This is a genomic window from Streptomyces sp. AC558_RSS880 (assembly GCF_019049255.1).
In the GTDB taxonomy this organism is placed as follows: domain Bacteria; phylum Actinomycetota; class Actinomycetes; order Streptomycetales; family Streptomycetaceae; genus Streptomyces.
Genome location: NZ_JAGMUJ010000023.1, coordinates 1 through 57,671, shown reverse-complemented (window position 1 = coordinate 57,671; position 57,671 = coordinate 1). Strand labels below are relative to the sequence as shown.

Annotated in this window: 45 protein-coding genes, 1 tRNA gene and 2 pseudogenes (1 of these 48 running past the window's edge); 30 read left to right on the top strand and 18 right to left on the bottom strand. The window is 71.8% G+C overall.

Annotated features, from left to right (window positions below; genetic code table 11):
• On the top strand, positions 1 to 2,303 hold the final stretch of the coding sequence (locus tag KUM38_RS09130) for a PAS domain-containing protein (protein ID WP_217128795.1). Its footprint begins 2,392 nt before the window's first position; only the last 2,303 of its 4,695 coding nucleotides appear in the window; its start codon lies off the left edge, out of view; its stop codon occupies positions 2,301 to 2,303.
• A 12-nt stretch (positions 2,304 to 2,315) separates the two neighbouring features.
• Here KUM38_RS09130 and KUM38_RS09125 read toward each other — a convergent pair whose 3' ends face one another.
• Positions 2,316 to 2,894 (bottom strand): TetR family transcriptional regulator, encoded by a 579-nt coding sequence (locus tag KUM38_RS09125; RefSeq protein ID WP_217128794.1) that lies wholly within the window; start codon positions 2,892 to 2,894, stop codon positions 2,316 to 2,318.
• Between the two features lie 130 nt (positions 2,895 to 3,024).
• Here KUM38_RS09125 and KUM38_RS09120 point away from each other — a divergent pair, with 130 nt between their 5' ends.
• Positions 3,025 to 4,254: an MFS transporter gene (locus KUM38_RS09120; protein ID WP_217128793.1), complete on the top strand. Its 1,230-nt coding sequence runs from the start codon at positions 3,025 to 3,027 to the stop codon at positions 4,252 to 4,254.
• Positions 4,255 to 4,369: 115 nt separating this feature from the next.
• Here the strand turns inward: KUM38_RS09120 and KUM38_RS09115 are convergent, their stop codons facing one another.
• The 3 genes from KUM38_RS09115 to KUM38_RS09105 form a co-directional block, all read right to left on the bottom strand.
• A complete protein-coding gene (locus KUM38_RS09115) occupies positions 4,370 to 6,013 on the bottom strand; it encodes a long-chain fatty acid--CoA ligase (RefSeq protein WP_217128827.1) in 1,644 nt (547 codons plus the stop codon).
• 137 nt (positions 6,014 to 6,150) lie between these two features.
• A complete protein-coding gene (locus KUM38_RS09110) occupies positions 6,151 to 6,717 on the bottom strand; it encodes a SigE family RNA polymerase sigma factor (RefSeq protein ID WP_217128792.1) in 567 nt (188 codons plus the stop codon).
• 269 nt (positions 6,718 to 6,986) lie between these two features.
• Positions 6,987 to 7,310 carry a hypothetical protein gene (locus tag KUM38_RS09105; protein ID WP_217128791.1) on the bottom strand — a complete coding sequence of 108 codons (324 nt, stop codon included), beginning with the start codon at positions 7,308 to 7,310 and terminating at the stop codon, positions 6,987 to 6,989.
• 356 nt (positions 7,311 to 7,666) lie between these two features.
• On the opposite strand from KUM38_RS09105, the gene KUM38_RS09100 reads away from it, so the two are divergent.
• The 5 genes and pseudogenes from KUM38_RS09100 to KUM38_RS09080 all read left to right on the top strand — a co-directional run bounded on the left by KUM38_RS09100 (position 7,667) and on the right by KUM38_RS09080 (position 11,728).
• Entirely contained in the window at positions 7,667 to 8,539 is an 873-nt protein-coding gene (locus tag KUM38_RS09100; protein WP_217128790.1) for a bifunctional DNA primase/polymerase, read from the top strand.
• A 79-nt stretch (positions 8,540 to 8,618) separates the two neighbouring features.
• Positions 8,619 to 9,050 (top strand): hypothetical protein, encoded by a 432-nt coding sequence (locus KUM38_RS09095; RefSeq protein WP_217128789.1) that lies wholly within the window; start codon positions 8,619 to 8,621, stop codon positions 9,048 to 9,050.
• A 359-nt stretch (positions 9,051 to 9,409) separates the two neighbouring features.
• A complete protein-coding gene (locus tag KUM38_RS09090) occupies positions 9,410 to 10,675 on the top strand; it encodes a hypothetical protein (protein ID WP_217128788.1) in 1,266 nt (421 codons plus the stop codon).
• 15 nt (positions 10,676 to 10,690) lie between these two features.
• A pseudogene (locus tag KUM38_RS43540) lies at positions 10,691 to 11,065 on the top strand (UTRA domain-containing protein); the annotation flags it as partial.
• Positions 11,062 to 11,728: pseudogene (locus KUM38_RS09080) on the top strand (YdcF family protein). The pseudogenes KUM38_RS43540 and KUM38_RS09080, both read left to right, overlap by 4 nt.
• 708 nt (positions 11,729 to 12,436) lie before the next feature.
• On the opposite strand, the gene KUM38_RS09075 reads toward KUM38_RS09080, so the two are convergent.
• Together KUM38_RS09075 and KUM38_RS09070 are read right to left on the bottom strand one after the other, a co-directional pair.
• Positions 12,437 to 12,523 (bottom strand) — tRNA-Ser (locus KUM38_RS09075).
• 64 nt (positions 12,524 to 12,587) lie between these two features.
• Positions 12,588 to 14,087 (bottom strand): S1C family serine protease, encoded by a 1,500-nt coding sequence (locus tag KUM38_RS09070; protein WP_217128787.1) that lies wholly within the window; start codon positions 14,085 to 14,087, stop codon positions 12,588 to 12,590.
• 288 nt (positions 14,088 to 14,375) lie between these two features.
• On the opposite strand from KUM38_RS09070, the gene KUM38_RS09065 reads away from it, so the two are divergent.
• From KUM38_RS09065 to KUM38_RS09055, 3 genes are all read left to right on the top strand, one after another.
• Entirely contained in the window at positions 14,376 to 15,206 is an 831-nt protein-coding gene (locus KUM38_RS09065; protein WP_217128786.1) for a glycerophosphodiester phosphodiesterase, read from the top strand.
• Between the two features lie 175 nt (positions 15,207 to 15,381).
• Positions 15,382 to 16,026 (top strand): ATP-binding protein, encoded by a 645-nt coding sequence (locus tag KUM38_RS09060; protein WP_217128785.1) that lies wholly within the window; start codon positions 15,382 to 15,384, stop codon positions 16,024 to 16,026.
• 214 nt (positions 16,027 to 16,240) lie between these two features.
• A complete protein-coding gene (locus KUM38_RS09055; RefSeq protein WP_217128784.1) occupies positions 16,241 to 17,206 on the top strand; it encodes a DUF5926 family protein in 966 nt (321 codons plus the stop codon).
• A 507-nt stretch (positions 17,207 to 17,713) separates the two neighbouring features.
• Here KUM38_RS09055 and KUM38_RS09050 read toward each other — a convergent pair.
• On the bottom strand, positions 17,714 to 18,382 hold the full coding sequence (locus KUM38_RS09050) for a bifunctional DNA primase/polymerase (protein WP_217128783.1): 669 nt from the start codon (positions 18,380 to 18,382) through the stop codon (positions 17,714 to 17,716).
• A 504-nt stretch (positions 18,383 to 18,886) separates the two neighbouring features.
• On the opposite strand from KUM38_RS09050, the gene KUM38_RS09045 reads away from it, so the two are divergent.
• Together KUM38_RS09045 and KUM38_RS09040 are read left to right on the top strand one after the other, a co-directional pair.
• Positions 18,887 to 20,401 (top strand): PP2C family protein-serine/threonine phosphatase, encoded by a 1,515-nt coding sequence (locus KUM38_RS09045; RefSeq protein ID WP_217128782.1) that lies wholly within the window; start codon positions 18,887 to 18,889, stop codon positions 20,399 to 20,401.
• Between the two features lie 103 nt (positions 20,402 to 20,504).
• Complete coding sequence (locus tag KUM38_RS09040) at positions 20,505 to 21,962, top strand: aminopeptidase P family protein (RefSeq protein WP_217128781.1); 1,458 nt, start codon at positions 20,505 to 20,507, stop codon at positions 21,960 to 21,962.
• A gap of 153 nt (positions 21,963 to 22,115) precedes the next feature.
• Here KUM38_RS09040 and KUM38_RS09035 read toward each other — a convergent pair whose 3' ends face one another.
• Complete coding sequence (locus tag KUM38_RS09035; RefSeq protein WP_308408931.1) at positions 22,116 to 22,658, bottom strand: hypothetical protein; 543 nt, start codon at positions 22,656 to 22,658, stop codon at positions 22,116 to 22,118.
• 253 nt (positions 22,659 to 22,911) lie between these two features.
• Between KUM38_RS09035 and KUM38_RS42845 the strand changes: the two genes are divergently transcribed.
• A complete protein-coding gene (locus KUM38_RS42845) occupies positions 22,912 to 25,185 on the top strand; it encodes an LPXTG cell wall anchor domain-containing protein (protein WP_217128779.1) in 2,274 nt (757 codons plus the stop codon).
• Between the two features lie 70 nt (positions 25,186 to 25,255).
• Here the strand turns inward: KUM38_RS42845 and KUM38_RS09025 are convergent, their stop codons facing one another.
• Complete coding sequence (locus tag KUM38_RS09025; RefSeq protein ID WP_217128778.1) at positions 25,256 to 25,720, bottom strand: ATP-binding protein; 465 nt, start codon at positions 25,718 to 25,720, stop codon at positions 25,256 to 25,258.
• 220 nt (positions 25,721 to 25,940) lie between these two features.
• On the opposite strand from KUM38_RS09025, the gene KUM38_RS09020 reads away from it, so the two are divergent.
• The 9 genes from KUM38_RS09020 to KUM38_RS08980 all read left to right on the top strand — a co-directional run bounded on the left by KUM38_RS09020 (position 25,941) and on the right by KUM38_RS08980 (position 35,701).
• Positions 25,941 to 26,738: a hypothetical protein gene (locus KUM38_RS09020; protein ID WP_217128777.1), complete on the top strand. Its 798-nt coding sequence runs from the start codon at positions 25,941 to 25,943 to the stop codon at positions 26,736 to 26,738.
• Between the two features lie 178 nt (positions 26,739 to 26,916).
• Positions 26,917 to 27,672 carry a YcnI family protein gene (locus KUM38_RS09015; RefSeq protein ID WP_217128776.1) on the top strand — a complete coding sequence of 252 codons (756 nt, stop codon included), beginning with the start codon at positions 26,917 to 26,919 and terminating at the stop codon, positions 27,670 to 27,672.
• A gap of 91 nt (positions 27,673 to 27,763) precedes the next feature.
• Positions 27,764 to 28,420: an SCO family protein gene (locus tag KUM38_RS09010; RefSeq protein ID WP_217128775.1), complete on the top strand. Its 657-nt coding sequence runs from the start codon at positions 27,764 to 27,766 to the stop codon at positions 28,418 to 28,420.
• The gene (locus KUM38_RS09005; protein WP_217128774.1) at positions 28,417 to 28,866 is read left to right on the top strand and encodes a copper chaperone PCu(A)C; all 450 of its coding nucleotides are present in this window, start codon (positions 28,417 to 28,419) and stop codon (positions 28,864 to 28,866) included. Before KUM38_RS09010 ends, KUM38_RS09005 begins: the two co-directional genes overlap by 4 nt.
• Positions 28,867 to 28,879: 13 nt before the next feature.
• The gene (locus KUM38_RS09000) at positions 28,880 to 30,772 is read left to right on the top strand and encodes a copper resistance protein CopC (RefSeq protein ID WP_217128773.1); all 1,893 of its coding nucleotides are present in this window, start codon (positions 28,880 to 28,882) and stop codon (positions 30,770 to 30,772) included.
• Positions 30,773 to 30,778: 6 nt separating this feature from the next.
• Complete coding sequence (gene efeB / locus KUM38_RS08995) at positions 30,779 to 32,065, top strand: iron uptake transporter deferrochelatase/peroxidase subunit (protein WP_217128772.1); 1,287 nt, start codon at positions 30,779 to 30,781, stop codon at positions 32,063 to 32,065.
• A gap of 69 nt (positions 32,066 to 32,134) precedes the next feature.
• Positions 32,135 to 33,067: a prephenate dehydratase gene (pheA, locus tag KUM38_RS08990; protein ID WP_217128771.1), complete on the top strand. Its 933-nt coding sequence runs from the start codon at positions 32,135 to 32,137 to the stop codon at positions 33,065 to 33,067.
• A gap of 547 nt (positions 33,068 to 33,614) precedes the next feature.
• Complete coding sequence (gene serS / locus KUM38_RS08985) at positions 33,615 to 34,892, top strand: serine--tRNA ligase (RefSeq protein WP_217128770.1); 1,278 nt, start codon at positions 33,615 to 33,617, stop codon at positions 34,890 to 34,892.
• Positions 34,889 to 35,701 carry an HAD family hydrolase gene (locus KUM38_RS08980; RefSeq protein WP_217128769.1) on the top strand — a complete coding sequence of 271 codons (813 nt, stop codon included), beginning with the start codon at positions 34,889 to 34,891 and terminating at the stop codon, positions 35,699 to 35,701. The genes serS and KUM38_RS08980 overlap by 4 nt, the downstream gene beginning before the upstream one ends.
• 424 nt (positions 35,702 to 36,125) lie before the next feature.
• Here the strand turns inward: KUM38_RS08980 and KUM38_RS08975 are convergent, their stop codons facing one another.
• From KUM38_RS08975 to KUM38_RS08960, 4 genes are read right to left on the bottom strand one after another with little or no spacing between them, the layout of a single operon-like run.
• The gene (locus KUM38_RS08975) at positions 36,126 to 36,845 is read right to left on the bottom strand and encodes an ABC transporter permease subunit (protein WP_217128768.1); all 720 of its coding nucleotides are present in this window, start codon (positions 36,843 to 36,845) and stop codon (positions 36,126 to 36,128) included.
• 10 nt (positions 36,846 to 36,855) lie between these two features.
• Entirely contained in the window at positions 36,856 to 37,767 is a 912-nt protein-coding gene (locus KUM38_RS08970; protein WP_217128767.1) for an ABC transporter ATP-binding protein, read from the bottom strand.
• Positions 37,764 to 38,678, bottom strand: coding sequence for an ABC transporter permease (locus KUM38_RS08965; protein ID WP_217128766.1), 915 nt, complete (start codon positions 38,676 to 38,678; stop codon positions 37,764 to 37,766). Before KUM38_RS08965 ends, KUM38_RS08970 begins: the two co-directional genes overlap by 4 nt.
• Entirely contained in the window at positions 38,668 to 39,654 is a 987-nt protein-coding gene (locus tag KUM38_RS08960) for an ABC transporter ATP-binding protein (protein ID WP_308408934.1), read from the bottom strand. Before KUM38_RS08960 ends, KUM38_RS08965 begins: the two co-directional genes overlap by 11 nt.
• Before the next feature lie 221 nt (positions 39,655 to 39,875).
• On the opposite strand from KUM38_RS08960, the gene KUM38_RS08955 reads away from it, so the two are divergent.
• The 5 genes from KUM38_RS08955 (at position 39,876) to KUM38_RS08935 (ending at position 44,732) form a co-directional block, all read left to right on the top strand.
• Complete coding sequence (locus tag KUM38_RS08955) at positions 39,876 to 41,636, top strand: SDR family oxidoreductase (RefSeq protein ID WP_254396904.1); 1,761 nt, start codon at positions 39,876 to 39,878, stop codon at positions 41,634 to 41,636.
• A gap of 147 nt (positions 41,637 to 41,783) precedes the next feature.
• Positions 41,784 to 42,332, top strand: coding sequence for an RNA 2'-phosphotransferase (locus KUM38_RS08950; RefSeq protein WP_217128765.1), 549 nt, complete (start codon positions 41,784 to 41,786; stop codon positions 42,330 to 42,332).
• 16 nt (positions 42,333 to 42,348) lie between these two features.
• The gene (locus KUM38_RS08945) at positions 42,349 to 42,795 is read left to right on the top strand and encodes a hypothetical protein (RefSeq protein ID WP_254396903.1); all 447 of its coding nucleotides are present in this window, start codon (positions 42,349 to 42,351) and stop codon (positions 42,793 to 42,795) included.
• 58 nt (positions 42,796 to 42,853) lie between these two features.
• Positions 42,854 to 43,756: an LLM class flavin-dependent oxidoreductase gene (locus KUM38_RS08940; protein ID WP_217128763.1), complete on the top strand. Its 903-nt coding sequence runs from the start codon at positions 42,854 to 42,856 to the stop codon at positions 43,754 to 43,756.
• An 88-nt stretch (positions 43,757 to 43,844) separates the two neighbouring features.
• The gene (locus KUM38_RS08935; RefSeq protein ID WP_217128762.1) at positions 43,845 to 44,732 is read left to right on the top strand and encodes an HAD hydrolase family protein; all 888 of its coding nucleotides are present in this window, start codon (positions 43,845 to 43,847) and stop codon (positions 44,730 to 44,732) included.
• A 4-nt stretch (positions 44,733 to 44,736) separates the two neighbouring features.
• Here the strand turns inward: KUM38_RS08935 and KUM38_RS08930 are convergent, their stop codons facing one another.
• The 5 genes from KUM38_RS08930 to hisC all read right to left on the bottom strand — a co-directional run bounded on the left by KUM38_RS08930 (position 44,737) and on the right by hisC (position 53,304).
• Entirely contained in the window at positions 44,737 to 45,795 is a 1,059-nt protein-coding gene (locus KUM38_RS08930; RefSeq protein ID WP_217128761.1) for a M23 family metallopeptidase, read from the bottom strand.
• A 152-nt stretch (positions 45,796 to 45,947) separates the two neighbouring features.
• Positions 45,948 to 49,439 (bottom strand): thiol reductant ABC exporter subunit CydD, encoded by a 3,492-nt coding sequence (gene cydD, locus KUM38_RS08925; RefSeq protein WP_217128760.1) that lies wholly within the window; start codon positions 49,437 to 49,439, stop codon positions 45,948 to 45,950.
• Positions 49,440 to 49,451: 12 nt separating this feature from the next.
• Complete coding sequence (gene cydB, locus KUM38_RS08920; protein WP_217128759.1) at positions 49,452 to 50,456, bottom strand: cytochrome d ubiquinol oxidase subunit II; 1,005 nt, start codon at positions 50,454 to 50,456, stop codon at positions 49,452 to 49,454.
• Positions 50,457 to 50,476: 20 nt separating this feature from the next.
• Positions 50,477 to 51,982, bottom strand: coding sequence for a cytochrome ubiquinol oxidase subunit I (locus tag KUM38_RS08915; RefSeq protein ID WP_217128758.1), 1,506 nt, complete (start codon positions 51,980 to 51,982; stop codon positions 50,477 to 50,479).
• Positions 51,983 to 52,221: 239 nt separating this feature from the next.
• Positions 52,222 to 53,304, bottom strand: coding sequence for a histidinol-phosphate transaminase (hisC, locus tag KUM38_RS08910; protein WP_217128757.1), 1,083 nt, complete (start codon positions 53,302 to 53,304; stop codon positions 52,222 to 52,224).
• Between the two features lie 439 nt (positions 53,305 to 53,743).
• Here hisC and KUM38_RS08905 point away from each other — a divergent pair, with 439 nt between their 5' ends.
• The 3 genes from KUM38_RS08905 (at position 53,744) to KUM38_RS08895 (ending at position 57,580) form a co-directional block, all read left to right on the top strand.
• Complete coding sequence (locus KUM38_RS08905; RefSeq protein WP_217128756.1) at positions 53,744 to 54,856, top strand: LacI family DNA-binding transcriptional regulator; 1,113 nt, start codon at positions 53,744 to 53,746, stop codon at positions 54,854 to 54,856.
• Positions 54,857 to 55,444: 588 nt separating this feature from the next.
• On the top strand, positions 55,445 to 56,536 hold the full coding sequence (locus KUM38_RS08900) for a metallophosphoesterase (RefSeq protein WP_254396902.1): 1,092 nt from the start codon (positions 55,445 to 55,447) through the stop codon (positions 56,534 to 56,536).
• Positions 56,537 to 56,719: 183 nt separating this feature from the next.
• On the top strand, positions 56,720 to 57,580 hold the full coding sequence (locus KUM38_RS08895) for a hypothetical protein (RefSeq protein ID WP_217128754.1): 861 nt from the start codon (positions 56,720 to 56,722) through the stop codon (positions 57,578 to 57,580).
• Positions 57,581 to 57,671 lie beyond the last annotated feature (91 nt).

Below are 57,671 nucleotides of genomic sequence, written 5' to 3'. Positions count from 1 at the left end.
CGACCGGGCAGACAGCGGCGATCGGGCAGACCGGGAGGGCCGGGCAGGCCGGGGTCGACAACGGCCGCCATGACGCCGTTCCGCACGACCAGGCCGACGACCACACTCCACCGCAGCCCCATCCCACCAGCGCCCCGACGGGCCGCCGGCGGCGGGCCGTCGCCCAGCCGGTGGAGCCCGACGGCACCCCCGCCGAGGCTCCCGCTCCGACCGCGCCACCCACGCCGTCGGCGCCGACGGCGACCGCCCAGGCTCCGGTGGCCCTGGGGGCCTCGGCGCAATGGGGGGCGGCGCCTGCGCAGGGGGCGCCTGTCGCACCGCAGGGCGCTGCGGTTCCACCGCAGGGGGCTCCCGTACCCGCTCAGGGCGCGGCTGTTCCGGTCCAGGGCGCCGCGGTCCCGCCCCAGGGGACTTCCGCTGCGCCACAGGGCGCTCCCGTACCCGCACAGGGTGTGGCCGTTCCCCCGCAAGGCGCTCCCGTACCCGCACACGGCGCCGCGGTACCGGGCGCTCCCGTACCGCCGCAGGGCGCCACGGTCCCGCCACACGGGGCCCCCGTACCCGCACAGGGCGCCGCCGTCTCGCCTCAAGGTGCTCCCGTCGCACCCCAGGCTGCTCCGGTCCCGCCGCAGGGCGCCACGCCCCCGGCACCCGGGGCTCCGGTATCCGCACAGGGCGCGACCGTTCCCCCGCAAGGGGCTCCGGTCCCGGCACACGGGGTTCCCGTACCCGCGCAGGGCGCGGCCGTTCCCCCGCAAGGGGCTCCGGTCCCGGCACACGGGGTTCCCGTACCCGCGCAGGGCGCGGCCGTTCCCCCGCAGGGCGCTCCCGTACCGGCACACGGTGCCGCGGTGCCGCCGCAAGGCGTCACGCCCTCGGCACCCGGCGTTCCCGCACCCGCGCAGGGACAGGCGCGGGCAGAGGCGGCGCAGCCGCTTCCCCCCGCGCAGCCGCTTCCCGCCGAGGCCGCGCCCGGTGCCGCGGCCGGAGGCGCCCCCGCCCCGCAGCAGTGGCCCGCCGCCGGTGACACCTCCGGTGCCGGTACGGCCGTACCGGCGGCCGCGGGCCCGTCGCAGCCGACCCCTGCCGCCGGCACCCCGTTGCCGCCCGAGGGTGCGCCGGTGCAGCGGGCCGCTCAGCCGTTGCCCGCGGAGGCCGCGGCGCCGGTCGATCCGAACTCCACGCAGGGGCGGGCGATCAGCGTGCGGACGCTGGGGCAGGGCGTGCCGTTCAACCGGCAGGCCGCTCAGGTGCAGCAGCCGCTGCCGTCGGCCACGCCTCCCCCGCACCAGCCGGGCGGCTCCGGCCGCCGCCGCAAGCTCGGCACGCGCCCCGACCCGGCCGCGGACAACGAGCAGAACGCGCGACCGCACCCGTCGGCCGAGCCCGTACCCGCCCCCGCGCACGCGCCGGCGCACTCCCGGCTCGCGCCGACGACCGAGGGCACCGGACGGTCGTACGCCATAGGGGCGCCCGACGCGGACGCCGCCGAGGGGCCCGAGCCGCTGGACGGTCCGGGCGGAGCCGTCGAGGTGGCGGACCCGCCGCGTCCGCAGCCGATGGACGACGAGCTGCCCCCGGAGCCGCTGGACAACCCGCGCCGGCTGCTGGTGTGGCCCGCGCCGGACGTCACCACGCAGCAGGCACTGAGCGACCGCGGCTACCGGCCGGTGATCGTGCACTCGCGCGAGGAGGTCGACGCGCAGATCGCGGCGTTCCCCGCCGCGCTGTTCGTGGACCCGCTGACCGGGCCGATCACCCGTACGGCCCTGCAGTCGCTGCGGCAGGCGGCGGTGGCCGCCAAGGTGCCGGTGCTCGTCACGGCCGGGCTCGGACAGGCCTCGCGCGATGCCGCGTACGGCGCCGATCCCGCCGTACTGCTGAAGGCGCTCGCGCCGCGCGACAGCGATCAGCACCCCCCGCGCGTGCTGCTGATCGAGGAGCACGCGGAGATCGCGCTGGCGCTGACCGGGACGCTGGAGCGGCGCGGGATGCAGGTCGCGCGGGCCGCGAGTGACGCCGACGCGGTGGCGCTGGCGGGGCAGTTCCGGCCGAACCTGGTGGTGATGGACCTGATGCGGGTGCACCGGCCCCAGGCCGGGTCCGCCGGGATCGTCGACTGGCTGCGGGCGAACGGGCAGCTCAACCGCACCCCGCTCGTCGTCTACACGGCCGCCGTCGACCAGGCGGACCTGCCGCGGCTGGCCTCCGGCGAGACGGTGCTGTTCCTGGCGGAGCGGTCCACCAGTGAAGAGGTGCAGGACAGGATCGTCGACCTGCTGGCGCGGATCGGGACCAACTGACCCGCGCCGCCGTCAGCGGGCGACCAGGCGGCGGGCCGCCTCCTTCACGGACGCGCGCAGCCGGGCGCGGTCGTCGGCCTCCTCGCCGACCAGGATGCGGCGCATCTGCGGGACGACGGCCGTCCAGTTGGTCAGCGCGGTCAGCAGGAACAGCAGGTCGCCGGCCGGGATGGCGTCGGTGACGGCTCCGCGCTCCTGGCCGTCCCGGAGCAGGGCGACCTTGCGGACGTAGTGCTCCTGGCGTTCGCCCTCGTGGGGCAGCTCGTCGGTGCCGTACTCCAGGCCCTCCCAGAAGAGCAGGCGCAGCAGTTCGGGGTGGGCGGCGTGGTAGTCCATCAGCCGGTCGACCCAGCCCTCGATGTCGTCCGGGTCGACGGGGACGGACTCGGCGAGGCCCAGCATCTTCCGCTCGAGGACGATCGCGAACAGCTCCGCCTTGTTGCCGAAGTAGGCATAGATGAGCTGCTTGTTGGCCTTCGCCTCGGCCGCGATGCGGTCGATGCGGGCACCGGCGATGCCGTGGCGGGCGAACTCGGTGACCGCCGCCTCGAAGATCCGGGCCTTGGTGGCCTCGGGGTCCCTGACTGCCATGGGGACAGGGTAGCGCCACTTGTAACCAACTGTTTGGTTGACAGGGAATCCGGAGGAGACGCAGACTGTTCCCTCCATCAGCCAACCAACCAGTTAGTTGCTAGAGCAGGCTCGAAGGGGTACCCCGCTCATGTCCTCAGCGCCCAGCGCCACCACCACCGGCCGACAGGCCCGCAGGCCACCGCTCCCGGCTCCCGGGGCGGGCCCGGGTCCGTCCCGCGGCTCCGCCGCGTTCCTCACGCTCATCGCCGTCTGCACCGCGGTCACGGCCGCCAACATCTACCTCGCCGCGCCCCTGCTCTCCCTGATCGCCCGCGACTTCGGTTCCACACCGTCGGCCGTGGCCTGGATCGCCTCGGTCGCCCAGTTCGGGTACGCCGTCGGGCTGCTCTTCTTCGCCCCGCTCGGCGACACCGCCGACCGGCGCCGGCTGGTCACCGCCCTCACCCTGGTCACCACCGCCGCCCTGATCGCCGGTGCCGTCGCCCCGGGCACCGGCGCGCTGGCGGCCGCCGTGTTCGTCGCCTCGGCCGGGACCGTGGTGCCGCAGCTGCTCGTCCCGCTGGTCGCCGAGCGCGCCCCCGCCGCCCGCCGCGCCCGCCATGTCGCGGCCGTGATCGCCGGCCTGTTCACCGGCATCGTCGCGGCCCGGGTCCTCGGCGGACTCGCCGGGCAGGCCTTCGGCTGGCGGTGGGTGTTCGCGGGCGCGGCCGTCCTCACGCTCGCCCTGGGCACCGCCACCGCCCTCGTCCTGCCGTCCGGGCGGCGCCACCGCGACGGCTCCCTGTTCGGCGGCCTCGCCGCGCTGCCCGGGCTGCTGCGCCGCTCGCCCGACCTGTGGCGCGCGTCGGTGCGCCAGGCGGGGATGTTCGGCGCGTGGAGCGCGCTGTGGACCTCGCTCGCCCTGCTGCTGACGGGCCCGGCCTACAACATGTCCACCGCCACCGCCGGGCTGTTCGGCCTCTTCGGGCTCGCGGCGAGCGCGGTGGCGCCGCTGGCGGGCGGGCTGGTCGACCGTTTCGGCGCCGCCCGGGTCGTACGGGGGGCGTATCTGCTCGCGGCCGTCTCCGTGCCGCTGTTCTGGCTGGGCGGGCAGGTCGTCTGGGCCCTGTTCGTCGCCGCGATCGCGATCCACGCGGCCCTGGTCGCCTCCCACGTCGCCAACCAGACCCTCGCCCTGACCACCACCTCCAGCCCGGCCGTCGCCAACACCGCCTACGTCGTCTCCGGCTTCGCCGGCGGCGCCACCGCCTCGGCCCTCGCGGGCCCCGCCTTCACCCACTTCGGCTGGGGCGGGGTGTCGGCGGTGGCGGCGGTCTGGCTGGCACTGGGCTGGGGGAGCACGGCGGTACGGCGGTGACCGGTGCCGCCGGTCGGTGAGGTGCCGCCTCGGGTTCCACCTCGCCGCCCGGCGCATACGGCGTACGCCGGTCAGAGCCGGGTGACGTCCAGCTCCCCCTCGGCGTACGCCGGTGTCAGATCCGGGTGACGTCCAGCGCGCCCTCGGCGTACTGCCTGCGCAGCACCTTCTTGTCGAACTTGCCGACGCTGGTCTTCGGCACCGACTCGATCACCGTCCAGCGCTCCGGGAGCTGCCACTTGGCGATCCCGCCCTCCTCCTGGAGGAAGGTCCGCAGGGCGGTGAAGTCGGCGGTGGAGCCCTCCCTGAGGACGACCGTGGCCAGCGGGCGCTCGCCCCACTTGTCGTCCGGGACGGCGACGACGGCGGCCTCGGCGACGTCCGGGTGGGCCATCAGCGCGTTCTCCAGCTCGACCGAGGAGATCCACTCGCCACCGGACTTGATGACGTCCTTGGCCCGGTCGGTCAGGGTCAGGAAGCCGTCGGGGCTGATGGTGCCCACATCGCCGGTCTTCAGCCAGCCGTCCTCGCTGAACTTGTCGGCCGGGCGCAGGGGCTCGGCGTCGGGGCCGTTGTAGTAGGCGCCCGCGATCCACGTGCCGCGGACCTCCAGCTCGCCCGCGGACTCGCCGTCCCAGGGGAGGCGTTCGCCGCCGGGGCCGGTGAGGCGGGCCTCGACTCCGGCCGGGAAGCGGCCCTGGGTCAGCCGGTAGGCGAACTCCTCCTCGGTGCCCACGGCGTGGGCCGGCGGGCGGGCGATGGTGCCGAGCGGGGAGGTCTCCGTCATGCCCCAGGCGTGGCAGACCCGCATGCCCAGCTGGTCGAACGCCTCCATCAGGGAGGGCGGACAGGCGGAGCCGCCGATGGTGACCTGGGTGAGGGAGGACACGTCACGCGGCTTGGCGGTCAGCTCGGCGAGCAGCCCCTGCCAGATGGTGGGGACGGCGGCGGCGTGGGTCGGCCTCTCGCCCTCGATCATCTCGGCGAGCGGGGCGGGCTGCAGGAAGCGGTCCGGCATCAGCATGTTGACGCCGGTCATGAAGGTGGCGTGCGGCAGGCCCCAGGCGTTGACGTGGAACTGCGGGACCACGACCAGCGAGGTGTCCTGGTCGGTCAGGCCCATCGACTGTGCCATGTTCACCTGCATGGAGTGCAGGTAGACGGAGCGGTGGCTGTAGACCACGCCCTTGGGGTCGCCGGTGGTGCCGGAGGTGTAGCACATGGAGGCGGCGGCGCGCTCGTCCAGCTCCGGCCAGTCGTAGGCGACGGGCTGTCCGGCGAGCAGGTCCTCGTACTCGTGCACCCGCGCGGTGGCGTCCGCCAGCGCGGAACGGTCCCCGGGGCCGGAGACGACCACGTGCTCGACCGTCTTCAGGTGCGGCAGCAGCGGGGCGAGCAGGGGGATCAGCGAACCGTTGACGATGATCACCCGGTCGGCGGCGTGGTTGACGATCCACGCGAGCTGCTCGGCCGGGAGGCGGAGGTTCAGGGTGTGGAGGACGGCGCCCATGGAGGGGATCGCGAAGTACGCCTCGACGTGCTCGGCGTTGTTCCACATGAGGGTGGCGACCCGGTCGTCGCCGGTGACGCCGAGGTCGTCGCGCAGGGCGTGGGCCAGCTGGGCCGCCCGGGCGCCGATCTCCGCGTAGGAACGGCGGTGCGGTTCGCCCTCGCCGGTCCAGGTGGTCACCTGTGAGGTGCCGTGGATCGTCGACCCGTGGGTCAGGATCCTCGAGATCAGCAGCGGTACGTCCTGCATGGTGCTCAGCACGGCGTCCTCCTGGGCGACATTGCCTGCGCGGCGGTACGGGTTGCGCTGATTCTGCGCACATACCGCGCGGTATGTCACTAGGGGAGCGAATGATCGATCACGCCGCGCCGGAGGCCCGGTGCCCTTCAGCTGCGGACGAGCCCCAGTTCGGCGTCCTCGCGGAGCTTGCCGAGCGCCCTCGACACGGCCGACTTCACCGTGCCCACCGAGACGCCGAGCACTTCGGCCGTCTGGACCTCGCTGAGGTCCTCGTAGTACCGCAGCACGACCATCGCCCGCTGCCGCGCGGGCAGCCGCATGATCGCCCGCCACATCGCGTCGCGCAGCGCCTGGTGCTCGGCCGGGTCGTCACCGCCGGGCACCGGGTCGGGCTCGGGCAGCTCGTCACAGGCGAACTCGTCGACCTTGCGCTTGCGCCACTGCGAGGTGCGCGTGTTCAGCAGCGCCCTGCGCACATAGCCGTCGAGCGCCCGGTGGTCCTCTATGCGCTCCCAGGCGACGTACGTCTTGGTGAGCGCGGTCTGCAGCAGGTCCTCCGCGTCGCTCGGGTTCCCGGTCAGCGACCGGGCGGTACGCAGGAGCACCGGCTGGCGAGCCCTCATGTACGACGAGAACGACGGGTACGGGAGGGTCTGCGCCGCTGTCGCCGGAGAGGCGGCTTCCGAAGCCCTTGTGCAGACGGGTGTGGTCATGGCTCAACGCTATGAGCGGGGCCGGTCCCGCGGATCGCCCGCAGGTCCCGAAGGCACGTCCCCCTCAGGTTGTAGGGGTGCGGCCGACTGCACCTCCTGAAGGTGGACGGGCGGATGAGGGGTACTACGGGTCGGCCCCCGAGAAGGACCCGGAGCACCCGGGCCGTCGACGTCCGCGTCCCGGGCACGCCTGAGCGGCGGTACCGAAGCACCGCCGCCCGGACGCCTTGCACCCCACGAAGCACACCCCCACGGTCAGGACGCCGGCCTCACCACAGCGGGCTGAAGCTGACGGCCACGTTGTCGTTGCCCTGGTTGACGGCCGTGAAGGCGGAACCGTTGACCTGGGCGGTGTTGTTCTGGTTCGTGGCGCCGGATCCGGTGGCCTGCTGCTGCGAGGTGGCCGAGTTGCCGAAGTTGTCGCCGCCGACACCGCTGCCGAGGGCGTCGACCTCGGAGCTCGTGGCCGTCGCGTTCGCTCCGTCGTCCGCGAGGGCGCCGCTGTCCGCCGCCGCGACGCCGGTGAAGAGGGCGGCCGCGAGCGGAAGGGCGGAGACCGCGGCGATGACGCGGGCGGTACGGATGCTTGCCATGTTGTGTTCCCTCCAGAACAAGGACGCACCGGCTCAGGACCGTGTGCGCGTGAAGTACGGCTGCCACCAGGGAAGTTGGCCCCCCGCCCCGGTGCTGTGCACGACGTCGCGAGATCAGGGTTGCCCAGGGAATCCCCGGCGAACCACCCCGGACGCCACCATTCGCACGCAAGCGTGACGACAAGGCGATAAACCCCAGTGCGCCCCTTGAATCCCACCCGCTTCCGGGAGGGGCGCCCCGCCCTGCTCCCCGCAAGGGACGAAGCGTTCCGCCACTTCTCCCGCCGACGCCCCCGCCCCGGCGCGCCGCACCCCACCCCCTTCCCTTCTTCGAACATGTGTACGAGCATGGAGGCATGGCCACCACCGACCGGCAGGCCACGACGCTGGCCCTCGCGCACGCCCTGTCAGCCGCCGAACGCGGACTGGCCGTCATCCCCCTGTCCCGGACGAAACTCCCGGCCCTGCGCTCCCCGCACCGCGACACCCCGGAGCCGGCGGGTCCGCCCTGCCGCGGCGAGTGCGGCCGTTTCGGCCACGGTGTCCACGACGCCTCCACCGACCCCGCCCGCATCCGCGAACTGTTCGCCGCCGCGCCCCGCGCCACCGGTTACGGCATCGCCTGCGGACTGCCCCCGCACCACCTCATCGGCGTCGACCTGGACACCAAGACCGGTACGGACCCGTTCACCGCCCTGCGCGAACTGGCCCGTCGCCATCTGTTCACGATCCCCGCCACGGTGATCGTCCTGACCCCGAGCGGCGGCCGCCACCTGTGGCTGAGCGGCCCGCCGGACGTCGTCGTCCCCAACTCCGCGGGCCGCCTGGCCCCCGGCATCGACATCCGGGGCGCCGGCGGTTATCTCGTCGGCCCCGGTTCCCGCACCGACCACGGCCCGTACACCACCGCTCCGGGCACCGCGCGCCTGGCCCCGGCGGCCTGTCCGCCCGCCCTCCTGCGCCTGCTCCTCCCGCCGCCCCGCGCGCACCACCCGACGCCCCCGTCGGCCGGCGGGCACGGTCAGGGGCTCGTCCAGTTCGTGCTCGCGGCGCACGAGGGCCAGCGCAACACCCGCCTGTTCTGGGCGGCCTGCCGTGCCTACGAGGACGGAATCGGCCCGGCCCTGGTGGACCCCCTGGTCGGCGCGGCCCTCACCACCGGCCTGTCCGAACGCGAAGCCCGCGCGACGATCGCGTCGGCGGCGCGGATGACGGGGCACCGGCCCTGACCACCCCACCCGTCGCCCGCGCCCCCTCCCCCACGAAAACCGAAAGACCTCGATGCACCACCGCCCTAAAGTGCCGACCATGTCACTCGCCCATGTCCTCCTCGATTCCGGCCGTTCGGTCGCCCTCTCCGAGCTGCGGATGTCGTCGACGTACGGCGGGCTGCTCGAGGGCTATCCGTGCAAGCCCCTCAACGACCGGAAGATCGACTGGCTGCTCCGGTCCGCCGAGCGCGCCTTCCCCGGCGCTCCGGTCCACCTGGTCCCGCCCCCGCGCGAGTACCCCGACCAGTACGCGGGTGCCTTCGGCCCCGTGGAGGTGCTGCCCGCGGTGACATGCGTCGGCAGCTTCCGGTCCGAGGCGCTCGACCCGGCCCGGGACCGCTCCCTGTACCGCTCCCGCCTCACCGTCGTCTGGTTCCAGCCCTCCCCGCACGTACCGTCCGGCTGCGACGCGGAGCCCTCGCTGCGGGACCTGCCCTGGGAACGGCTGGCCGAGGACGAAGAGCTCTGAGGGCTGCCGTCCGGACCACCCCGGGCGCGCGAGGTGACGGCCTCGCGAGGTGATGCACACGTACGGAGTGGCGGCATCCCGAGCGTCATCACACGTACGGGTGAGTGTCGGATCCCGTCGCGGGGGTACGAAGCCGCTGTCCCGAGCTCCGCGGGAACCGGGTGCGGTGGCCGCTCCAGATGCGAAAAAGCCTGGTGACAGGGGATTGCGCGAAAGAAAACGGTGCCGCGGAAGGCACTTTCGATCATCTGCTGTCAGCAGCGTGCGCGTGTCTACAGCACCCCAAACGCCCTGATTGTCCAGAATGTTGCTCACTGCCCCAGTTGAAACTATGAAGTTTCATTGCCGAGGAGCATGACATGCAGGTTCGCAGGTGGCTCCCAGACCAGCCCACTCGTATCGGCCGTCACGACTGGCCGGACGAGGGGGACAACGGAACGCACATGCGGCTGCGGGCCGGCTCCATCGTGGTACTGGACCGGCAGGGGTGGCGAATCCTGGAGATCAACGGCTACCCGAACGACTGGTGGCCGGACTCCTATGAGAAGGCGTGGCGCGACCACGTGGAACTGTGGTGGCACGCCAACGAACTGCGGCGGGCCAACAACCAGGCGGTCAAACCGGCCCCCGAGCGGTCCGAGTTCTACAAGCGCCCGGTGGTGCTGGTGCTGCGCAACGAGAACCTGCCCCGTTCCACGCCGAAGCACTGGTGCGCCCCCGCCAGCCACGACTGGCGGGTCCTCCCCGAGCACTATGCCGTCTGCCGCGCCTGCGGCGAGCTGCCGCCCTGCCACCACGGGGAGTACCGCTGGGAGGGCGGCCCCCGCTGGCCGGAGCAGGACGGTGGCATCCCGCTCATGGTGCCGGAGGGCTGCTGCATGGGGTGCGCCGAGCCGATCAGGCCGCGGGTGCGGACCGTGCGCTTCCCGGGCCCGAACCTCTGGTACCCGGACCTGGGGGAGGACACGGCCGTCTTCCACGCCCGCACCGCCTGCGCCGACCAGGTCGACCGCTACCGCATGCAGTGGCAGGCCGAGTACAGCCCGCGCTCCTCCACGCACTCCGCCACCCCCTCGTTCCCGGGCTTCGAGCACTTCGTGCTCCCCCGGACGCGCCATGCGCCGGACGTCCCCCCGCACGACCGGCGGACCTCCCAGGACCCGCGTCCCGTGCCTGCCGTGCCGACCGTGCCGTCGCGTCCGGGAGAGGAGGAATGCGCCTCCGTGACCGGTGACTTCGGCATCCTCCCCGCCCCGTTCGACGGACGCCGGGGGGATCCGGGGACCGCCACTCCGCCGCCCGGTCCGTCGGCACCACCGGCCGTGCCCGAGCCGGCACCCGCGCTCTCCAGCACACCCGCGACGGACCCGACGGTGCCGGAACCTCTTCCCGCGACCGGTACGAGCGCGCCCGCCGCCGCGGCCGAGGCGTCCGCGCCCGCCTCCCCTTCCGCCGAGGGCCTCGAACCGGCCCTCCGGTCCGCGCAGGAACTGGACCTGGCGCTGGCGGGTGGCCCGTCCTTCCACAACGCCGAACAGGCGGCCCGGGTGATCGAGGAACTCACCGCCGCGGTCCGCAACATCGCCCTCTGCCTGAACAACCCGGCCGCACGCGAACGCTCCTGACCCGCGGACGGCCCGTACGACAGACCGCGTCACGCCGCGGAGAACGGCGGAAGGGGCGCCCCTCCACGAGGAGCGCCCCTTCCGCCCTGCGACGTCTACGACCTGCGCGGAGGCGGTGGGATCCGAACCCACGGCGACATCGCTGCCACGACGGTTCACGAGATCGATCACATGAGGGAGCGACTGTTCGCCCGTGCCGCCACCCCGGACGAGGTGAAGCAGCTCCAGCTACCGCCGGGCGAACCGGTCGTCGAGCTGCACCGGACGACCTACACCGCCGACGGCACCGTCGTGGAGTTCGCCATCGGGGTACACGCGGCATCGCGCTTCGCGTGGGAGTACGACTTCAAGGTGCCCGACTCGGCGAAGGACAGGGAAGGTCAGCAGTGATCTCGACACAAGATTGGGCAGACGCCCGGCGCGTGTGGGACTACCACCAGATGGGCCACTCACCCCGGCCGTGCTCGGTCGCCATCGGACTTGGCAGCCACGACCTGGGCGTGGCCGACACCGCAGTGGACCTGTACAAGCGCGGCATGGCCCCCCCTGCTCCTGTTCACCGGCGCCACCAGCCCCACGACACGGGAACGCATGCCCCGCGGTGAAGCCGTCCACTACCAAGAACGGGCACTAGAGCTTGGTGTCCCCAGCACGGCCGTTCTCGTGGAGCCACGCGCCCGCAACACGGGCGAGAACATCCGCTTCTCACGCGAGGTGTTGGAAGAGGCCGGCATCGAGGTGTCCTCGGTGCTCCTGATCAGCAAGCCCTACGAGGAGCGGCGAGCGTATGCCACCGCACGCAAGCTCTGGCCCGAAGTCGAGATCGTCAGCGCTTCCACTCCGATGACGCTCGATGAGTACGTCGACTCCATCGGCGACGCCCGCCTGGTGATCGACATGCTGGTCGGTGCGCTTCAGCGACTGATGATCTACCCCGAGCAGGGATTCATGATCAGCCAACCGGTACCCGCCGACGTGGCTGAGGCGTACGAGCGCCTGTACCAAGCCGGATTCACGAGCCGACTCCTGACCACTGACGCGCCTTCGGCTTGACCGGGTAAGAGCGAGAGCTGTTACAGGTTTCTCTACCTCATCAAGGGCCCGCGCGAGGCGCGGGCTGGCCCCTTGGGCTCGGCCCCTCTGCGCCTTCGGCACCGGGGCCGGCCCATGGGTCCGCAGCGAAGCAACGGCCCGAGGGTAGAGCCCGCATAGCGCGGTGACGGTCAAGGCAATGCCTCCGGCAGGGGATCGGCCGGCACCGGGATGGAGGGGGCGCCGTCGCCGACCGCGGGCTCGCCGACCCAGGCAGAGCCGAGCAGACGCGGCCCCTGGCGTCCAGGTCGTTCGTACAGTGGCGCGCTCCACCTGGACGCCCTGAACCACGCCCGCTCCACGGTGTGTGGGTCGACGGCGGACGGGATGGGAGCTGGGGACGGTGGTGGGTCGAGGCTGCGTGCAAGGCCGAAGAGGGGGGTGGATGCCACGGCCTTAAGCTCACAGTCCCGAGGCGAACCCGGGGACCTTTGTGCCCACCCCCCTTAACCGCGGACCTCAAGGGTTCTCTGACCGGCTTCTGATGAGCAAGCTAGCAAGAGACTCTGACAGTGGCCCTGCGCTGCGGCTAGCCCGACGCAAACGTGCCCCTCTCGTGCCCGGTCGAGTGGGAAGCCCCGGGGACCACCGGGCAATCGCGGAACGTGAACACGCCGACGGCCCCCGACCAACTACCCAGGTCAGGGGCCGTTCTCACTGCTCGTCGCGCGGAGGCGGTGGGATTTGAACCCACGGTGACATCGCTGCCACGACGGTTTTCAAGACCGTTCCCTTCGGCCGCTCGGGCACGCCTCCCCGCGCCTGCCGGTGATCGGCGGCGCGGGGACAAGGGTAACGGTTCCGGGGTCCGGGAGTGAGGTCAGCTGTCGCCCACGCGGGAGCCCAGGGTGAGTTCCGTGGTGCGCTCCTTGCCGTCGCGCTCGTAGGTGATCGTGACCTCGTCGCCCGGCTTGTGGGTCCAGATCTCGCCGATCAGGGTGGGGCCGGAGTCGATGACCCGGTCGTCGAGCTTGGTGATGACGTCGCCGGGCTGCAGGCCGGCCTTGTCGGCGGGGCCGCCGGGGTCGACGGGCTCGGAGCCGCCCGCACCCTGCTCGGTGATCTTCGCGCCGCCCGTGGCGTCCTCCAGGGAGACCGACGCGCCGATCTTGGCGTACACCGGCTTGCCCGTCTTGATCAGTTCCTGGGCGACGTACTTGGCCTGGTTGATCGGGATGGCGAAGCCCAGGCCGATCGAGCCGGCCTGTCCCGTGCCGAAGCCGCCGTTGCTGGTGGACTGGATCGCGGAGTTGATGCCGATCACGTTGCCCTGCGCGTCGAGCAGCGGGCCGCCGGAGTTGCCCGGGTTGATGGACGCGTCGGTCTGCAGGGCGCTCATGTAGGAGGCCTGGCTGCCGCTGCCGTCGCTGGAGGCCACCGGGCGGTTCTTCGCGCTGATGATGCCCGTGGTCACCGTGTTGGACAGGCCGAAGGGCGCGCCGATGGCGATGGTCGAGTCACCGACGGCCACCTCGTCGGAGTTGCCCAGGGGAAGGGGGTTCAGGTCCGAGGGAGCGCTGTTCAGCTTGATGACCGCGACGTCGTAGCCCTGCGCGTGGCCGACCACCTCGGCGTCGTACTTCTTGCCGTTCGGGAAGGTCGCCGTCACCTTGCCACCGTCGACGGCCTCCGCCACGACGTGGTTGTTGGTGACGATGTGGCCCTGCTTGTCGAAGACGAAGCCGGTGCCGGTGCCGCCCTCGCCGCTGCTGCTCTCGGCCTCGATGGTGACCGTGCTCGGCAGCGCCTTGGCGGCCACGGCGGCGACCGTGCCCGGGTCGCGCTTCACGTTGCCGCCGCTGGTGGACGCCGAGACGGTCGTCGAGCCGTTGCTGTCGTTCTCCTTGGCCAGCGTGTAGCCGAGACCGCCGCCCGCGCCGCCCGCGACCAGCGCGGCCACCAGGACCGCGGCGAGCATACGGCCGCGCCCGCCGCCGCTCTTCGGCGCCGGCTGCGGGGAGGGGGAGCCCCAGCCGCCCGAACCGTGCCCGGCACCGCCGTCGCCGTACGACGGGGTGGACGGCGGAGGGGGCGGGGGCCAGGAGGCGTCGGGGGCGGAGGGGGAGGCAGTGGGGTCCTGGCCTCCGTGGGCGCCGTGCGGGCCCCAGCCGGTCTCGCCCATCGGGCCCTGGGGGCCGGAGCCGTATCCCTGGTCCGCGTTCTGTGCGGGTGCCTGCGGCGGTGCGGACGGGGCCGGATCCGGAGCCGCTCCCGGGACCGGGTGCCCCTGGTACGCCGAAGCAGCGGGAGCATCCACCGGCGCGGGCGGCGGTGCGGACGGGGCCGGGGGTACCGCGGTGCCCTCGTTCTCGGTGCTCACAGCTTCTCTCCTCGATCCACGGCTGTTGTTGTCGGTCGCACTCGGTCACGCTCGTTCACGCCCGTCCACGAGTCCGGCGCGATGCAGCTGTGCATGTCTCTTTGTATGACGTCAGCCTTTCCCACGGGCCGTCAGGGCACGATAAGCCGTTCCTGTGGGTCCGGGGCCATTCTTTATATAGGGCATTACTCACGTAAGGCGCGCCACTCGATGCCTTCGACCGAACGGCGACACCGTTCACGCCACTCCGGGCACCCGCCTACCCGTGCACGGTGGCACCATGACGCGGTGACCCACGCACGGCAGCACCTGACCCAAGTCGTCGCGCACCGCGGGGCCTCCGAGGACGCTCCCGAGCACACCCTGGCCGCGTACCGCAAAGCGATCGAGGACGGTGCGGACGCGCTCGAATGTGATGTGCGCCTGACCGCCGACGGCCATCTTGTGTGCGTTCACGACCGTCGCGTCAACCGTACGTCCAACGGCCGCGGTGCGGTGTCGGCGCTCGAGCTCTCCGATCTGGCCGCCCTGGACTTCGGCTCCTGGAAGAGCCGCGACGCCTTCGGGGGACCGCGCGCCGAGGAGCCCGACTGGGAACACCGCCCGGAGGACCGGGAGGCCACCTCCGTCCTCACCCTGGAGCGGCTGCTGGAGCTGGTCTCCGACGCCGGGCGCCGGGTCGAGCTGGCGATCGAGACCAAGCACCCCACGCGGTGGGCGGGACAGGTGGAGGAACGGCTGCTGCTCCTGCTCAAGCGGTTCGGCCTCGACGCGCCCGCCGCCGCCGAGGACTCCCCGGTGCGCGTGATGAGTTTCTCCGCGCGGTCGCTGCACCGCGTGCGCGCCGCCTCGCCGACACTGCCCACGGTCTACCTGACGCAGTTCGTCTCGCCGCGGCTGCGCGACGGGAGGCTGCCCACCGGCGTGCGGATCGCGGGGCCCTCGATCCGCATCGTGCGCAGCCACCCCGCGTACGTCGAGCGCCTGAAGCAGTCCGGGCACCAGGTGCACGTGTGGACCGTGAACGAGCCGGAGGACGTGGACCTCTGTGTGCGTCTCGGCGTGGACGCCATCATCACCAACCGCCCCCGCGCGGTGCTCGATCAGCTCGGCCGCTGACCACGGGGCGAACCACCCGTCCCACCGACCCCACCAGCCCCAGAAGCAGCACGCACGAGTCTTGACCCCGTGCCCGACCCGGGCGCATCCTCACATCTCGGCCACAGCGACGAAATCCAGCCACACGGCTACAGGGAGTGCTCCGGCGCGTTCGGTGCGTGTTCGATCGCTTGGAGTGCGTCACCGCTCACGGATCGGCCGGTTTCCGGTTCGGGCCCATGGGGCATCCACACCGTGGCGTGGGGCGAAGGAGGTCTCGGGGGTGGCGTTGGTGGTGGCACAGGAGGTGCCCACGTCGTCGAGCATGGCCGTGCCCCATGGCCCTGCGGGCGTGGGGAAGGCGAGGCGCCGTATGCGCGCGCAGCTGCGCGACGGCGGGGTGGCGGACCCGGTCATCGACGATGCCGTACTGATCCTTTCCGAACTGCTGAGCAATGCGTGCAAGCACGGCCGGCCTCTCGGCGACGCCCTGGCCGGGGACGGGGACGTACGCGCCGCCTGGCGGGTGGACCCGTGCGGACGGCTCGTCGTGGAGGTCACGGACGGCGGTGGTCCGACCCGTCCGGCGCCGGCCACCCCGTCGGTCACGGCACACGGCGGCCGGGGGCTCAACATCATCACCGCGTTGGCCGACGACTGGGGCGTACGCGACGAGGTGCCGGGCGAGGTCACGGTGTGGGTCGTCGTCCACGACGACGTGTACGACCCGGACGCCGGAGCCGGGCACCGGCGCGAGGACTTCGCCGCGCGGGTGACGGCTCCCGCGGTCTCCCGCATGCCCGGGCTGGACTTCGCGGACGTCTTCGACGACCTGGACTGAGGGCGGTCCCGGCCGCGGGGCGGCCCCGGACGAGGGGCGGCCCCGGACGAGGGGCGGCCCCGGCCGCGGGGCGGTGGAAGCGGCACCGCTCCGGTCCCGGGTCCGCCCGCGGTGTCCACGGGGCGGCACGTTGTCCACAGGTTCCCGTCAGTTGTGGCGTGAAAGGCTAGGCTCGCGCCCGTACGAGACGAGCCGTAACCGGGAGACACCCACGATGGCCAAGAAGCGACCCCAGACGAAGGCCAAGCGCCCGCAGCTCACGGACGGGCAGATCCCGGTCGTCGGCGCCCGCGAGCCCTGCCCGTGCGGCAGCGGCCGCCGTTACAAGGCCTGCCACGGCCGTGCCGCCGCGCACGCGGTGACCGAGCTGGTGCACCGCCCGTTCGAGGGCCTGCCGGGCGAGTGCGACTGGGTGGCGCTGCGTGAGCTGGTGCCGGCCGCCACCGTCGAACTGACGCTCAAGGACGGCCTGCCCGAGGGCGTCCCGTCGGTCACGCTGGCCACGGTGCTGCCGATGGCCTGGCCGGCCCTGCGCCGCGACGACGGCTCGGTCCTGCTCGGCCTGCAGAACGACACCTCCTCCGGCGACATCAGCCGCGACCTCGCCGACACCCTGCAGCGCGCGCTCGGCGCCGACCCGGGCACGCCGGTGCAGTCCCGGCGCGCCCCCGCCGACGGCCCCCGGCTGCAGGATCTGCTCGACCCCGAGGGCGCTTTCGAGCCGGTCGTGCACAGCGGGTTCGAGTTCTGGGTCCCGGACTCGGAGAACGCCACGCCGGACGTCACCGCCTCCCTGGAGCGGGCCAACGCCGCAGCCGTCCCGACGGTCAAGCTGTCGGGCGTGGACGCCGCGTACTGGTGCGAGACGCCCGAGAAGAACCATCTGCGGTGGGTCATGCCGCATCCCGAGGAGCAACTTCTGGACGCTCTCGCACGGCTGCACGCGGCGGGAGGATCCTCCCTCGGTGAGGGCACCCGTCTCGTGGGCTCCTTCCGCGCTCACGGGCTCACCGTGCCGGTCTGGGACCTGCCCAGCGGGGTCGGTGCCGAGGACGTGGAGAAGCCGGCGGCCGAGTTCGCCGAGCGGCTCGCCGCCGCGCTGGCCACGGACGCGCCGCTGACCGCCGACGAGCGCCGCGCACGCGCCGGCCTGACGAACCGCCAGGTCACGCTGAGCTGAGACGCGGCCACACCCTTGGTTCCGTCGGCCGCCCGGCCGGCGGGACCGCCCAGTCGCGCCCCATTGGCCCCATGCGCAACTCCCGGCACGGCCAAGCCAGTCGGTGACCGGAAAAGCCGAGATCGAATTTGCGAACCGCCGATCTCTTGTTACCGTTCCCATAGCCCGGTTGCTGGTGCATCCCCCGTCGCCAGCAACCGGGTCTTTGCGTGCCGGCCACCGCTCACGGAACGCGGCCATCCGCCAACCGCCAGTCGTCACCGGGGAGTTGCTCCCGGAGTTCAGCGGCTGCGGTTCTTCTACGGCACCGGCCGCGCCGGCCCGGCGTCCCGCGCGGTGACAGTCCGTCCCGGCGCGGTGCGTCCGTCGCCGGGCCGTATGCGGCCGCGCACGGCTCCAGGCCTCGCCGGTGGCACGGCGGCAGTGGGTCCGCGCCCACGGGACAAGCGGACACCCCGGCCCGGCGGGGAAGACCACGCCCCGGCCGGGGTGCCGTACGCGCACCCGCTACATCTCGGGCGCGCTCACACCCCTACGGGTGAGGGCGTCGACCACGGCGTCCACCACCGCCTCGACATCGGGCACCCACGGCGAGGCCGAGCCGGGCATCGGCGCGCGCTCCCAGCGGATCTCGCCCTGCGCGGTCCCGGACGGGGGCAGCGCGATGTAGCCGCCCTCGCCGTGGAAGCGGAGGGAGCCGGGGACGAAGTCCTTGGCGTACAGCAGCTCGCCCAGCTGCTCCATGGAGTACGGCTTCACCAGGATCGACCAGCGGGCCGGTGAGGCGACGACCGGGCCGAGCCGCATGCCCCGGCGGTCGAGCGCGGCGAGGGCGCGGGCGGCCGGCAGGGCGGGCAGGGACACCGCGCAGGGGGCCTTGCCTCCCCCGGTGGCGAGGATGACCGGAGCCGTCGGCCGGTTCCCCCACCACCAGCGCACCATGCGCGCGTCGGTGGTGGCGGCGAGGAGGCCGGGGTCGAACGGGTGGGCACCCGGCACCGTGCACTCGGGGTCGGGGCAGGCGCAGCGGGACCGGTTCTGCGGGTCCGCCGCCACACCCGGGAGTACGGGCCACTGCCAGTCCGCGGCGAAGGTCAGGGCCGCGCCGATCAGATCGGGCCCTCCGTCGCCACGCCGGGACAGGAGCCTGCGTCGCCTTCCGAGGATCTCGCGCATGAGCGCTCGTTCCTTTCCGTTGCACGCCTGGCAACACCGTGGTCCAGATCACGTCATGTGTAGATCACTTCACTGTGCGTACCTATGGGCGCATCACACCCCCGCGCCGGGCAGGGGGAACCCCTATGGGCCGAGCATGGGCTGCCTCCGCGGCCGTTCCACCCGTACTGCGTCTATCAGAAGTACGGGCGTGGCGTGAGGGTGGCGAAGTCTGGCGTTTGCCGTCGCGCGTGGTTCTCTCCGCCTCCGCCACGGGAGGATGGGGCACGGTCGTCGGTGGTTAAGACGCCCGGGTCCGTCGCCAGGTTCCCGAGCGGTTGCCCACCGTCCCTGGTCTTCACCGAGTACGTACCCATCACGACCGTTGTGACGCTCCGTCGAGCAAGGCCAGTCGACCGCAATAAGCCTCCCCCTGAGGCAGTTTCAAGCCAACTTCATATTTCGGCAAGGGGTCTGCGGGGAGTTCTCTCCAGTCCCACGGACACCAGTAATCCCAGCAGGACAATGCTGGACATCTCCTCACGAGTACGTGTACATGTGGAGACACTGCCGGCGACGCAGAATGACATGGGGGTTTGCGATGCTTTTGAGCAGTACGTACCGGTCGGAAAGCCGGACGCCATGAACGCCCCGCACCCTCCGAAAGTGGCCGGAATCAATTCACCGGTTCCCTCACCCGCACACACTGTCGCGTCCGTCACCGCGGGTACCTCCCCGCCTTCCCCGGCAAACCCCCACAACGCGCCGGGCGCGCTGCTCCAGGACCGCCTCGCCGGCTGGGTCTCCGACCTCACGACCCTCCACGAACTCACCGAACGCCTGGTCCGCGCGAGCACGCTCGACGAAGCGCTCCAGGAACTGCTGCGCGCGGGAGCCGCCCTGGTGGGCGCGCGGCGCGGTCTCGTCGCCCTGGAACCCGCCGACGGCTTCGGTCCGGCCACCACCATCGGCCTGGGACTGGGCCGCGCGGATCTCGGCCACATGGAGACGGTGCCGCGCGGCTCACTGCCGTACGGCAGGATCCTCGACGGACTGCCCGACGTCGACGACGGCATCGCCGAACCCGACCTGTTCGCCGAGAAGGGGCTCGACCCCCGGCACCGCGAGGTCGCCGCCCGCCTCGGTTACGCCGCCAGCTTCGCCCTCCCCCTCACCACCGGGGCCGCCGGGCGCCTGGGCGCCGCGGCGTGGCTCTACGACGAGCCCGCCGAGCCGTCGGAGCGGCAGCGCCACCTCGTCGGCCTGTACGCCCGCCACGCCGCCGAGCACCTGGCCCGGCTCCTCGAGCTCGAGCGCACACGCGCGTGCATGGCCACGATGGCCGAGGAACTGCTGCCCTCCCGTCTCCCCCGGGTCGCCGGCGTCCGGCTCGCCGCGCGGCACCGCACCTCCCCGCGCGGGGGCGGCGACTGGTACGACGCGCTGCCGCTCCCGGACGCGGCCCTCGGTCTCGCCGTCGGGTCCGTCACCGGGTCGGGGGCCGGAGCGGTCGCGGCGATGGGCCGGCTGCGGGCGTCGCTGCGCGCGTACGCCGTGATGGAGGGCGAGGATCCGGTCGCCGTCCTGTCCGACCTGGAGCTGCTGCTCCGGCTCACCGAACCGGCCCGGTCGGCCACCGCCCTGTTCGGCTACTGCGAACCCGCGCTGCGGCGGATCACGCTGGCCGGCGCCGGGCACAGTCCGCCGCTGCTGCTCGGCGAGCGCCGCACGGAGTTCGTCGAGACGTCGGTCTCCGCCCCCCTGGGCATGCTCGCCTGCTGGGAGGCGCCGAGCGTGGAGGTCCAGGCGGAGCCGGGGGAGACGGTGCTGCTCTACACCGACGGGCTGCTGCACCGCACCGGCGACCCGACCGACCGCGCCTTCGCTCGGCTGCACGCGGCGGCGGCGAGCGTGCCGAGGGCCCTGCGCCGCGACCCCGGTGCCGTCGCCGACCACGTCCTGCGCGTGGTGCTGCCGGAGAGCGCGGGCACGGCGGACTCCGGGGAAGACGTGGTGCTGCTGGCGGTGCGGTTCGAGTAGCCTCCCCGTCCCCCCTCTCCGTCACAGGTCCGTGCCCCATTCGGCCGTTTCCGCCCGACCGTACGATGGGGGGTGGTCCAGTGCCGTATCAAGGAGGATGACCGTGGCCGAGGAGCTGCCGGAGACCCCGGAGACCGCCGAGGAAGAGCCCGTCAAGCAGCGCAAGAACGGCCTGTACCCGGGCGTGTCCGACGAGCTGGCCGAGAACATGAAGAGCGGCTGGGCCGACACCGAGCTGCGTGATCTGCGGCCGATCCCCCAGGCCGCCGAGGCGGCGGCCCGCCGCGCGGCGCTGTCCGCCCGTTTCCCGGGTGAGCGTCTGGTCGTCCCCGCGGGCAACCTGAGGACGCGGTCGAACGACACGGAGTACTCCTTCCGCGCGTCGGTCGAGTACGCGTACCTCACCGGCAACCAGACGGAGGACGGCGTCCTCGTCCTGGAGCCCACGGCCGACGGCCACCAGGAGACGATCTACCTCCTGCCCCGCTCCAACCGGGAGAACGGCGAGTTCTGGCTGGACGGCCAGGGCGAGCTGTGGGTCGGCCGCCGGCACTCCCTCACCGAGGCCGAGAAGCGGTACGGCATCCCCGCCTCCGACGTCCGCGAGCTGGCCGGCGCGCTGCGCGAGGCCACCGGCCCGGTGCGGGTGGTGCGCGGGTACGACGCCGGGATCGAGGCGGCGCTGACCGACAAGGTCACCGCCGAGCGCGACGAGGAGCTGCGCGTCTTCCTCTCCGAGATGCGGCTGGTCAAGGACGACTTCGAGATCGGCGAGCTGCAGAAGGCCGTCGACTCCACCGTGCGCGGCTTCGAGGACGTCGTGAAGGTCCTCGACAAGGCCGAGGCCACCAGCGAGCGCTACATCGAGGGAACGTTCTTCCTGCGCGCCCGCGTGGAGGGCAACGACGTCGGCTACGGCTCCATCTGCGCCGCCGGACCGCACGCCTGCACGCTGCACTGGGTGCGCAACGACGGCCCGGTCCGCTCCGGTGACCTGCTGCTGCTCGACGCGGGCGTGGAGACGCACACGTACTACACGGCCGACGTCACGCGCACGCTGCCGATCAACGGCACGTACAGCGAACTGCAGAAGAAGATCTACGACGCCGTGTACGACGCCCAGGAGGCCGGTATCGCGGCGGTGAAGCCCGGCGCCAAGTACCGGGACTTCCACGACGCCGCCCAGCGCGTGCTGGCCGAGCGGCTCGTCGAGTGGGGCCTGGTCGAGGGCCCGGTGGAGCGGGTGCTGGAGCTGGGCCTGCAGCGCCGCTGGACGCTGCACGGCACCGGTCACATGCTCGGCATGGACGTCCACGACTGCGCCGCCGCGCGGACCGAGACGTACGTCGACGGCACGCTGGAGCCCGGCATGGTGCTCACCGTCGAGCCGGGTCTGTACTTCCAGGCCGACGACCTGACCGTGCCCGAGGAGTACCGGGGCATCGGCGTCCGCATCGAGGACGACATCCTCGTCACCGCGGACGGCAACCGGAACCTGTCCGAAGGGTTGCCCCGGCGGTCGGACGAGGTCGAGGCGTGGATGGCGGGCCTGAAGGGCTGACGTATCGCATGGAGAGGGCCGGGCACCCGCGTGTGCCCGGCCCTCTCCGTGCCGCGATGGAGCGGACGGAGCGGGGCGGCCGGCGAAGGACCGGGCCGGTCCGTGGAGCGGGGGACCCGGCCCGTCCGTTCCGCCGGCCGCGGCAGCCGGCCGTCAGGCGTTCGGTCCGTAGTCGTCGAGCTCGGCGCGCAGCGACGGAGCGGGGCGGCCGGCGGGGCGGCCGACGGGGCCGCGCAGGATGTTCATGAGGCTGGACAGGGGGGCGTGCTGGGGGCGGGCGTCGTAGTCGATGCCTTCCTCGTCCCGGTAATTTCCGATCTCCTCGAACGGGACGATCACGTACGGGCGCTCGGACCACGGGTGGGTGACGGCGGGGTCGGGGTCCATCCGCCACTGGGTGCCGCGGTGCCGGTTGTGGACCTCGCCGAGGTACCAGCAGGCCACCTGTGCCAGGGGCGTGTGTTCGCGGGCCAGCAGGTCGTCCACGCCGGTGAAGTGTTCACGGACGAGGGCCTCGAGCCGGTCGAGGGAGCGTTCGGAGAAGTCCCAGCCGCCGCCGTGCCGCCGCTCCCACTCGTCGAAGCGGTCCCGCTGCTCGGCCAGCCACGCCGTCAGACGCGGGTTGTCGGCGTGCGCCCTGTCGATGCGCTCGGCGATCGCGTGCTCGTCTTCCCCGCCCCAGGCTTCATCGCTCACAGAAGCCAAGCCTAGCCTCCGACCGGTCATCAATGAGCAGTCATCTGCACGGAATTGACACAGTTTAACTTCCGGAAACCCCGTCACTTCAGTGAACCGAGGTCCTAGTGTGGCGGCGACTTGTGCGGCGCCACATGAGCATCGGGGGCCCGGCGCCGCACAGGGCACCACACGGACCTGTGGGTTCCCCGGGAAACGTACACACGTGAAACCACCCATACGCACACGCCCGTGGCGAGGGCTGGGTCGAGGCGTGATCGCGCTCGCCTGCGCCGCCGTCATGGCCGTCACCGGACTGCCCTCCCTCGACACCGCCGAGGCCGCGCCGAAGCCGCCGCGCCTGAAGCCCGGCAAGCGGTGTGACGAGACGTACGGGGTCAAGGACGTTCCCACCGGCCGGCTGCCGCAGGGAGACGCCTCCCGCGCGGTGGACCGGTGGGACACCTACGACTACACCAACCCGGGCCTCCAGTTCGACGGCCTCAACCCCACCCGGGCCGAGCTGGAGGCAGCGGGCACCGACTACAAGCAGTACGACCACGACGACCCGAAGCGCATCTACGCCCGGTTCAACGCGCAGAAGCGGTGGACGAACTTCAACGACTACCTGACGAAGGTCTACATCCCCAACCAGGGCTTCGACGCCCGCGGCAAGGCGTTCATGGCCAAAGTCGTGCGGGAGATGGGCCTGACGGGTCCCGACTGGATCTGCGAGAAGGAGTTCTACTTCACGGACCCCGACACCGGCGAACGCCATGTGCGCCGCCTGGACGCCTTCAACAAGCGCACCCGGGAGATCGTCGAGGTCAAGTCCAACGGCAGCCCCGACGGCCGCGAGAAGCCCGCGGACCGGGCCTGGGCCAAGCACAAGGGATGGCGGTCGTACAAGTACACCTACGTGTTCGCCGAGAACCAGACCCGCGACGCGAAGAACTTCATGAAGGAGCTGAAGGGGACCGCGGGCAAGGACGCACTCGGCCGGGACCGGGTCCGCTCCTACAACTACCAGTCCCACCACAGGGGCGTGCCGCCGAAGGGCACCGAGAACGGCCCGTACCGCGCGAACAGCACGACGATGTCGCCCGGCAACGGCACCTCCACCGGGTCCCGCGGCTCCGGGAACGAGGTGATCAGGCAGTCCCCGCCGAACCCGCAGACACTCAAGGAGCAGCTCGACCGGCTGGGCAGGACCGGACAGCGCTCGCTGATGAACCGTGGCCTCGGGGGCATCGACTTCACCACCCTCGACCTGCGCTACATCGGCAAGGACGAGGACGGCAAGGGCCTGGACTACGCGTTCGCCGCCAAGTCGGTGGACGACGAGTACGCGGCCGGGTGGGGCGGCCGGGAGAAGGGCGACCTGATCTCCGACGCGTTCTTCACCTGGCTCGCCCTCGACCCGTCCACGTTCTGGGTCAATCTGAACCCGGACGAGCCCGACCGCATCATCGACGCCGATTTCGGCAAAACCGACGCCGGCCGGGTGCTGCTGGAAGCCGACCTCGAGCTGAAGCACGACATCTTCAAGGCGATGGACCCCAAGACCGACGCGGGCCGCGACTTCATGAACGCGCTGCCCCAGCGCAACGGTTTCCCCTGCTGGGCCGGGTTCCGCTACTGGATCGAGCCGGAGACCGCCGTCGTGCGCGAGCAGAACGGCGGCATCCACATCCTCGACACCCCGCTGAAGCTGTCGACGGTGCCGCAGGAGACCACCACGCAGCCGCCCGGCGGTGAGGGCTGTGATCTCTCCGAGGCGGAGAAGCAGCAGTCCGACCGCGTTCTCGACCGCTACATCACCCCCCTGGTCGAGGAGCAGGTCAACAACGGCGACTACTACGCCGACCTGCGCCGCGTCTACACCGCCCGCGTCGCCGCCGAATGGGTCCGGCAGAACGCCGCCGACATGCCCGCCGAGTACCGCGAGATCATCAACAGCGACGACGTGAGCCGCTGGCCGCTGCGCGCCCCCCATCAGGACTGGACCGGCAAGCAGGTCTGGGACCGGTACTACAAGGCGTTCACCGAGGGCACCTTCAAGTACGAGTGGACCAACGGTGAGGACGTCTACGTGTACACCGTGGGCGGGGTCGACTTCTCCAAGCAGCCCAAGCGCAACATGGACGAGCTGCGCTTCCGCACCGAGCAGCGCTACAAGCCCCGCACGGTCGGCTTCGCGGTCGACACGATCGCGGACGACCCGCACAAGGAGGGCTACCTGATGTTCGGCGGCAACAGCGCCGGGCACTCCGAGGGCGGCAGCCCCACACCGACACCGACCCCCACACCGACACCGAGCGGTACGGGGAAGCCGGATCCGACGCCGACGCCGACGCCGTCGGCTCCGGAGCCGACGGGCAGCGACTCCCCTCCCGCCACCCCCGCGCCGAAGGACCCTGACGGCGGCCTCGCCGACACCGGGAACAACACCCCGGTCGGCCTGCTCGCCGGCCTCGCCGCCGCCGCGGTGGCGACCGGTGGCGCACTCGTCTGGTGGCGTCGCCGCCGGGCGAACGCCGGGAACTGACGGGCGCGGCACCCGCAGGAACGGCCGAGGGTCCTTCCCGGAATTCCGGGAAGGACCCTCCCGCTTGTCGCTACACCGCCACCAGCAGCGCGTCCTTCCTCCACTTGAGGACCTTGTCGAAGCTCACCACCGTGCCGCCCCGACCCGGCTTGTTGCCGATGTGGACGTGATCGGCGAGCTCCTGGATGAGACACAGGCCCCGTCCGTGCTCGGCGTCGGACGGCGCGGGACGGGCCGGCGGGCGGGAGCGGTCCCCGGTCGCGCCGGGGAAGCCGGGGCCCGCGTCGGCGACCTCGATGCGGCACTTCTCGCCGTCGAGGTAGGCCGTCACCCGGAACGCCTCCGAGGTGTCGCCCCGCGCGGTGCCCCCGCCGTGCTCGACCGCGTTCGCGCAGGCCTCGCTGAGGGCGACGGAGAGGTCGTAGGAGATGTCGGGGTCGACACCCGCGGTCTCCATGGTGCCGAGCAGCAGGCGCCGGGCGAGCGGCACACTGGCGGCATCACGCCGCAGATGGAGTGACCACCAGATGCTCATGCTCCAGCCTCCTGGCTGCGGCTCGACATACCGTTACCTATTGCCCTGAGTTCTCGCTCGTAAGCGTGGAGTTGACGTGACACCGCCCATATGGCGGGTGTGCCGTGCGGCCGATCGGTGTATGTGGGGCGTGCCGTGGCAGATGTGGTCTTCCGGTCGTACCTCATCTTGCGGACCTGCCGTACGGCGACCGGTGGGCTGGTGCGATGATGAGCGCGCCATGTCTGCCCCCCACCCGCGCACGACGCGCTCCGGACGAGGGCTCCGGATCCTGCGGGCCGCGGTGTTCGCCGCGGTCTGCGTCGTGCTGGCCGGGGCAGGCCACACGCTCGCCTCCTGCGCCGCCGTACCGCTGTGGACGCTGGGCGCGGGCTTCCTCGGGGTCCTCGCGGTCGCCGCGCCGCTCGCCGGACGCGCCAGGTCGCTGCCGGGTATCGCGATGCTGCTGGCGTGCGGCCAGACGGCCCTGCACACACTGTTCGGCCTGGGGCAGCACGGCGCACCCGCCACGGGTCCGTCGTCCGCGCTCTCCGACGCCGCGCTGATCGAGCGGGCCGCGCGGCTGTTGTGCGGGACCGCCGCGGCGGGGCTCAGCCCCGCGCAGGCCGAGCGCGTCCTCATCGAAGCGCGGGTCCACCACACCGGGACCGCCGCCCACGCGGAGGCCGCCGCGGACACCCCGGCGTCCCTGCTGCCGTCGCTGCCGATGCTGCTCGGCCACGTCCTCGCGGCGCTGGCCGCGGGATGGCTGCTGCGCCGCGGTGACCTGGCCCTGCTGCGGCTGACCGAACTGTCGGCGCACGGTGTCGCCGAAGGCGCCCTCGTACGGTCCCTCCGCGCGGCGCTCGCCCTGGTGCGTGCCCTGCGCGCAGGGCTCCCGGGAGTACCGGACGGGGCCTCGCGCATGGTGTGCACCGCGCTGCTCGCCCCGCTCCCGCCCCGTTCCGCCGGGCTGCACCACACGGTGATCCGCCGGGGCCCGCCGGCCTCCGTCACCGCACTCGCCCTCGCCGCCTGACGCGAGGCGACCACCACTCCGGGTCTTCGGCCGAGGAGAGGGGCGCCGGCGTGCGGCACGCGCGTGCGGCCGTTTCCCGTGTGCGCCCGGCCGTCCTGCCCGAAAGGCCCGTCCGGCCGTACGCACGGCACATCCCTCACCGTCAGTGAAACCCCAACCGAAGCGGAGTGCTTCTGCCATGAAGGCTTCCCGTATCGCCGCCGCCGGTGCCGTCGCCGGTGCCGCCGTCCTCGCCGTGTCCACCCCCTGCTTCGCGCACGTCAGCGTGCAGCCGGAGGGTGAGGCCGCGAAGGGCGGCTACGCGGTCGTCGGCTTCAAGGTCCCCAACGAGCGGGACAACGCCTCGACCACCAAGCTCGAGATCACCTTCCCCACGGACCACCCGCTGGCGTCCGTGATGCCGCAGCCGGTCGAGGGCTGGGACGTCGAGGTCACCAAGTCCAAGCTGGACAAGCCGCTCGAGATGCACGGCGAGAAGATCAACGAGGCGGTCTCCAAGGTCACCTGGACCGCCAAGGGCGACGGCATCGAGCCCGGCTTCTTCCAGAAGTTCCCGGTCTCCGTCGGCACGCTGCCCGAGGACGCCGACGAACTCGTCTTCAAGGCCCTGCAGACGTACTCCAACAAGGAGGTCGTCCGCTGGATCGAGGTGCCGCAGAAGGGCCAGGAGGAACCCGAGCACCCCGCTCCCGTGCTCACCCTGTCCGAGGCCTCCGAGGACGGCCACTCGCACGGTGCAGCGGCCGACGACGAGGCCTCCGGCGACACCGCGGCGGCCGAGAACGCCTCCGCCGAGACCTCCGCCTCCGACGACGAGGGCGACTCCGGCGGCAGCGACACCACCGCCCGCGTCCTGGGCGTCGTCGGCATCGTGGTCGGCGCCGCGGGCGTCGCCTACGGCGTACTCGCCGGCCGCCGGCGCACCACCGCCTGATCCCTCCCCCTTCTCAACGGCGCGCACCGGGTCGCCCACGGCCCCGTGGCCTCCCGGTGCGCGCCGGAGCACTCACCTCTCAGGACCATTCATGCGCAAGAAGACCTTCGCGGCCGCGGCCCTGTTCGCCGTCGCCTCCCTCACCCTGTCCGCCTGCGGCAGCGGATCCGGCGACAGCGGCAAGCCCGTCGCCGTGGTGTCCGAGGAAGCCGACGCCCAGAAGGCGGCCACCGTCCTCGACAATCCGTTCGAGAAGCCCGACCTCGTCCTCACCGACACCCGGGGCAAGGAGTACGACCTCCGCGAGCAGACCGCGGGCAAACCCACGCTGATCTACTTCGGCTACACGCACTGCCCCGACGTCTGCCCGCTGACGATGAACAACCTCGCCGTGGCCAAGAAGCAGCTGCCCCGGGAACAGCAGGACGAGCTGCGGATCGTGTTCGTCACCACCGACCCGGAACGTGACACCTCCGCCGCACTGGGCACGTGGCTCAAGGGCATCGACTCCCAGGTCGTCGGCCTGACCGGCGACTTCGACACCATCCAGGCCGGTGCCCGCACCCTCGGCATCTCGATCGACCCGCCGCGCAAGGACGACAACGGCAAGACCGTCTCCGACCACGGCACCCAGGTCATCGCCTTCTCCCCGAAGACCGACGGCGGTTACGTCCTCTACGGCGAGGACGCCACCGTCGAGGACTACACCAAGGACCTCCCCAAGATCATCAAGGGCGAGAACCCGTGAGGCGCCCGGCAGCCGCGGCCCTGATCGTCGCCGGGGCACTGGCCCTGACGGGCTGCGGCGGCTCGGACGGCGGCCCGGCGGAGCTGTCCGTCGGCTCCGCGTACATGCCGCAGCCGGTCTCCGACATGGCCGCCGGCTTCCTCACCATCACCAACGAGGGCGACTCCGCGGACCGGCTGACCTCGGTCAGCAGCGACGTCGCCGGCCAGGTCACCGTGCACGAGACCGTCGACGGGGCCATGCGGGAGGTCGAGTCCCTCGACATCCCGGCCCACGGCAGCCTGGTGCTCGAGAGCGGCGGCAACCACCTGATGTTCGAGCAGCTGAAGCGGAAGCCGAAACAGGGCCAGAAGGTCTCCGTCGAGCTGCGCTTCGCCGAGTCGGACCCCCTCACGGTCGAGATCCCGGTGAAGCCCGCCACCTACACCCCGAAGACCGGACACTGAGGGAGACACCCCTGTGACCCAGACCATCGCCCCCCGCGTGCGGATCCTGGTGCTGCTGCTCCTGGCCGTCACCGGCGCGCTCCTCGCCGGAGCCGCTCCCGCCTCCGCGCACGCCGCGCTGACCGGCAGCGACCCCGGGCAGGGGGCGGTGGTCGACACGGCGCCCGCCCAGGTCTCGCTCACCTTCTCCGAGCAGATCGCGGTGAGCGACGACGCCGTGCGCGTCCTCGGCCCCAAGGGCGAACGGGTCGACAAGGGCGACCCGGCCAACCCCAGCGGCACGACGTACACCGTGCGCCTGCTCGGCGGACTGCCCGACGGCACCTACACCGTGGCCTACCAGGTGGTGTCCGCGGACAGCCACCCCGTCGCCGGAGCCTTCACCTTCTCCATCGGCGCACCCTCCGAGACCTCCGTCTCGGTCTCCGCGCAGGCCTCCGACGACGGCCTGATCGGCCGGCTGTACGGCATCGGCCGCTACGTGTCGTACGCCGGCTTCATCGTCATGGCCGGCGGAGCCGCCTTCGTGCTCGCCTGCTGGGGGCGCGGTTCCGGGGTGCGGGCGGTGCAGCGGCTGGTCGTCTCCGGCTGGCTGACGCTCACCGCGGCCACGCTCGCGCTGCTGCTCCTGCGCGGCTCCTACACCACCTCCGGGGCGGTCGGCGACGTCTTCGACCTGTCGCTGCTCGGGGACGTGCTCCAGACGAAGACCGGCGCGGCACTGGTGTCCCGGCTGCTGCTGCTCGCCGCGGCGGCCCTGTTCATCGCGGTGCTGTTCGGCGCCTATGACAAACGGGAGGACGAGGAGAAGCGGGACCTGACCTTCGGGCTGGCGATCGGCGGGACGGTCGTGGCGGCCGGACTCGCCGCCAGCTGGGCCATGTCCGAGCACGCCTCCCAGGGACTCCAGCCCGGCATCGCCATGCCCGTCGACGTGCTCCACCTGCTGGCCGTCGCCGCCTGGCTCGGCGGACTCACCACCCTGCTCGTCGCCCTCTACCGGGCACCCGCCGACACCCCGGTCGACCGGGACGCCGTCCAGCGCTTCTCCCGGCTCGCCTTCGCCGGCGTGGTGACGGTCGTCGTCACCGGCGTCTACCAGAGCTGGCGGCAGCTCGGCTCCTGGTCGGCGTTGACCGACACCCGCTACGGGCAGCTGCTGCTCGCCAAGATCGGGCTCGTGGTGGTCCTGGTCGCGGTCGCCTCCCTCTCACGGCGCTGGACGGCACGGCTGGCCGAGGCACCGGCCCCGGCGGCGCCCGAGGAGGAGAAGCAGCCGGCCGGGGCGGGCAAAGCCACCGGAGCCGAAAAGGGCGGCGACGCCCGGGCCGCTCAGCTCGCCCGGCAGCGGGCCGCGATGGAGAGCGCCCGGCAGAAGCGGCTGCGCGACGCCGACCCCAACCGCCTCGGACTGCGCCGCTCCGTACTCGCCGAAGCGGGCATCGCCGTCGTCCTGCTCGCCGTCACCACCGTGCTGACGCAGACCGAGCCGGGACGTACGGAGCAGGAGGCCCGGGCGGCCGCCTCCGCCTCGTCCTCGTCCGACTCGACCGGTCAGGGCACCGGCGCGGTGACGCTGAACATGCCCTACGACACCGGCGGCGAGAACGGCAAGGGCGTCGTCACGGTCGATCTCGACCCCGCCCGGGTCGGCGACAACGACCTGCACCTCTATGTGGAGGGCCCGGACGGCCAGGCCGTCGACATCCCCGAGGTGAAGGTCGCCCTCACCCTCTCCGCCAAGGACATCGGGCCGCTGCCCGTCGTCCCCGACCGCATCACCACCGGGCACTGGTCGGCGAGCGGAGTACAGATCCCCATGACGGGCGACTGGAAGATCGAGGTGACCGTGCGGACCTCCGACATCGACCAGGTGACCGTCTCGAAGAACGCGCAGATCGGCTGAACCACCATGGCTGACCAGTCCATTTCGCAGGTCCGGACCTCCAGGACGCTCCAGGAGGAGCCCGGGGACCGGACCACCGGGAACGGCCTCTCCCGACGTCGGCTGCTCGGCACGGCCGGTGCCACCGGACTCGCACTGGGAGCGGCGGGCGGGGCCGTGGGATACGCGTCGGCACCCGCCGGAGTCACCCCGCTGACGTCGGTGGGCGACAGCCGGGTCGAGTTTCACGTGAAACATCAGCCCGGCATCACCCAGCCGCTCCAGGCCCGCGGCCATCTCATCGCCTTCGACCTCGCCCCCGGGGCCGGACGCAAGGAGGCGGCCGCACTGCTGCGCCGCTGGTCGGACACCGCCCGCCGGCTGATGGCGGGCGAGCCCAGCGCGCAGGACGACACCGGCGTGGCCCGCGACGCCGGCCCCTCCTCACTGACCCTCACCTTCGGCTTCGGCCACAGCTTCTTCGGGCGCACCGGCCTGGAGAAGCAGCGCCCGGCCGCCCTGGACCCGCTGCCCGACTTCTCCTCCGACCGCCTCGACAAGACCCGCAGCAACGGCGACCTGTGGGTGCAGATCGGCGCCGACGACGCCCTCGTGGCCTTCCACGCCCTGCGCGCCGTCCAGAAGGACGCGGGCTCGGCCGCCAGGGTGCGCTGGCAGATGAACGGCTTCAACCGCTCACCCGGCGCCACCGCCCACCCCATGACCGCCCGCAACCTGATGGGCCAGGTCGACGGCACCCGCAACCCCAAGCCCGCCGACTCCGACTTCGACGAGCGGATCTTCGTCCCCGAGAAGGGCGAGCCGACCTGGATGGCGAACGGCTCCTACGTCGTCGTACGCCGTATCCGCATGCTGCTGGACGACTGGGAGAAGCTGCCGGTCAAGGAGCAGGAGAGCGTCATCGGGCGCCGCAAGTCCGACGGAGCGCCACTGTCCGGGGGCACCGAGACGTCCGAGATGGACCTGGAGAAGACGGATTCCCGGGGCGACCTGGTCGTCCCCATCAACGCCCACGCCAGGATCACCCGGCCCGACCAGAACGGCGGCGCCGCCATGCTCCGCCGCCCGTTCTCGTACCACGACGGCATCGACACGGACGGGGTGCCGGACGCGGGGCTGCTGTTCATCTGCTGGCAGGCCGATCCGCTGCGCGGCTTCGTGCCGGTGCAGCGCAAGCTCGACCGGGGCGACGCCCTGACCCCGTTCGTCCGCCACGAGGCGAGCGGGCTGTTCGCGGTGCCGGGCGGCGCGGCGGAGGGAGAGTACGTGGGGCAGCGGCTGCTGGAGGGATGAGAGCCGTCCCGTGTCACCCTCTGAGCGCTTTGCGGGACTGCCGTCGGCCGGGGCCATTAGGGTGAGGTCATGCCAGCGAGCTATGCGTATCTCGGCCCAGAGGGCACCTTCACCGAAGTCGCCCTGCGCACGCTTCCCGAGGCGGCCACCCGCGAGCTGATCCCGTACGTGTCCGTGCAGTCCGCGCTCGACGCGGTGCGCACCGGCGAGGCCGAGGCCGCGTTCGTCCCCATCGAGAACTCCGTCGAGGGCGGCATCACCACCACCCTCGACGAACTGGTCGCGGGCACCCCCCTGATGATCTACCGCGAGGTGCTGCTGTCGATCACCTTCGCGCTGCTCGTCCGTCCGGGCACCAAGCTGTCGGACATCAAGACGGTCACCGCCCACCCGGCCGCCCAGCCGCAGGTCCGCAACTGGCTCAAGACCCACCTCCCGGACGCCGTCTGGGAATCGGCCGCCTCCAACGCGGACGGTGCGCGACTGGTCCAGGAGGGCCGGTACGACGCCGCCTTCGCCGGTGAGTTCGCCGCCGCCCGGTACGGCCTGGAGGCCCTGGAGACGGAGATCCACGACGCGGAGAACGCCCAGACCCGGTTCGTGCTGGTGGGCCGCCCCGCCCGGCCCGCCGCGCCCACGGGCGCCGACAAGACCTCCGTCGTGCTGTGGCAGCGTGACGACCACCCCGGCGCACTGCGCGACCTGCTGGGTGAGTTCGCCACCCGCGGCATCAACCTGATGCTGCTCCAGTCCCGGCCGACCGGTGCCGGTATCGGCAACTACTGCTTCTGCATCGACGCCGAGGGGCACATCTCGGACCGCCGGATGGCCGAGGCGCTGATGGGGCTCAAGCGGATCTGTCTGCAGGTGCGTTTCCTCGGCTCGTACCCGCGTGCGGATGTACGGCCCGGGGAGGTGCGTCCCCTGCTTCCCGGGACGTCGGACGAGGAGTTCATGGGGGCGGCGGACTGGGTCGCGCGGTGCCAGGACGGGCGGTTCTGACGAGGCCGGGAGGACGGGACCGGTCCTAACTGCTGATTTTCGTTGTCCACAGGAGTTATCCACAGGTCCGCTTCTCCACCTGGGGACAAGTCGACACCGAAGCGGCATCCAGTCAACAAATCGCTCCACAGGGGATGACCTCGTTCATCGTCCCGCACATCATGCTTCGTCCACCCTTTTCCTTTGGTCAACCCTTTGGAGTGATCACTTTCCACTCAAAAGTGGGGAGGAAGGGGGTTTGTCCTGGGAATCCTCGGCTTTGATCAGGCGTTTCGGAGCGGTCGATTCCGAAGTCCACAGATCTTCCCCACAACCTGTGGATAACTTCCCGAGGGTGGGGACGCCTGTGGACAACCGAAGCCCAAGTTCCGTACCGCGCAAGGCGTTCCGGTCAACCGGCAGCCCGCGAACTGACCCGTTCCGGGGGGAGCGCCCCATTCATTGACCTTGCGGAACACTGTGCGCAATCCACCTATAACGGAATGTGCGCCGCCGCACCGCAATAGTGGGTCGTGAGGCGTCACACCGCACCGGTAGCCTTGACCGCGTGATTGACCTTCGCCTGCTTCGTGAGGACCCCGACCGTGTGCGTGCTTCGCAGCGCGCCCGTGGAGAGGACGTCGCGCTCGTCGACGCCCTCCTGTCTGCCGACGAGCGACGCAGGTCGTCCGGCGTCCGCTTCGACGAACTGCGCGCCGAGCAGAAGTCGCTCGGCAAGCTCATCCCCAAGGCGGCCGGCGACGAGAAGGCCGAACTGCTGAAGAGGGCGGAGCAGCTCAAGGCCGACGTGAAGGCCGCCGACACCGAACGGGACGCCGCCGACACCGAGACCCAGGAGCTCCTGCTCAGGCTGAGCAACCTCGTCCACCCCGACGTGCCCGTCGGCGGCGAGGAGGACTTCGTCACGCTGGAGACGCACGGCGGCATCCGTGACTTCGACGCCGAGGGCTTCGCGCCCAAGGACCACCTGGAGCTCGGCCAGCTCCTCGGCGCCATCGACGTCGAGCGCGGCGCCAAGGTCTCGGGCTCCCGCTTCTACTTCCTGACCGGCGTCGGCGCGCTGCTCGAGCTCGCCCTGGTGAACGCCGCGATGGCCCAGGCCACGGCCGCCGGCTTCACGCCGATGCTGACCCCCGCGCTGGTGCGCCCCCAGTCGATGGCGGGCACCGGCTTCCTCGGCCAGGCGGCCCAGGACGTCTACCACCTGGACAGGGACGACCTCTACCTGGTCGGCACGTCCGAGGTGGCGCTGGCCGCGTACCACATGGACGAGATCATCGAAGCCGACCGGCTGCCGCTGCGGTACGCGGGCTTCTCGCCCTGCTTCCGCCGCGAGGCCGGCTCGCACGGCAAGGACACCCGGGGCATCTTCCGCGTGCACCAGTTCGACAAGGTCGAGATGTTCTCGTACGTCGCCCCGGAGGACTCGCAGGCCGAGCACCAGCGGCTGCTGGAGTGGGAGAAGCAGTGGCTGACCTCGCTGGAGCTGCCGTTCCGCGTGATCGACGTCGCCTCGGGCGACCTGGGTTCCTCGGCCGCGCGCAAGTACGACTGTGAGGCGTGGATCCCGACCCAGGGCAAGTACCGCGAGCTGACCTCGACCTCGGACTGCACCGAGTTCCAGTCGCGCCGGCTGTCGATCCGCGTCCGTGAGGACAAGAAGGTGCGCCCGCTGGCCACGCTCAACGGCACGCTGTGCGCCGTACCGCGCACGATCGTGGCGATCCTGGAGAACCACCAGCAGGCCGACGGTTCCGTGCGCGTGCCGGAGGTCCTGCGTCCGTACCTGGGCGGCCGGGAGATCCTGGAGCCGGTCACCAAGTGAGCACCGCCCCCGCGACCTTCCCGTACCGGCTCATCGCCACCGACCTCGACGGCACGCTGCTGCGGGACGACCACTCGGTCTCCCGCCGCACCCGTGACGCGCTCGCCGCGGCCACCGCGGCGGGCGCCGCGCACATCGTCGTCACCGGCCGCGCGGTGCCGTGGACCCGCCCGATACTCGACGACCTCGGCTACGAGGGGCTCGCCGTCTGCGGTCAGGGCGCCCAGGTGTACGACGCCGGGGCGCACCGCCTGCTGACGTCGGTGACGCTGGACCGGCAGCTGGCCGGGGTGGCGCTGGCGAAGATCGAGACGGAGGTCGGCCCGCTGCACCTGGCGGCGAGCCGCGACGGTCTGGACGGCGAGGTGCTGGTCGGTCCCGGTTACGAGGTCGTGGGCGGGCTGCCCGCGACGCCGTTCACGGACGCGTCGGACCTGTGGACGGCACCGCTGAACAAGCTGTACATCCAGCACCCGGACCTGACCTCGGACGAGCTCGCCGACGCGGCCACCCGCGCGGCGGGCGGGTTCGTCACCGTCACCATGGCGGGTGAGGGCATCGTCGAACTGCTCCCGCTCGGCCTGTCGAAGGCCACGGGGCTGTCCCTGGCGGCGCGCCGGCTGGGTGTGAAGGCCGCGGAGACGATCGCCTTCGGCGACATGCCCAACGACATCCCGATGTTCGCCTGGTCCGCCCACGGGGTGGCCATGGCCAACGCCCACGAGGAACTGCGGGCGGTGGCCGACGAGGTGACGGCCTCGAACGAGGAGGACGGCATCGCGGCGGTCCTGGAACGCCTCTTGCCCTGACTGCGGGCAGTCGTGCCGCAGGGCGGCACGGGTGGGCGGTGGGGGTACCTCCCGCTCGAGCGAAGCCGAGAGTGGGGGAGGCACCCTGTGAGCGCCGGGCTGCGCGACCCACCCCGCCCAGCCCCAACTCGGAGCACCGCCTCCGAAGAGGCGGAAGCAGGGAAGGGCGGCCCACGCGACAAAGATGCGCGTGCTCGAAGCGGCCGCCCCGGGCAGCTCCCCGTACGGGCGGACTCAACGGAGCAGTAGGGATGACTCCGGAGTCCGCCGCGGGCTGCCCTGACAGAAGGGGGACGTGCCGTGCACGGACACCGTCCCACTCCTCTCCCAGCAGGTGACGCCGGACTTTCCCGGCGATGCGGACACAACCACTCTGCCCGCCGGGCAAGTCGGACGCCACCGAATAAACCGGCGGGCGAACGTCTCACTCCTCGCCGGCGAGCGTCAGCGAGCGCAGCTTCTGCCCGGCGTACCAGGTGGCCAGCACGGTGACCGCGGCCAGCAGGACCGTCGCGGTCGTCAGACTCACGTCCGAGGTGACCAGGTCACCGCCGGAGACCTTCTGCGCCACCGCCAGCGACCACTGCTGGACGCTCAGCGTGCGCGCGCCGGGCACCAGGGAGCCGAACAACGCCTCCCAGACCAGCGCGTAGACCAGTCCGAAGACCACCGCGTGCCGCGAGACCGTGCCGAGCAGCAGGAAGAGCGCCGCGTACGCGATGGAGGCGACCAGCGCGGCCACGGTGTAGGCGACGGCGACCTGCTGGCCGTTGCCGTTGAGGACGAAGCCCGCGATCAGGGTCGGCACCGCCGAGAACACCATGGTGACGGCGACGGCGACGATCAGCTTGGTGTAGATGATCGTGGGCCGCTTGATCGGCTTGGACAGCAGGTACACCACGGAGCCGTCGTCGATCTCGGGGCCGATGGCTCCGGTTCCGGCGATGACACCGATGATCGGCACCATGGTGGCGAGCGCGAACCCGCCGAGGACGTCGGCCGCGGTCTGGTCGTCCGCGCCGCTGAGGGCGCGCACCGCCAGGGAGATCGCGATCAGCAGCAGGGGCAGGGCGCCCAGGATGAGGGCCCGGCGTCGGCCGAGCAGGGCCCGGTAGGTGAGCCGGGCGACTGTGGGGTCGTACATCTTCGGCCTCCTACGCCGCGACGAGATACGAGAAGACGGACTCGAGGGACTCGTCGGACGGCGAGACCGTGAGCAGCCGGATGCCGTGCTCCTTCGCGACCTTCGGCAACAGGGCCGTGAAGCGGCCGAAGTCGACGGCCTGGATGCGCAGCGCGCCCTCGGCGTGGTCGACCTCGATGCCGGACGTCGACGGGTCGGCGATCAGCGCGGCCGCGAGGGCGCGGTCGTCGCTGGAGCGCACCAGGTAGCGGTGCGGGCGGTCCGTCATCAGGCGGCGGATCCTGCGGAAGTCACCGCTGGCCGCGTGCCGGCCGGCGACGACGACCTCGATGTGCCAGGCGAGCTGTTCGACCTCTTCGAGGATGTGGGAGGAGAACAGCACGGTGCGGCCCTCGTCGCCCATCCGCCGCAGCAGGTCCATCAGCTGCATGCGCTGGCGCGGGTCCATGCCGTTGAAGGGCTCGTCGAGGAGGAGCAGCGACGGCTGGTGGACCAGCGCGGACGCCATCTTCACGCGCTGGCGCATGCCCTTGGAGTACGTGGCGATCTTGCGGTCCTGCGCGTACTCCATCTCGACCGTGGCCAGCGCCCGCTGGGCGGCCTTGGCGCCCAAGCCGTGGAGTTCGGCGTTGGCGAGGACGAATTCGCGGCCGGTGAGGAAGTCGTACATCGCCTCGCGTTCGGGGACGATGCCGATGTGCTGGTAGATGGCCTCGTTGCGCCACACCTGCTGTCCGTCGAGGGTGACGGTGCCGGTGGAGGGGGCGAGGAAGCCGCCCATCATGTTGATGAGGGTGGACTTTCCGGCGCCGTTGGGGCCGAGGAGCCCGGTGACTCCGGGGCCGATGGTCATGGTGATGTCGTTGACGGCGACCACGTTGCCGAACCAGCGGGAGACGTGGTCGATGGAGAGCGTGGTCACAGGCCCACCTTCTTGTAGCGGCGCATCAGGAGGCCGTAGCTGGCGGCGATCAGGCCGAGGGTGAAGAGGACGTAGACGACGCCCTCGGCGTTGCTCGGGCCCACCCCGCCCGGGAAGGCGGAGGTCGCGCCCAGGAAGGCGGACTGCACGCCGTCGATGAGGGTGATCGGTGAGAACAGGCCGATCCAGGCGATGGCGTCGCCGCTGCTCTGGACGTCGGCGATCGCCTGGAGGGTGGAGACCGCGCCGTAGGTGATGGTCAGTACGGCGATGACGGCCGCGATGCCGAAGCCGCGGCGCGGGGTGACCGAGGCGATGACCAGGCCGATGCCGGCGAAGAGCAGCGAGAGCAGTGCCACGGAGACGAGTCCCTGTGCGAATCCCTTGGTCTGGTCGGTGAAGTCGAGCTTGGCCAGCAGCGCGCCGATGTACAGCACCAGCAGGGGGGCGGCGGTGAGGATGAACAGCGCCGAGGCGAGTGCGGCGAACTTGGCGCGCACGTAGTCGGCGGTCTCGATGGGCCGCGAGAAGTACAGCGGTACGGTCTTGAAGCGCAGGTCGCGGGAGACGGACTGGGGTGCCTGCGAGGCGACGTACAGGCTGATGACGGCCTGCATGACGATCGCGTAGCGGGTGTAGTCGACGGGCAGGTCGTTGGCCTTGGTGGCGACGGCGACGGCCACCATGATGGCGGCGGGCACGCACATCACCACGAACAGCAGCATCGGCAGCACCTTGGACTTCACCGAGCGGCCGAGGCCGTAGGAGCCGCGCAGGGACTGCGAGTACAGCGAGAACCTGGCGTAGGAGCGGCCGAGGCGGGGGCCGTCGTAGGAGCGGTAGCCGATGTTGTGGATACGGGTGTCACCCGATGCAGTGGCTGGTGCCTGCATGGACTGCTCAGCTGCCATGGCCGACCGCCTCCTTCCGCTGCTCGTCGTTGTTGCCGTCACTGTTCTCGTCGCTGTTCGTGAAGACCTCGGAGATGTGGTGCCGGCGCTGTTCCATGCGCACCAGGCCGAGGCCGAGGTCGGCGATGACGTCCCGGACCAGGTCGTAGGTGTCCTCGCCCTGAGCGGTGAGGAGCAGGATGTGTCCGGCGCCCGGCAGTCCGCTGCCGTCCTCGACGGTCACCCCGCGCGCGTGGAGCGCGTCGCGCACCGCGCGGGTGCCGTCCGGGTGCTCGTCGGTGTCGGTGACCTCGATCGCGAGGGTCGTGGTGGTCTGGGTGAAGTCCGTGGTGGAGCTGGAACGCAGCAGCTTGCCGCCGTCGACGACGACGACGTGGTCGCAGGTGCGTTCCAGTTCGCCCAGCAGGTGGGAGGTGACCAGGACCGAGATGCCGAAGTCGGTGTGGATGCGGCGGATCAGGCCGAGCATCTCGTCGCGGCCGACCGGGTCGAGGCCGTTGGTGGGCTCGTCCAGGAAGACCAGCTGGGGGTCGTGCACGAGGGCCTGCGCGAGCTTCACCCGCTGCTTCATACCGGTGGAGTAGCCGCCGATGGGACGGTAGCGCTCCTCGTACAGGCCGACGTGGCGCAGGGTGTCGGCGGTGCGCTCCCGCGCGGCGGCGGGCGGCAGGCCGGACATGCGCGCCATGTGGACGACGAACTCGGTGGCCGAGACGTCCGGCGGCAGGCAGTCGTGCTCCGGCATGTAGCCGACCCGTTCGCGGATGGCGGCGCCCTCGGTGGCGACATCGAGTCCGAGCACTTCGGCGCGGCCCTCGGTGGCGGGGGACAGACCCAGCAGGATCTTGATCAGTGTGGACTTGCCGGCTCCATTGGCTCCGACGAGTCCGGTCACACCGGGCCCGACGTCCACGGAGAGCCGGTCAAGAGCGGTCACCCGGGGGAACCGCTTGCTCAGGCTTTCGGTCGCGATCACAGTCACGTCCCAGACGGTAGTGACCCGTGCCACTCCGGTCGTCAGACCGGAGGGCCGTCTTGGCGTCCGTCTGGAGTTGTACGGGCCCGTAGGGGAATCTCCTTCCGGGGAGTTATCCACAGCCGGGAAGGCCGCTCTTGACGGGGCCCCGGCCGACTGCGAGATTCGCTCGTGTCACGTTACGGACACGTAGCGCAGTCACGACCGCAGGGGGTGACGGCTTGTCGGGGACGGTGTGGGCGGGGGCGCGGGAGCGCCGGGTGCGTACGGGCGGGGTCGAGCTGTGCGTGGCCGAGCTGGGTGAGCGCGGGCGGCCGGCGGTCGTCCTGGTGCACGGCTACCCGGACAGCAAGGAAGTGTGGTCCGAGGTCGCGTCCCGGCTCGCCGGGCGTTTCCACGTCGTGGCGTACGACGTCCGGGGCCACGGCCGGTCCACGGCGCCGCGTCCGCTGCGCGGCGGGTTCACCCTGGAGAAGCTGACCGACGACTTCCTGGCCGTCGCCGACGCGGTCAGTCCGGACCGGCCGGTGCATCTGGTGGGGCACGACTGGGGTTCGGTGCAGGCCTGGGAATTCGTCACGGTCGGGCGCACCGCGGGGCGGATCGCCTCCTTCACGTCGATGTCGGGGCCGTCGCTCGACCACTTCGGGCACTGGATCAACCGCCGTCTGAAGCGGCCCACCCCGCGCCGGGTCGGCCAGCTGCTGGGCCAGGGCGCCAGATCCTGGTACGTGTACCTGCTGCACACGCCCGTGCTGCCCGAGCTCGCCTGGCGCGGCCCGCTGGGCAGGTGCTGGCCGCGGATCCTGGAGCGCGTCGAGAAGGTGCCCGGCGGCGGCTACCCGACCTCGTCCCTGCCGTCGGACGCGGCGCACGGGACCTGGCTCTACCGGGACAACGTGCGGCCCCGGCTGCGCAGCCCGCGCGCGGACGCCTACGCGCACGCGCCCGTGCAGCTCATCACGCCGCTGGGGGACGCGTTCCTCTCGGAGCGGCTCCACGACGAGCTGGAGCGGTGGGCGCCGCGGCTGACCCGGCGGACGCTGCCGGCCCGGCACTGGGTGCCGCGCACCCGGCCCGACCTGCTGGCGACGTGGATCGGTGAGTTCGTGGCGTCCGTGGAGGACGGCCGGCCGGAGGTGACGGCTCCGGGCCGGTACGCCGACCGCTTCGGCGGGCAGCTGGTCCTGGTCACGGGGGCGGGCAGCGGCATCGGGCGGGCGACCGCGCTCGCGTTCGCGGAGGCGGGCGCGCGCGTGCTGGCGGTCGACCGGGACGCGGAGGCCGCGGCCCGTACCGCGGGGGAGGCCCGCGGTCGCGGAGCGGCGGCCTGGGCGGAGACGGTGGACGTGTCCGACGAACAGGCCATGGAGAAGCTCGCCGAGCGGATCACCACGGAGTACGGCGTGGTGGACGTCCTGGTGAACAACGCCGGCATCGGGCTGGGCGGCTCCTTCTTCGACACCACCCCGGAGGACTGGAAGGAGGTCCTCGACGTCAATCTGTGGGGGGTGATCCACGGCTGCCGGCTCTTCGGGCGGCGGATGGCCGAGCGCGGACAGGGCGGCCACATCGTCAACGTCGCCTCGGCGGCGGCGTTCCAGCCGTCCAGGGCGCTGCCCGCCTACGGCACGTCCAAGGCGGCGGTGCTGATGCTGAGCGAGTGCCTGCGGGCGGAACTGGCGGGCCGGGACATCGGCGTGACGGCGGTGTGCCCCGGGTTCGTGAACACCCCCATCACCTCCACCGCGCGCTTCGCGGGCGTGGACGCCGAGGAGGAGCGGCGGCTGCGGAAACGGGCGGCGCGCCTGTACGGGCTGCGCGGCTACCCGCCGGAGAAGGTCGCCGCCGCGATCCTGCGGGCGGTGGTGCGTGACGAGGCGGTGGTGCCGGTCACCCCGGAGGCGCGGACGGCGTATGCGCTGTCGCGGTGGATGCCGGGGGCGCTGCGGAGGATCGCGCGGGTGAAGCCGCCGATGTGAGGGTGGTCCGGGCAAGGACGGTCGATGTGAGGCCGGTTGTCCACAGCAGAGGTCAATTCCCCTGTGGATAACCGCACTTGCTTGTGGATCAAACCTCCGGAGCTAAATCGATCGCGTGATGCGCGTCTCTCCCGGCAGTCTGAACGGATGGATGAAAGACGCACCGTGAAGGTGTCGAAGTACCTCGCCAAGCATCTGCGCCATCAGCCCGGGAGGATCGGGCTCACGCTCGACGAAGGCGGCTGGGTCGAGATCGACGCGCTGATCGCGGCGGCGTCCGCGCACGGCTTCCGGTTCACCCGGGAGGAACTGGACCACGTCGTCGCCGCCAACGACAAGCGGCGCTTCGCCGTCGAGGGCACCCGGATCCGCGCCAGCCAGGGCCACAGCGTCGAGGTCGATCTCGGACTGGCGCCGGCCACCCCACCGCCGTACCTGTACCACGGCACCGTCGCCCGGAACCTGGAGGCGATCCGCGCCGAGGGGCTGCGGCCCATGAACCGGCACGACGTGCACCTCTCCGCCGACCGCGAGACGGCGACCCGCGTCGGCGCCCGCCGGGGCCGCCCGGTCGTCCTGTCCGTGGACGCGGCCGCCATGCACCGGGACGGCCATGTCTTCCACGTGAGCGCGAACGGCGTGTGGCTGACCCGGGCCGTGCCGAGCCGGTATCTGCGTTTCCCCGGCAGCCACTGATGCCATGATCGGTGGTATGGACCACTTGCCCAGCACCGAGGCCGCCGTCACCGTCCTCCGTGCGCTCGCGGACACCTATGAGCGCGAGATCGAGGTCACCCATGACATCGGCGCGGATCAGACCTCGCGCCGCACCGCGGCGGGTGTGGGCGTCATCACCGACCCCGACGGCTCCCTCCCCCACGAGGCCTGCATCGAGTTCGGCGGCCTGCCCCGGGTGAGCGTGCGGCTCTACCCCGAGGACGACGCGCTGATCGACGTCGAGGGCGTGGAGTGCCCCGACATCCCCCGCGACGACGTGCCGGCCTTCCTTCGCTCCCTCTTCGACGGGCTGGCGTATGTGAGGGCACGGCGTTTCCCTCCGGGCTACTTCCTGATCGTGCCGCTGCCCGGAGACCGGACGCACAAGGAGTTCATCCCCATGATCGTCCTCACCCCCTGGCTGAGCTCACGAGTACGGTGACGGACGCGAATGCGGGACGTTTCACGTGAAACCTGCGGCGGCGCATAGGCTCGGTGACATGAGTCTGCGCCTGAGCACCGTGATCCTCCCGTACCGCCGCTGGCACGAGGGCAGCCGTTCGGCGTGGGTGCGTGCCGAGGAACTCGGCTTCCACGCGGGATACACCTACGACCATCTGTCCTGGCGCAGCTTCCGGGACGGCCCCTGGTTCGGTGCCGTCCCCACCCTGACCGCCGCCGCGGCCGTGACCGACCGGATGCGGCTGGGCACGCTGGTGACCTCACCGAACTTCCGGCACCCGGTGACCCTCGCCAAGGAACTCATCTCCCTCGACGACATCTCCGGCGGACGCGTCACGCTCGGAATCGGCGCGGGCGGCACCGGCTTCGACGCCACGGCGCTCGGCCAGGAGCCCTGGACACCCCGTGAGCGCGCCGACCGCTTCGCCGAGTTCGTGTCCCTGCTCGACCGGCTGCTCACCGAGGACTCGGTGTCGTACGAGGGCGACTTCTACGCGGCGCACGAGGCGCGCACCATCCCCGGCTGCGTGCAACGGCCCCGGCTGCCGTTCGCCGTGGCGGCCACCGGACCGCGCGGACTGCGGCTCGCGGCTCGTCATGGGCAGGCCTGGGTGACCACGGGCGACCCCCGGCTGTACGAGGACGGCACGCCCGAACAGTCGGTTCAGGCCATTCGCGGCCAGGCGGAGAAGCTGGCCGACGCCTGCGCCGAGCTCGGCCGGGACGTGACCGGGCTGGACAAGATCCTGCTCACCGGATTCACCCCGGACCGGGGCCGTCCGCTGGAGTCCCTGGACGCCTTCGTCGACTTCGCGGGCCGCCACGCCGAGCTGGGATTCACCGAGATCGTGATCCACTGGCCCATCCCCGACTCCGACTTCGCCGCGGACCAAAAGATCTTCGAACGGATCGCCATGGAGGCGCCGGCGCAGCTGCGGTGACCCCGGCCGGCCCAGAGTGCGGGAAGAGGCCGCTGGTGACGACGGTAACCACTCAGATGTGCGCACTCCCGCACGGCCGTGCGGGCATATGCGGGACAATGACCGGGTGACCTCAGCGACCCGACAGCCCGAGACCCAGGCAGCCACCACTCGACCGCGGCTCATCGCCACCGACCTCGACGGCACCCTGCTGCGCGACGACAAGTCGGTGTCCCCGCGCACCGTCGCCGCGCTCGCCGCCGCCGAGGAGGCGGGCGTCGAGGTCTTCTTCGTCACCGGCCGCCCGGCCCGCTGGATGGACGTCGTCAGCGACCACGTCCACGGCCACGGCCTCGCCATTTGCGGCAACGGCGCGGCCGTCGTCGACCTGCACGGCGGCCCCGGAGCGCACCGGTTCGTGAAGGTGCGCGAGCTGCCCCGGAAGAACGCGCTGGACGCCGTACGGCTGCTGCGCGAGGCCGCACCGGGCACGGTGTACGCCGTGGAGCAGACCTTCGGCTTCAACCAGGAGCCGGCGTATCCGAAGCTGCACATGGAGGTCCCGGACACGCTCGCTCCCGCCGAGGAGCTGCTGGCTCCGGACTCCCACACCGCCGGCGAGCCGGTGCTCAAGATCCTCGCCCACCACCCCGGGCTCGACCCCGACGCCTTCCTGACCCTGGCCCGGCTCGCCATCGGCGACCGGGCCAACGTCACCCGCTCCAGCCCCAGCGCCCTGCTGGAGATCAGCGGCCCCGACGTGTCCAAGGCCAGCACGCTCGCCCTGTGCTGCGCCGAGCGGGGCATCTCGCACGAGGAGGTCGTCGCCTTCGGTGACATGCCGAACGACGTCGAGATGCTGACCTGGGCCGGACGTTCCTACGCGATGGGCAACGCCCACCCGGACGTGATCGCCGCCGCCTCGGGCCGCACGGTCGCCAACAACGACGACGGGGTGGCCGTGGTCATCGAGCGGCTGCTGAACGAGCGGCCGTAGCCGCTCAGAGCGACACCCCGTGCCGCGCCAGCCACGGCACGGGGTCCACCGCCGACCCCATCTCCGGTGTGACCCGCACCTCGAAGTGCAGGTGCGGGCCCGTGGAGTTGCCGCTGGTGCCGGACTGACCGATCCACTGCCCGGGCGACACCCGGTCCCCCTGGTCGACGGCGACGGCGGCGAGGTGGGCGTACTGCGTGTAGTAGCCGCCCGCGTGCCGGAGCACGATCTCGATGCCGAAGGCGCCCCCGCAGGACACCCTCACCACCTTCCCGGAGCCCACGGCCCGCACCGGCGTGCCGATCGGCACCGCGAAGTCCTGCCCGGTGTGCCGGTTCGCCCACCGGGCGCCGCCGCTGCCGTAGGAGGCGGACAGTTCGTACGTCTCCACCGGCGCCACCCAGCGGGTGGTGAACCGCGTCTCCGGCTGGTCGAGGCGGACCGCGCCGCGGCAGGCGCCGGCCGCGACGGAGGCGTCCGCCTGGCCCTGCAGCTTCCACCGCGCCGCTTCGAGCTTCCGCTCGATGTCCTGCTGCAGGACGGCGAGTTCCGTGTTCCGCTTCTCCAGCCTCTTCCACGCCGCCGCGGCCTTCGCCTCGTCGCGGGCGAGCCGGGCCTCGGCCCGTTCGCTCTTGCCGATCGCCTTGTCGAGCGACACCTCCGCCTGCCACACCACCCGCTGACCGCGCATCAGCTCTTCCGGGTCGTCGGCGAGCAGCATGTGCGCGGTGAGCGGCAGCCCGCCGCCGTCCCGGTACTGGGAGCTCGCGATCCGGCCCAGGTCCTCGTGGAGCCCGGCCATCTCCCGTCGCTCGCGGTCGAGCCGCTCCTCCAGCCGCTGTGCCCTGGCCCGCTGTTCCTCGACCTCGCGTCGGCCGGTCTCGTACTGCTCCGTCGCCGCCGCCGCTTCCTCGTACAGCCGCGCCACTTCCGCGCCGATGCCGGACGTGGAGCCGTGACCGGGGGCGTGGGCGCCGTCGCCGTCGGCGGGCCGGGCGGCGAGCACGGCGAGCGCGCACAGCAGCACGGCGGTGAGCAGCGGATGGCGGCGGGTGAAGCGCATGACTGCGATCCTGGACCCCGCCCCGGCGCACGGTCCTGTTCATGTCGTACACATGGGGGACCACGCGCCCCCGGACGGACCAGAGATACCGCCGAACAGCGGTATTCTCCCGGGAGCTTGACGTCCCGTCACACGGGAGAGGTCCGTCGGGGTCAACGGGCCGCCGCCAGGAGTCCGGCCCGCTCCTCCCGGCGTGCCATCGCCCGCAACGGGCCCGCCGTAGCCACGAGTTCGTCGTACGGCCCGCGCTGCACCACCCGGCCCCCGTCCAGCACGACGACCTCGTCCACCTCCTCCAGGCCGGCCAGCCGGTGGGTGATGAGCAGCGTCGTACGCCCCTCGGTGGCGGCCAGCAGATCGGCGGTGAGCGCGTCGGCGGCCGGCAGGTCGAGGTGTTCGGCGGGTTCGTCCAGCACCAGCACGGGGAAGTCCGCGAGCAGCGCACGGGCGAGCGCCAGCCGCTGCCGCTGTCCGCCGGACAGCCGCGCCCCGTGCTCGCCGACGAACGTGTCGAGCCCGTCGGGCAGGCCGTCGGCCCACTCCAGCAGCCGGGCCCGGCGAAGAGCGTCGCGCAGCTCGTCCTCGGTCGCGTCCTTCCTGGCGAGCAGCAGGTTCTCTCGTACCGAGCTGTTGAAGAGGTGCGCGTCCTGCGCGCACAGTCCGACCAGCCGCCGTACGTCGTCGCCGTCCAGGGCGTACGCGTCCACCCCGGCCAGTGTGTAGGAGCCCGCGCCCGGGTCCAGGAACCGCAGCAGCACCTGCGCGAGGGTCGTCTTGCCCGATCCGGAGGGGCCGACCACCGCGATGCGGCGGCCCCGCTCGAGCGTCAGGTCCACCCCGGCGAGCGCGTCCCGGTCCTGCCCGGGGTGCCGGGCGGCCAGCCCCTTGACCACGAGCGGGAACGGCGACGCGGGCGCCTGCCGCGGCGCCTCCGGTTCCCGTACGGGGGCCGGGGCGTCCAGGACCTCGTACACGCGCTCGGCGCTGCGGCGCACCCGCTGCCGGTACTGCACGGCGAGCGGCATCCCGAGGACGGCCTCGAACGCGGCCAGCGGGGTGAGGACGACGACGGCGAGGGCCACACCGTCCAGCCGGCCGGTGGCCACGGCCTGGGCGCCGACGAGCGCGGCGGCCGCGACGGTCAGTCCGGAGATCAGTGCGGTGAGCCCGTCACCGAGCGCGGTGGCGGTGGCGGCGCGCGAGGCGATCCGGGTGAGCGTGCCGTCGGCCCGGCGCGCCTCGGCGGTCCGCGCGGGCAGGGCACCGGCGACGGTCAGCTCCGCGGTGCCGGTGAGCAGATCGGTCACCCGGGTCGCGAGGACGCCACGCGCCGGTGCCAGCCTGCGTTCCGCGCGTCGGGCCACGGCACCGGTCAGCAGGGGCACACCGGCGCCCGCCGCGAGCAGCCCGGCCGCGAGCACGGCGCCCGCCTCGGGCAGCAGCCAGGCGGTGAAGCCGACGGACAGGGCGGAGACGGCGACGGCCGCACCGGCCGGCAGCAGCCAGCGCAGCCAGTAGTCCTGGAGCGCGTCCACGTCGGAGACCAGCCGGGAGAGCAGGTCGCCCCGGCGGACACCGCGCAGTCCGGCGGGCGCCAGCCGCTCCAGGCGTCGGTACACCGCGACCCGGGTGTCGGCCAGCATGCGCAGTACGGCGTCGTGCGACACGAGCCGCTCGGCGTAGCGGAACACGGCCCGGCCGATACCGAAGGCGCGGGTCGCCGTCACGGCCATCATCAGGTACAGCACGGGCGGCTGCTGCGAGGCCCGGGAGATGAGCCACCCGGAGGTCGCCATGAGCCCGACGGCACTGCCCAGGGCGAGGGTGCCGAGCAGCAGCGCGAGGGTGATCCTCCCCCGCCGGGCGCCGGACAGGGCACGGACGCGGTCGAGGACACCGCCCGGGACCGGTCCGTCTTCGTGCCCGGCGGGTCCGCCGTCCGCTCCGGGGGCCGTTTCGACGGCCGTCGCGATGCGGACCTCCCGGCGCGGGGACTCCCCGGGGGCCGCGGGAGCCGGTTCGGCGAGCCGCACCACCCGGTCCGCCAGGGCCAGCAGCGCCGGCCGGTGCACCACGAGCAGCACCGTCCGGCCGACGGCCAGTCGTCGTACCGCCGCCACGACATCGGCCTCGGTGGCGCCGTCCAGCGCCGCCGTCGGCTCGTCGAGCAGCAGGACGGGCCGGTCCGCGAGGAACGCGCGGGCCAGCGCGAGCCGCTGCCGCTGCCCGGCCGACAGCCCTGCTCCGTCCTCGCCCAGCACGGTCTCGGCGCCGTCGGGCAGCGCGTCCACGAACTCCAGCGCCCCGGCGTCCCGCAGGGCGCGCCGCACGGCGTCGTCGTCCGCGTCGGGCCGGGCCAACCGTACGTTCTCGGTGATCGTCCCGGCGTACAGGTGCGGCCGCTGCGGCACCCAGGCGACGCGGGCGTGCCACTCGGCGAGGTCGAGCCCGCCCAGATCGGCTCCCCCGATCCGCACCCGGCCCCCGGTGGGGCGGACGAACCCGAGCAGCACGTTCAGCAGGGTCGACTTGCCCGCGCCGCTCGGTCCGACGAGCGCGACCGTCTCCCCGGGGGCGACGGTGAAGGACACGTCCGTCACCGCGTCCGTGGACCGGTCCGGATAGCGGACCGTCACGTCCTCGAAGGCGAGGGCGCCCGTCGGCACCGCTGCCGTCCCCGGCGCGGGCACCGGCGTCTCCAGTACCGAGAAGATCTCCTCGGCCGCCCCGAGCCCCTCCGCGGCCGCGTGGTACTGGGCGCCGACCTGCCGCAGCGGCAGATAGGCCTCGGGCGCCAGGATCAGGACGATCAGGCCGGTGTGGAGGTCCAGCTCGCCGTGGACGAGCCGCATGCCGATCGTCACCGCGACCAGCGCCACCGAGAGCGTGGCGAGCAGTTCCAGCGCGAAGGAGGAGATGAAGGCGATGCGCAGCGTCCGCATGGTCGCCCGCCGGTACTCGGCGGTGATCCGGCGGATCGACTCCGCCTGGGCCTTGGCCCGTCCGAAGACCTTCAGCGTCGGCAGTCCGGCGACGACGTCCAGGAAGTGGCCGGACAACCGGGACAGCACCAGCCACTGCCGGTCCATCCGGGACTGGGTGGCCCAGCCGATCAGCACCATGAAGACCGGGATGAGCGGCAGGGTGCCCACGATGATCGCCGCCGAGACCCACTCCTCGGTGACGATCCGTGCCAGCACCGCCACCGGGACGACCACCGCGAGTCCCAGCTGGGGGAGGTAGCGCGAGAAGTAGCCGTCGAGGGCGTCGATTCCCCGGGTGGCCAGGGCGACCAGCGATCCGGTGCGCTGACCGTCCAGCCATCCCGGCCCCAGCGCCGTCGCCCGTTCCAGCAGCCGCCCCCGCAGCTCCGACTTCACCGCGGCGCTCGCCCGGTGCGCGGCCAGCTCGGTCAGCCAGCCGACCAGCCCGCGGCCGGCCGCCACGACGACGAGAAGCAGCAGGGGAGTGCCGAGCGCGCCGACGGACAGTCCGTCCTGGAACGCGCCCACCACGATCTCGGCGATGAGCATGGCCTGGGCGATGACCAGCACCGCGCCGACGGCACCCAGACCGACGACCGCCACCAGGAAGCCACGGGTGGCGCGGGCGTAGCGGAGAAGGCGCGGGTCGATTGGTTTCACGTGAAACACACCTCAGTGCACGGGATCGGCGATGTGCTGGGTACCGATCCGCTTGCGGAACACCCAGTACGTCCAGCCCTGGTAGAGCAGCACCACCGGAGTGGCGATCACCGCGAGCCAGGTCATGATCTTCAGGGTGTAGGGGCTGGAGGAGGCGTTGGTGACGGTCAGGCTCCAGTCGGCGTCCAGCGTGGACGGCATGACGTTCGGGAACAGCGTCAGGAAGAGCATCGCCACGGCGGCCACGATGGTGACGCCGGACAGGGCGAACGCCCACCCCTCACGTCCCGCCTGGTTCGCCGTCAGGGCGGCGACCAGGGAAGCGACCGCCACGACCAGCGCGATCAGGCTGGTGCCGTCGCCGCGGTCGGCCTGGGTCCACAGCAGGAAGGCCGACGCCAGTACGGCCGTGACCAGACCCACGCGCAGGGCCAGCTTCCGTGCCCGCTCCCGGATCTCCCCGACCGTCTTCAGTGCCGTGAACACCGTGCCGTGGAAGGTGAAGAGCGTCAGCGTGACCAGGCCGCCCAGCAGCGCGTACGGGTTGAGCAGGTCCCGGACGCCGCCCACGTACTCGAACTCGGCGTCGATCTTCACGCCGTGCACGATGTTCCCGAAGGCCACGCCCCACAGGAAGGCCGGGATCAGCGAGGTCCAGAAGATCGCCGTCTCCCAGTTGCGCTGCCAGTTCTCCTCCGGCCGCTTCGCCCGGTACTCGAAGGCGACACCGCGGATGATCAGGCAGACCAGGATGGCCAGCAGCGGCAGGTAGAAGCCGGAGAAGAGCGTGGCGTACCACTCGGGGAAGGCGGCGAAGGTCGCGCCGCCGGCCGTGAGCAGCCACACCTCGTTGCCGTCCCAGACGGGGCCGATGGTGTTGATCAGTACCCGCTTCTCGGCCCGGTCGCGGGCGAGCAGCCGGGTGAGGACGCCGACCCCGAAGTCGAAGCCCTCCAGGAAGAAGTAGCCGGTCCACAGGACGGCGATCAGTACGAACCAGACGTCGTGCAGTTCCATGACGGTGCAGCTCCCTCGGCCTAGTACGAGAAGGCCATCGGCTTGTCGGCGTCACGGACGTCGCCGCCGAGCTTCGTGGGCGGGTTGAGGTCGGAGTCGCTGAGCTCGGGCGGGCCCGCCTTGACGTACTTGACGAGCAGCTTGACCTCGATGACAGCCAGGACGGCGTAGAGCAGGGTGAAGACGGACATCGACGTGACGACCTCGGCCGTGGACACACCGGGGGAGACCGCGTCCTCGGTCCGCATCACGCCGTAGACCACCCAGGGCTGTCGGCCCATCTCGGTGAAGATCCAGCCCCAGGCGTTGGCGATCAGCGGGAACGCCATGGTCCACAGCGCCAGGAGCCAGTACAGCCGGGTGAGCCGGGAACCGAGCGGCTGCTTCAGCAGCACCAGGCGCGGGACCTCGTCCTCCCCGGTGCGGTGGGCGGCCGGCAGCAGGAACTTCCTGCGGGTGAGCCACAGGCCGAGGAGGCCGAGCGAGAAGGAGGCCATGCCGAAGCCGATCATCCAGCGGAAGCCCCAGTAGGCGACGGGGACGATGGGCTTGTAGTCACCGGGGCCGAACTTCTCCCGGAGGGCCTCGTTGGTGTCGTTGATGCCGGGCACGTACGACTCGAAGTCGCTGTGGGCGAGGAAGGACAGCAGGCCGGGGATCTCCAGGGCGACCTTGTTGTGCCCCTTGTCGACGTCGCCGTAGGCGAACACGGAGAACGGCGCCGGCTTCTCGCCGTCCCAGAGGGCCTCGGCCGCGGCCATCTTCATCGGCTGCTGCTCGTACATGACCTTGCCGAGGGTGTCGCCGCTGATCGCGGTGAACAGGCCGCCGACCGCCAGGGTGACCAGGCCGAGCCGGAGCGAGGTCCGCATCACCGGGATGTGCTTCTTCCGCATCAGGTGGAAGGCGGCGATGCCCACCATGAAGGCGCCGCCGGTCAGGAAGGCCGCCGAGAAGCTGTGGAAGACCTGGTTGAGCGTGGTGTTCTGGGTGAGCACCAGCCAGAAGTCGGTGAGCTCGGCGCGGCCCTTCTCCTCGTTGATCCGGTAGCCGACCGGGTGCTGCATCCAGGAGTTGGCGGCGAGGATGAAGTACGCCGACAGCAGGGTGCCGATCGAGACCATCCAGATGCAGGCCAGGTGGATCTTCTTGGGCAGCTTGTCCCAGCCGAAGATCCACAGGCCTATGAAGGTGGACTCGAAGAAGAAGGCGATGAGGGCCTCGAAGGCGAGCGGGGCACCGAAGACGTCACCGACGAACCGCGAGTAGTCGGACCAGTTCATGCCGAACTGGAACTCCTGCACGATGCCGGTGACCACACCCATCGCGATGTTGATCAGGAAGAGCTTGCCCCAGAACTTCGTCGCCCTGAGGTACTTCTCCTTCTCCGTGCGCACCCAGGCGGTCTGCAGCCCCGCGGTGAGGGCGGCGAGCGAGATCGTCAGGGGAACGAAGAGGAAGTGGTAGACGGTGGTGATACCGAACTGCCATCGCGCCAGGGTCTCCGGCGCCAGAGCCAGATCCACGTCGTCGCTCCTTACTTCGCCGTGGTCGCGGCGGCCGCTTGGTCCCGTTCGTCCCTCGACATCTCGGACGAAAACGGGATGCGCTTGTGAACGCGTTCACATTCACAAGCAATTATGACCTACTGTTTTTCAGACCCGGAAGGGGGGTCCCCTGTGACGTCGGCCCCTTCGCGCACCCTTCCGGCACACACGAAGGCGGCCGACGGGAAAGCCGTCGGCCGCCTGGACGTACGCGCCGGTCAGAGCTCCTTGCGGAAGCCCTCCGCCACCTTCAGGAAGATGTCGTTCGCCTCGGTCTCGCCGACCGTGACCCGCACACCCTCCCCGGGGAACGGCCGGACGACCGCACCCGCCTGCTCGCACGCCTGCGCGAACGCCGCCGTGCGCTCCCCCAGCCGCAGCCAGACGAAGTTGGCCTGGGTCTCGGGCACCGTCCAGCCCTGGTCCCGCAGCGTCCCCATCACGCGGTTGCGCTCACAGACCAGCGAGCCGACCCGGCCGATCAGCTCGTCCTCGGCGCGCAGCGAGGCGATCGCGGCGTCCTGCGCGATCTGGCTCACCCCGAACGGTACCGCCGTCTTGCGCAGCGCCGCCGCCACCGGCTCGTGGGCGATGGCGAAACCGACGCGCAGCCCCGCCAGGCCGTACGCCTTGGAGAAGGTCCGCAGGACGCAGACGTTGGGCCGCTCGCGGTAGATCTCGACGCCGTCCGGCACCTCGGTGTCCCGGATGAACTCGCGGTAGGCCTCGTCGAGCACCACCAGGACGTCGCTCGGCACCCGGTCGAGGAAGCGCTCCAGCTCGGCCCGCCGTACGACCGTGCCGGTCGGGTTGTTGGGGTTGCAGACGAAGATGAGCCGGGTCCGGTCGGTGATCGCCCCGGCCATCGCGTCCAGGTCGTGCACATCGCCCGGGGTCAGCGGCACCTGGACCGAGGTGGCACCGCTGATCTGCGTGATGATCGGGTACGCCTCGAAGGACCGCCAGGCGTAGATCACCTCGTCGCCCGGGCCCGACGTGGCCTGCAGCAGCTGCTGGGCGACACCGACCGAGCCGGTGCCGGTGGCCAGGTGGGAGGCCGGGACCGCGAAGCGCTCGGACAGCTCGGCCAGCAGCGCCGTACAGGCCATGTCCGGGTACCGGTTGAAGGAGGAGGCCGCGGCCGTCACGGTCTCCATCACGCCGGGCAGCGGCGGGTAGGGGTTCTCGTTGGAGGACAGCTTGTACGCCACCGGTCCGTCGGCCGCCGCCGCCGGCTTGCCCGGCTTGTACGTGGGGATCCCCTCCAGCTCGGCGCGCAGCTTGGGGCTCGTCTCGCTCACCGCAGTCCTCCTCGCGAAGACCGGCGGCACCCGTGTCCGCCGCCGACATCCAATACTGCTCACCTTATGAGGATTCGGCGCCGCCGCGTAGAGGAGCGGCGGCTGCTTCCCGGCCCCGTCCGTCACAGTGGCAACAAGGGCAACGTAGCCCGAAGGTGTACGAATGACGTGCGGGCCAGGGGCGTGCCGTACATATATCTACGCGCCCCTGGCTTACGCCGTGGCGCGCATCCCCCGTGCAGGTGAGTTGAGACCTCTTCGCAACATCACACCCTCGGCAGGTCCGCATGCACCCACACGTCAGGTCTTGGCATTGGAACGTTCAACTACCTTTATTTCCAAGGCAATTGGGCTTTAATGATCATGCAGAAACGTGCCTGTCAACGCGTGCATATGCGTCCGCCCTACCCCGCCGCATGAGCCCTACTATCGGCTCGCCATGACAGCAGCAGGGAAGCACCAGGTGAGCCGCGCGGAAACCTCACGCCGAGGCAGCCGGCCGGGTCGAGCGGGCATCAGGGACGTGGCCGCCGCCGCCGGAGTCTCCATCACGACCGTCTCCGACGCCCTCAACGGCAAGGGCAGGCTCCCGGACGCCACCCGGCGCCACGTCCGCGAGGTGGCCGACAGACTGGGGTACCGCCCCTCGGCCGCCGCCCGAACGCTCCGCACCGGGAAGTCCGGGCTCATCGGCCTGACCGTGACGACGTACGGGGATGAACCTTTCACCTTCACCGAGTTCGCGTACTTCGCCGAGATGGCGCGCGCCGCCACCTCCGCCGCGCTCGCCCGCGGCTACGCCCTCGTCATCCTGCCCGCGACCTCCCGCCACGACGTGTGGTCCAACGTCGCCCTGGACGGCACGGTCGTCATCGACCCCTCCGACCAGGACCCGGTCGTCAGCGAACTGGTCCGGCAGGGCTTACCCGTCGTCTCCGACGGCCGTCCGGCAGGCTCGCTGCCGGTCACCGCCTGGGTCGACAACGACCACGAGGCCGCCGTCCTCGGCATCCTCGACCACCTCGCCGAGGCCGGCGCCCGCCGCATCGGCCTGCTCACCGGCACCACCACCGACACGTACACCCACCTGTCGACCACCGCGTACCTGCGCTGGTGCGAGCGCGTGGGCCAGGACCCGGTCTACGAGGCCTACCCGGCGCACGATCCGTGTGCGGGTGCCGTCGCCGCCGACCGGCTGCTCGCCCGCCCCGACCGGCCCGACGCCGTCTACGGCCTGTTCGATCCGAACGGCACCGATCTGCTCGCCGCCGCCCGCCGCTACGGCCTGCGCGTCCCGGACGACCTGCTGCTCGTCTGCTGCAGCGAGTCCACGGTCTACGCCAACACCGAACCGCCCGTCACCACGCTCTCCCTCAAACCGCGCCGCATCGGCACGGCGGTGATCCAGCTGCTCATCGACGCCATCGAGGGGGTCGACTCGGACCAGCCGGTGGAGCAGGTCATACCGACCGAGCTGATCGTGCGGACCTCCTCGCAGCGGCGGCCGCCCCGTACGACGGTCAGTCCGCCGAGGTCTCCGAAGGGGGAGTGACGCAAGGGGCCCGGCGGGGCGTGCCGCAGGGCCCGGCAGGGCATGTCGCAGGGTCCGGCGGGGCATGTCGCAGGGCCCGGCAGGGCGTGTCGCGGCCTGGAGCGTGGAGCTTCCGCTTCCGGAGGGGAGAGCGGCGGCTTCGGCGACCGGTCGCGCCTCGGAAGAAGGCGTGTCACGCACGCCGAGGCCGGAATCCGGGGCACTTGGGGCGGCGCCGGATCCGCTTCCGGAACGGCGTCGGGGCGGCACCCCGGCTCCGCTTCCGGGGGAGGGTCTCGTACGGACGGGTCCGGGCTCCGCAGGAACGGTTCCGTCTCCGGAGAGGGGACGCGAGGGTGTTTCCCGGGCACCCCTCCGGGAGAAACGGGCCGGGCTCCCGGAAGAGGACGGACCGGTCAGCGGCGTAAGGTGTGCGACCAGGGCCGCCGAAGACCCACCCAAACGGGGCGAAAGCCACGGTGAACCGGAGTCTCGCCCCGATTCACCACCCCTGGGTCATCACACGGCGCGATCCGCATTCCTATGATGGGCCCACGACACCGCGGGCCGCTGCGACCAGGCAGTCCGACGCGGTGCAGGAGCGGCGCGATGGTGGAGGGGTCGATGACTCAGGGGGCCGGTCAGGGACCCGAGGTGGAGCGGACGGCGACGTTGCGCGACTTCCGGGTGCCCGCGTATGTCCACGAGACCGGTCCGTACGTCCAGAGCACGCACCCCGGCGACGTCGTCCCGCTCGCCGAGGAGGCCTACCCGGAGGGATACACACCCACCCAGCGGGACCTCCCCGTCATCAATCGGGGTGACACTGTTCAGGTGACCGTCGACCCCGCGTCCGTCCCCGCCCCGCAGCCCGCCACCGGCCAGGGCCCGCTGTACGTGGTCGGCGACGTCCACGGCTACCTCGACGAGCTGGTGGCCGCCCTCCAGGAGCAGGGCCTGCTCGACCCGGCGGGCCAGTGGTGCGCCGGCACCGCGCGGCTGTGGTTCCTCGGAGACTTCACCGACCGCGGTCCGGACGGCATCGGCGTCATCGACCTCGTGATGCGGCTGTCCGCCGAGGCCGCCGCCGCCGGCGGCTACTGCAAGGCCCTCATGGGCAACCACGAGCTGCTGCTGCTCGGCGCCAAGCGGTTCGGCGACACCCCCGTCAACTCCGGCGCGGGCACCGCCACCTTCCAGGCGGCCTGGCTGCTCAACGGCGGGCAGAAGACCGACATGGACCGCCTCCAGGACCACCACCTGCAGTGGATGGCCCGCCTCGACGCCGTCGAGGAGGTCGACGGCCACCTGCTGCTGCACTCCGACACCACCGCCTACCTCGACTACGGCCGCTCCATCGAAGAGGTCAACGACACCGTCCGCGAGACGCTCACCCGCAATGACGCCGACGAGGTCTGGGACCTGTTCCGCAAGTTCACCAAGCGGTTCTCCTTCCGTGACGAGGGCGGCGCCGACGCGGTGCGCTCCCTGCTGGATACGTACGGCGGCACCCGGGTCGTTCACGGCCACAGCCCGATCCCGTATCTGACGGGCGAAGTCGGTTCCGAGGACGGCGAGGACGACGGCGGCCCCGTGGTCACCGGACCTCATGTCTACGCCGACGGACTCGCCATCGCGATGGACGGCGGGGTCACCATGGCCGGAAAACTGCTGGTCCAGCAACTGCCGCTGGGCGTCTGACGGTTCGGCGGGCCGTGACCGTGCGGCCCGCAACCGCACCGTGCACGTGCCAATTTCGGTAAACCCCCTGTCACCGCGCGCCGTCACCGCTCTACCATCGGCTTATCCGTAGCAGGCTCCCCTCCGTTTCTGCCCGACGGCTCGTCAGCATGCCGAGCCCCAAGCCCTACGGAGCATCGGGGGATGCACATGAACAGCGTTCCGCAGCACCTGCTGAGCGAGGACCGCCAGGAATACGAGCGGATTCTCGATGAGGCGCTGCGCTCCGCGCCACACCACCCGGAACTGGCCGCGGTCGGACAGCGGCTCAACTCGGAACAACTGCGCACGATGGCGCTCAACGCCACCGCGATCATCACGGCGGCCGCGGCGACCGAGTACCAGCACTATGTGAAGGTCCGCGAGGAACTGCGCCGGCCACCGGCGTCGTCCACCCCGTCCGTCCGCGAGTCCGGCCCCAGCGAGCCGGGCACGCACGCGGTGGGGCTCGCCGCCACCATGGGAGAGGCCACCGGGGCCGGCGTCGTCGCCGTCGTCGCCGTGCTGGCACCCGTCCTGGCCGGAACCGCGGCCGCGATCTTCCTGCTCGTCGGCTACGTCCTGCGGATGCTCGATCCCGGCGCCGCGTTCGCCCGGACCATGCTCACCACGGGGTGGGTGTTCGGCGCGGTGACGGCGGTCGCCATCCTCGTCGCCGCCGTGGGCCTGCTGCTCACCGCGCTGCGCAACAAACCTTCGGCGCTCGGCGGCCCGTACCGCGAACTCGACGGGGAGGTGACCCGGGCCAGGGACGCCTGGCGCGAGGCCCTGCTGAAGCAGGGGATCCTGCCGTTCCTGCGGGACGCGCTCACCGACCCGGCGACGGTCTCCGCGCTGCAGCACACGGCACCGCCCCCGCCGGCAGGCCGCATCCCGCACCTGGGGTACGGACGGCCGGGCTTCTCCAGCCCGGAGGAGGGGGCGGCCCGCGGCACACGGCCCAGCTACTCCAGCCCGGACTACTCGAGCCCGGACTTCGGGGGACCGGAGCACCAGCCGGAGTAGCCGGGCGGCCCGTCCGTCGGCTTGCGCTCTCCGCAGCGGAGGCGCGAGCCGGGGGACGGGGCGGAGAGACAGGGCGGAGGGACGGGGCGGA

Bases quoted from the DNA above. Each gene is read 5' to 3' on its own strand.
- KUM38_RS08895 (WP_217128754.1), top strand. From the start codon at position 56,720: ATGCACATGAACAGCGTTCCGCAGCACCTGCTGAGCGAGGACCGCCAG.
- KUM38_RS08975 (WP_217128768.1), bottom strand. From the start codon at position 36,845: ATGTACGACCCCACAGTCGCCCGGCTCACCTACCGGGCCCTGCTCGGC.
- KUM38_RS09125 (WP_217128794.1), bottom strand. From the start codon at position 2,894: ATGGCAGTCAGGGACCCCGAGGCCACCAAGGCCCGGATCTTCGAGGCG.
- KUM38_RS08905 (WP_217128756.1), top strand. From the start codon at position 53,744: ATGACAGCAGCAGGGAAGCACCAGGTGAGCCGCGCGGAAACCTCACGC.
- KUM38_RS09015 (WP_217128776.1), top strand. From the start codon at position 26,917: ATGAAGGCTTCCCGTATCGCCGCCGCCGGTGCCGTCGCCGGTGCCGCC.
- efeB (WP_217128772.1), top strand. From the start codon at position 30,779: ATGGCTGACCAGTCCATTTCGCAGGTCCGGACCTCCAGGACGCTCCAG.
- KUM38_RS08935 (WP_217128762.1), top strand. From the start codon at position 43,845: ATGCGGGACAATGACCGGGTGACCTCAGCGACCCGACAGCCCGAGACC.
- KUM38_RS09090 (WP_217128788.1), top strand. From the start codon at position 9,410: ATGCAGGTTCGCAGGTGGCTCCCAGACCAGCCCACTCGTATCGGCCGT.
- cydB (WP_217128759.1), bottom strand. From the start codon at position 50,456: ATGGAACTGCACGACGTCTGGTTCGTACTGATCGCCGTCCTGTGGACC.
- KUM38_RS09055 (WP_217128784.1), top strand. From the start codon at position 16,241: ATGGCCAAGAAGCGACCCCAGACGAAGGCCAAGCGCCCGCAGCTCACG.
- KUM38_RS09115 (WP_217128827.1), bottom strand. From the start codon at position 6,013: ATGCAGGACGTACCGCTGCTGATCTCGAGGATCCTGACCCACGGGTCG.
- KUM38_RS09020 (WP_217128777.1), top strand. From the start codon at position 25,941: ATGTCTGCCCCCCACCCGCGCACGACGCGCTCCGGACGAGGGCTCCGG.
- KUM38_RS09100 (WP_217128790.1), top strand. From the start codon at position 7,667: ATGGCCACCACCGACCGGCAGGCCACGACGCTGGCCCTCGCGCACGCC.
- KUM38_RS08950 (WP_217128765.1), top strand. From the start codon at position 41,784: ATGGATGAAAGACGCACCGTGAAGGTGTCGAAGTACCTCGCCAAGCAT.
- KUM38_RS08930 (WP_217128761.1), bottom strand. From the start codon at position 45,795: ATGCGCTTCACCCGCCGCCATCCGCTGCTCACCGCCGTGCTGCTGTGC.
- KUM38_RS09120 (WP_217128793.1), top strand. From the start codon at position 3,025: ATGTCCTCAGCGCCCAGCGCCACCACCACCGGCCGACAGGCCCGCAGG.
- pheA (WP_217128771.1), top strand. From the start codon at position 32,135: ATGCCAGCGAGCTATGCGTATCTCGGCCCAGAGGGCACCTTCACCGAA.
- KUM38_RS09095 (WP_217128789.1), top strand. From the start codon at position 8,619: ATGTCACTCGCCCATGTCCTCCTCGATTCCGGCCGTTCGGTCGCCCTC.
- KUM38_RS08900 (WP_254396902.1), top strand. From the start codon at position 55,445: ATGGTGGAGGGGTCGATGACTCAGGGGGCCGGTCAGGGACCCGAGGTG.
- KUM38_RS08945 (WP_254396903.1), top strand. From the start codon at position 42,349: ATGGACCACTTGCCCAGCACCGAGGCCGCCGTCACCGTCCTCCGTGCG.
- KUM38_RS09010 (WP_217128775.1), top strand. From the start codon at position 27,764: ATGCGCAAGAAGACCTTCGCGGCCGCGGCCCTGTTCGCCGTCGCCTCC.
- KUM38_RS09050 (WP_217128783.1), bottom strand. From the start codon at position 18,382: ATGCGCGAGATCCTCGGAAGGCGACGCAGGCTCCTGTCCCGGCGTGGC.
- KUM38_RS09045 (WP_217128782.1), top strand. From the start codon at position 18,887: ATGCTGGACATCTCCTCACGAGTACGTGTACATGTGGAGACACTGCCG.
- KUM38_RS08965 (WP_217128766.1), bottom strand. From the start codon at position 38,678: ATGGCAGCTGAGCAGTCCATGCAGGCACCAGCCACTGCATCGGGTGAC.
- KUM38_RS09025 (WP_217128778.1), bottom strand. From the start codon at position 25,720: ATGAGCATCTGGTGGTCACTCCATCTGCGGCGTGATGCCGCCAGTGTG.
- KUM38_RS09110 (WP_217128792.1), bottom strand. From the start codon at position 6,717: ATGACCACACCCGTCTGCACAAGGGCTTCGGAAGCCGCCTCTCCGGCG.
- KUM38_RS09105 (WP_217128791.1), bottom strand. From the start codon at position 7,310: ATGGCAAGCATCCGTACCGCCCGCGTCATCGCCGCGGTCTCCGCCCTT.
- KUM38_RS08940 (WP_217128763.1), top strand. From the start codon at position 42,854: ATGAGTCTGCGCCTGAGCACCGTGATCCTCCCGTACCGCCGCTGGCAC.